This window comes from Mycobacterium sp. NGS40, from assembly GCF_059812735.1.
In genome coordinates this window covers 114,539-172,209 of sequence record NZ_JCALDG010000015.1, presented here as the reverse complement: position 1 = coordinate 172,209, position 57,671 = coordinate 114,539, and the positions used below count along the sequence as shown (strand labels likewise).

The following is a 57,671-nucleotide window of genomic DNA, read 5'->3' as shown; positions in this document are numbered from 1 at the left end:
CGTCCGGCGGCAGGCTGAGTGCCGCGGTGATCGCCTCGATGACCTTGGGGCCCCCGGGGTGGCTGACAAAGGCGCCGACGTCGGTCGCGGTCAGCCCGTGCGCCCCCAGGAAACCGGTGACGTCGTCTTCGATGTACTGCTCGACGACGGCCGCGACGTCCTTGGACAGCACCAGCTCGAACCCTTCGGTGCCGACGTCGTAGCCCATGGTGCGCAGCGAATCGGGGTAGAGATGACTGCGCGAATCCAGGACGTCCGGGCCGCCGGCGCCGATCGCCGCCGCGCGGTCCGCACCGACGGCAACCACGGATGCGGCGCCGTCAGCAAACAGGGCGCTGCCGACCAGACCGGCCAGCGAGGGCTTGTACCCCGGGTAGGTCAACGAGCAGAGTTCGACCGAGATCAGGGCCGCCACGCCGTCCGGGTCGCCGCGCAGATAGTCGTTCAGCCGGGCCACACCGGCCGCCCCGGCCACGCAGCCCAGGCCGAACAGCGGCACCCGCCGCACATCGTCGCGCAGCCCGAGCCGACCGGCGATCCGGGCGTCGATGGATGGGATCGCGAGCCCGGTGACCGTGGTCGTGAACAGCACGTCGACGTCGCGTGGCTGCAGGCCGGCGTCGTCGAGCGCGCCGGCGAGCGCCTCGCTGCCCAGCTCAACGGCATTGTCGATGTAGATCTGATTCGCGACGCCGAAGTCGGTCAGCCGGGGATAACGCTCCAGCGGGATGACCAGATGGCGGCTGTTGACCTTGGCGCTGGTGTGCAGCTGCCGAACGATGTCCTCGTAGTCCTCGAAGCCGGGAATGCTGAGGAAGAAGTCGGTGAGTTCTCGTTGGGAATAGCGATACGGCGGCAACGCACCGAATACTCCTGCGATGACGCTCATTGGTCCCACCCCTTGGTGACGAACATGCAGGTCGACGGGTTCAAGCCTGTGGTTACGAGCCGCAAGTTTATTCCTTTTGTGCCAGCACCGCCGCAATAAGGCCCTGACCTGAGAGAATGGCCACAGCAAACCGCCGATTATGCGGCGTAAGTCATCTTTCGATCTGCGCGGCCAACCTTGACCGCAGTTCGGCGCAGCTTTCCAGGACATCGCGCAGTTGGTCGGCGACGCGGTCGGGCGCGGTGCCTCCGCGGGCGTCGCGGGAGGACACCGAGCCCTCGACCGTCAGCACCTCACGGACGTCGGGCCGCAGGGTCGGGCTGATGGCCGCCAGTTCGTCGTCGGTCAGGTCCTCGAGGCCGACACCGCGGCCTTCGGCCGTGCGTACGGCCGCACCCGCGGCCTCGTGCGCGGACCGGAACGGCACTCCCTGCCGCACCAGCCACTCCGCGATATCGGTGGCCAGGGTGTAGCCGGCCGGGGCCAGCGCCGCCATCCGCTCGACGTGGAACGTCAGGCTGCCGACCAGCCCGGCCATCGCCGGCAACAGCAACTCCAGCTGGGCGACCGAATCGAACACCGGTTCCTTGTCTTCCTGCAGGTCACGGTTGTAGGCCAGCGGCTGTGCCTTCAGCGTGGCCAGCAGCCCGGCCAGGTTCCCGATCAGGCGCCCCGACTTCCCGCGGGCCAGCTCGGCGATGTCGGGATTTTTCTTCTGCGGCATGATCGAGCTGCCGGTCGACCAGGAGTCGTGCAGCGTGACGTAGCCGAACTCGGTCGAGCTCCAGATGATGATGTCCTCGGCGAGCCGGGACAGGTCGACCCCGATCATCGCGAACACGAACGCCGCCTCGGCGGCAAAGTCGCGGGCGGCCGTCGCGTCGACCGAATTGGGGGCGGCGGTGGCGAAACCCAGGTCTGCCGCAATCGCGTCCGGATCCAGGCCCAGCGACGAGCCGGCCAGCGCTCCCGAACCGTACGGCGACACCGCCGCGCGTTTGTCGAAGTCTGCGAGGCGGTCCACGTCGCGCAGCAGCGGGTGGGCATGCGCGAGCAGGTGATGGGCCAGCAGGATCGGCTGGGCGGACTGCATGTGCGTCTTGCCCGGCATGATCGCCGTCGGATGGGCGTCGGCCTGGACGGCCAGCGCGGCGACGACGTCTAGCGCCCCGGCGGCGACCCGGCGGATCGCGTCGCGAAGCCACATCCGGAACAGCGTGGCCACCTGGTCGTTGCGCGACCGCCCGGCCCGCAGCCGCCCGCCCAGCTCGGGGCCGACCCGGTCGATCAGCCCACGCTCCAGCGCGCCGTGCACGTCCTCGTCGGTGACCAGCGGGCCGAAACTGCCGTCGGCGATGTCTTCGGCCAGACTGTCCAGGCCGGCCAGCAGCCCGTCGCGCTGTTCCTCGGTGAGCAGCCCGGCCCGGAACAGCACGATCGTGTGCGCGCGCGACGCGGTGATGTCGTAGGGCGCCAGCACCCAGTCGAAGTGCGTCGACTTACTCAGCGCGACGAGCGCATCCGACGGGCCGTCGGCGAACCGTCCGCCCCACAGGGATCCCTCGTTGGTGGTCACCTGGCCCTCACTCCGCCCGCACGCCGGGCCCTCACTCCGCCCGCACGCCGAGGCGAGTGTGAACCCTGCGACGGTTCGACGGCGTGTCTCGTCGTGAAATTCACACTCACGCCTCGGCGGCCAGGTCCCGGCGGGCTGACAGCTTGGACGACAACCCGTGCACGTAGACGAAGCCCTTGGCCGCCGACTGGTCGAAGCTGTCACCCTCGTCGTAGGTGGCCAGATTGAAGTCGTAGAGCGATTCCGCGCTGCGCCGGCCGTTGACCGCAATGTGCCCGCCGTGCAACACCATTCGTATTTCGCCCGACACGTGCTCCTGGGTCTTGGCGACGAAACTGTCCAGGGCGAGTTTCAGCGGCGAGAACCACAGCCCGTCGTAGACCAGCTCGGCCCAGCGCTGGTCGGTGTGGCGCTTGAATCGGCCCAATTCGCGCTCGAGGGTGACATGTTCGAGTTCGGCGTGCGCGGTGATCAACACCATCGCGCCGGGCGCCTCGTAGATCTCCCGGCTCTTGATGCCCACCAGGCGGTCCTCGACGACGTCCAGGCGTCCGACCCCCTGCGCGCCGGCCCGTCGGTTGAGCTCCACGATCGCCTCGAGCACCGTCACCGGTTTGCCGTCGATCGACACCGGGACGCCCCGCTCGAAGCCGACGATCACCTCGTCGGGTGTGCTCCAGTTGAGGGTCGGGTCCTCGGTGTAGTCGTACACGTCCTTGGTGGGCGCGTTCCAAAGGTGTTCCAGGAAGCCGGTTTCCACCGCGCGACCCCACACGTTCTGGTCGATGGAGAACGGCGAGCGCTTGGTGACGTTGATCGGGATCGCGTTCTCCTCGGCGTACGCGATCGCCTTCTCCCGTGTCCACGCGTAGTCGCGGACCGGCGCGAGCACCTCCAAATCCGGTGCCAGCGAACCGAATCCGACCTCGAAGCGGACCTGGTCGTTGCCCTTGCCGGTGCATCCGTGCGCGACGATGCTGCCGCCGTACTTGCGGGCCGCCGCGACCAGATGCTTGGCGATCAGCGGCCGGCTGATCGCGGACACCAACGGGTAGCGGTCCATGTATAGCGCATTGTTGAGCACCGTCGGCAGGCAGTAGCCCTCGGCGAACTCGTCACGGGCATCGACGACGACCGCTTCCACCGCACCGCAGTCCAGCGCCCGCTGGCGCACGAGTTCCATGTCCTCGCCGCCCTGGCCGAGGTCGATCGCAACCGCCACGACCTCACGGCCGGTCTCCTTGCCTATCCAGCTGATGGCCACCGAGGTGTCCAGACCGCCGGAATACGCCAGGATGACGCGCTCTGACATGAATCAATCTCCTAGGTTTACTTGAGCTGTTCTAATGTTCGGGCCAGCTCGGCGCCGGTCATCGGCTCCCGGGCGGCCACGAACAGAGTGTCGTCTCCGGCGATGGTGCCGACGACGTACGGTAACGCCGCGCGATCGATTGCGCTGGCCAAATAGTCAGCTGCGCCCGGCGGAGTGCGCAGCACCGCGAGGTTCGCGCTGGCATCGGTGGACACCAGCAGCTCGCTCAGCAGTCGCGACAAGCGCGCGGTGCCGCCGGCGACGCCGCGCACCGGACTGCCGTCCTCCGGGACGACGTAGACCCCGACGCCGCCGTCGGCGCCGCGCAGCTTCACCGCGCCGAGCTCTTCGAGATCGCGCGACAGCGTGGCCTGGGTGACCTCGATGCCCTCGTCGGCCAGCCTGGCAGCCAGCTCGCTCTGGCTGCTGATCGACGAGGACGACAGCACCGCCACGATGCGGGCCTGACGCCCGGCCCGGGTGATGTCGGCGGTGGCCCTGCTGCGCGTCATTGCGCCGCTCCTCCTCGTCGCTTCGTCCCCCTCGCCGCTGCGCGGCTGGGGGTGCCCCCACTGCATCGTCGGCGGCGCGGCGTCATCGGAACCACTCCAGCAGCCACACCAGCAGCGCTTTCTGGGCATGCAGCCGGTTTTCGGCCTCGTCGAAGACCACGCTGGCCGGTCCGTCCATCACCTCGTCGGTGATCTCGTCGCCGCGGTGAGCCGGAAGGCAGTGCAGCACAATGGCTTTCGGGTCAGCCAACTCCAGCAGCCGCGCGTTGATCTGGAACGGCCGAAACGGTTTGACCCGGTCCAGCCCGTCTGCTTCCTGCCCCATCGACGTCCAGGTGTCGGTCACCAGGACGTCGGCGCCCGCGGCCGCCGACTCGGCATCGGCGGTCACGCTGACCGAGCCACCGGTGTCGGCGGCGCGCTGCTCGGCGGCGGCCAGCACGGCCGGGTCCGGCGTGAAGCCCTCCGGGGCCGCGATCGTGACGTGCATGCCGGCGGTGACCCCGCCGAGCATCAGGGAATGCGCCATGTTGTTGGCGCCGTCGCCGAAGTAGGACAGCGACAATCCGCGCAGCGACCCCTTGTGCTCGGCGATGGTCTGCAGATCGGCCAGCACCTGGCAGGGGTGGAACTCGTCGGACAGCGCGTTGATCACCGGCACCGTCGCGGTCGAAGCCATCGCCTCCAGCCGGTCCTGGCCGAAGGTGCGCCACACGATCGCGTCGACGTAGCGGGACAGCACCCGCGCGGTGTCCTGCAGCGTCTCGTCGCGGCCCAGCTGGGTGCTGCTGCTGTCGACGACGACGGGGTGCCCGCCCAGCTGCGCGATACCCACCTCGAAGGAGAAGCGCGTCCGGGTGGAGTTCTTGTCGAACAACACCGCGACCCCGCGCGGCCCGTCCAGCGGGCGACGGCTAAACGGGTTCTTCTTCAGCTCGGCGGCCAGTTCGAGGACTTCGGCCTGTTCGGCCGGCGACAGGTCGTCGTCGCGCAGGAAGTGCCTCACGCCGCGGCCTTGTCCAGGATCCCGGGCAGCGCGGTCAGGAAGCTGTCGATCTGGGCCTCGGTGATCACCAGCGGCGGCGCCAACCGGATGACGTCGGCTCCGGTGGCATTGATCAGGAATCCGGCCGCACGCGCGGCGGCCTCGACGTCCTTGGCCCGTGGCTGGGCCAGCACCACGCCGCACAACAGCCCGCGGCCGCGGGTATGGCCGATCAGCGGGTGGCCCAGCGATTCGATGCCCTGGCGCAACGACTTGCCCAGCACCTCGGCACGCCGGATCAGGTCTTCGTCGACGAGTACCCGCAGCACCGCGCGCGCCGCGGCGGTGCACACCGGGTTGCCGCCGAACGTGCTGCCGTGCAGGCCGGGTGTCAACAGGTCGGCCGCCGGCCCGACGGCCAGCACGGCTCCGATCGGCAGTCCGCCACCGAGCCCCTTGGCCAGCGTCACCACATCGGGGGTGATGCCGTCGTGCTGGTGGGCGAAAAAGGCTCCGGTGCGCCCGATTCCGGTCTGCACCTCGTCGAGCACCAGCAGGGCGCCGTGTCGTGTGGTGATCTCGCGGGCCGCGGCCAGGTAGCCCGGAGGCGGGACGACGACGCCGCTCTCCCCCATGATCGGCTCCAGGAATACCGCCGCGGTCTGGTCGTCGACGGCGGCCGCCAGCGCATCGACGTCGCCGTAGGGCACGTGCGTGATGTCGCCGGGCAACGGCTCGAACGGCGCCTGCTTGGCAGGCTGGCCGGTCAGCGCCAGCGAGCCCATCGTTCGGCCGTGGAAACCCTCTTGCACGGCAACCAGTTTCGTGCGGCCGGTGAGTCGCGACAGTTTGAACGCCATCTCGTTGGCCTCGGTGCCCGAGTTGCAGAAGAACACCCGGGTGGTGGCGTCGGCCCCCAGCAGGGCTACCAGTTCCTCGGCCAGCGCGACACCCGGTTCGGTGGCGTACAGGTTCGACGTGTGCCCCAGCGTCGAGAGCTGTTGCGTGACAGCCTCGATGACGGCCGGGTGGCCGTGGCCGAGCACGTTGACCGCGATGCCGGCGAGCAGGTCCAGGTAGCTCTTGCCGTCCACGTCGGTGACCACCGCGCCCTCACCACTGGCCAGCGCGATCGCCGGGGTGCCGTAGTTGTTCATCATCACGGCTTCCCACCGCTGCCGCATGGTGTCGGCTTCAGTCATGGCGCCGCTCCTCCTCATCACTGCGTTCTGCATCGTCGCCGGCGCGACTCACGGCGCCACCACCTTCCCGAGTGTCACGCTCGGCGACACGAAGGGTCGTCACGTCGCCACCACCTTGGTGCCGGTCCCGGCGTGGGTGAACAGCTCGACCAGCACGCAGTGCTTGACCCGGCCGTCGATGACGTGAGCGCTGGGCACGCCCGCGGTGACCGCCCGCAGACACGCTTCGACCTTCGGGATCATGCCCGCCTCCAAAGTGGGTAGCAGTTGCGCCAATGTGGCGGTGTCGATTTCGCTGACCAGCGAATCGCGATCCGGCCAGCTGGTGTACAGGCCCTCAACATCGGTGAGCATCAACAGCTTTTCGGCGCCCAGCGCCTCGGCCAGCGCGGCCGCGGCGGTGTCGGCGTTGATGTTGTGCACCACGCCCTCGGCGTCCGGCGCCAGTGTCGAGACCACCGGAATGCGCCGCGCCGCAATCAGATCCAGCACCGCGGCGGTGTTGACCTTGTCGACGTCGCCGACCAGGCCGATGTCGGTGGCCACGCCGTCGACGGTGACCCTGCGCCGCACCGCGGTGAACAGCTGAGCGTCCTCGCCGGTGATGCCGACGGCGTAGGGACCGTAGGCGTTGATCAGGTTGACCAGTTCGCGGCCCACCTGTCCGAACAGCACCATCCGTGCGACGTCGAGCACTTCCGGTGTGGTGACCCGGAATCCGCCCTTGAAGTCACCCTTGTCGATGCCGAGCCGGCGCAGCATCGCGGTGATCTGCGGGCCACCGCCGTGCACGACGACGGGATGAATTCCGCAGTTGCGCAGAAATGCCATGTCGGCGGCGAAGGCCCGGCGCAGTGCTTCGTCGGTCATCGCGTTGCCGCCGTACTTGACCACGACGATCTTGCCGTGCAGCTGGACGAGCCAGGGCAGCGCCTCGGCGAGCACTTGTGCTTTGACGTGAGTGGACAGTTCGTCGGTGTTGATGTTCGCCGTCATGTGCTGTAGGCCGAGTTCTCTTCGACATAGGCATGCGACAGGTCGGTGGTACGGATCGACGCTTCGCCGTCGCCCAGGCCGAGGTCGACGGTGACGTCGATGTCGGTTCCGGACAGGTCCACGTCGCGCGAGCCCGGAGCCCCGGTCCCGTTGGCGCATACGATAAACCCGTTGAACGACACGGTGATTCGATCGGGATCCACGAACACCCCCGGTGCCAGGCCGACGGCGGCCACCACCCGGCCCCAGTTCGGGTCCGAACCGAACATCGCGGTCTTGACCAGGCTGTCGCGGGCGACCGAGCGGGCGGCCATCACGGCTTCGGCCTCCGACGATGCGCCGGTCACCGTCACGCTGACACGTTTGGTCACCCCCTCGGCGTCGGATTGCAGCTGAAGACACAGGTCGTCGCAAACCTGCCGCACGGCATCGTCGAGTTCGGCCTGAGACGGCGTGATCCCGCTGGCACCGGAGGCCAGCAGCAGCACGGTGTCGTTGGTGGAGCAGCAGCCGTCGATGTCGAGCCGATCGAAGGTGCGCGCGGTGGCGGCGCGCAGCGCGTGGTCGAGCGCCGCGGAGTCGGCGACCGCGTCGGTGGTCAGCACACACAGCATGGTGGCCAGCGACGGCGCGAGCATGCCCGCGCCCTTGGCCATCCCGCCCACCGTCCAGTTGCTTTGATGATGCAGCGCAACCTTTTTCGGCACCGTGTCGGTGGTCATGATGGCCTGGGCGGCCTCGTCGCCGCCACTGAGCCCGCCGTGCATCTCGTGCACGATGTGCGTGACGCCGGCGAGCACCTTGTCCATCGGCAGCCGGTCGCCGATCAGCCCGGTGGAGCACACGGCGATCTCGACGGCGCCGGTCTCGGTTCCCCAGTCCGACAACGCGCTCGCAACCGCCTCCGCGGTGGCGTGCGTGTCCTGGAATCCGCCGGGCCCGGTGCAGGCGTTGGCACCGCCGGAGTTGAGGATCACCGCGCGCAGCCGGCCGGTGGTGAGCACCTGCTGGGTCCACAGCACCGGCGCGGCCTTGACCTGGTTGCGGGTGAACACCCCGGCGGCGGCATAGTCGGGCCCTTCGTTGAACACCAGCGCGAGGTCGCGAGCGCCGGAAGCCTTGATCCCGGCGGCGATTCCGGCCGCTCGGAAGCCGGCGGCCGCGGTGACACCCTGGGTGCGCACCAGCCGCGCAGCGGGCGCCTCGGTGGGCTCTTCGGGGACGACGTCGGTCATGGCGCCACCCCGACCACCGAAAGTCCTTGGGTCTCGGGCCAACCGAGCGCCAGGTTCATCGACTGCACGGCGGCGCCGCCGGTCCCCTTGACCAGGTTGTCGATCGCGGCGATCGCGACCAGCGTCTCGGCGTCCTCGTCGACCGCGACAGCGACGTGCGCGGCGTTGCTGCCGATCACCGAGCCGGTGCGGGGCAACTGGCCGTCGGGCATCAGGTAGATGAAAGGTTCGGCGTCGTAAGCCTTTTCGTACGCCGCCCGCACTTGCGACAGTGGCGCCTTGGTGCGCGCGGTGCAGGTAGCCAGGATGCCGCGGGAGGTGGGGATCAGCACCGGGGTGAACGACACTGTGACGTCACGATCGCTGACGGCCCGCAGCCCCTGGGCGATCTCGGGCGTGTGCCGGTGGGCGCCGGCGATGTTGTAGGCCCGCGCCGACCCGATGACCTCGGAGCCGAGCAGGTCGGGTTTGGCCGCGCGTCCCGCTCCGGAGGTGCCGCTGACCGCGACCACCGTGACGGCCGGTTCGACCAGGTCCTCGGCCACTGCGGGCAGCAATGCCAGCAGCGCCGCGGTCGGATAGCAACCCGGCACCGCGATACGGCGCGTGCCACGCAGCCGCTCCCGGGCGCCGGGCAACTCCGGCAGGCCGTAGGGCCAGCTCCCCGCGTGCGGGGATCCGTAGAACCGTTCCCACGCGGCGGGATCGGTGAGCCGGAAGTCCGCGCCGCAGTCGATCACCAGGGTCTCGGGACCGAGCTGTTCGGCCAGCGCCGCCGAATGCCCATGCGGCAGGCCCAGGAAGACCACGTCATGCCCGCGGAGCACGTCGAGCTCGGTGGGCTCGACCACGCGCTGAGCCAGCGGTGTGAGATGCGGGTGGTGCTCGCCGAGCGAGCTGCCTGCACTCGCCGCGGCGGTCACCGAGCCGATCGTGAGCCGGCCGTCGGCGTAGGCCGGGTGCCCGAGCAGCAGGCGCAGAATCTCCCCGCCGGCATAGCCGCTGGCACCGGCAACCGCCACTCTTATCACGTCGGCCATTTCGTCGATTCTGCATGGTTATGCGAATCATTGCAAATTCATGCTCACCACCGGTTTGCCCATGACACGCGGTCGTCGTCTCGTCCCGCGGCTGCAACTCGCGTCTCGTCTTCGTTTGTCGTGAAGGTTGGCGTTACTCGGCGGGGGTATGTGGGATGGGTGCGCCTGCAGACCCCGGAGTCCGTGTCGCGGAACCCCAAGCTGCGGCGGCTCGTGGTGGGGCGCTTGCTGGCGACGGTCGCCGAGTGGATGTGGTACACCGTCACCACGGTGTACGCGTTCACCCTCTCCGGGGTGGGCGCGGTCGGGGCCATCAGCGTCGCCGCTGTGCTGCCGGCCGCGTTGCTGTCGCCGGCGCTGGGCTACGTCATCGACAAGTATCCGCACGAACGCATCCTGACCGGGGTGTTCGCGATGCGCTTGGTGTCGATTGTGGTCACGGCGGTCTCGGCGGCATTCTTCCCGGCGGTGTCCATCCTGGTCGCGGTGATCGGGGTGGAAGGCACCACCACCATGTTCGTGCGGCCGACGACCGCGGCGCTGCTGCCGTCCATCACCCAGCGACCCCAGGACCTGGTTCGCGCGCACGCGGCGCTGGGCACCACGGACAAGATGGGAATCCTGATCGGGCCGGTCGCGGGCGGCCTGATGCTGGCTTCCACGTCACCCGCCGCGGCGCTCAGCGTCTCCGCCGTCTTCGCCCTGGGGGCCGTGGCCGCGGTAATGACCGTGCGGGTGGACGTCGCGGCGCGCCTGCACGGCGCCACCGGCGATGGTCCCCGGCATGCGCTGCGCGAAACCGCCAAAGGGGTCCGCACCGTCGCCGGACCCCACGTGCGTTCGATCGTCGTCGTGACCGCGCTGGCCTTTCTGATGCTGGCGGCGAGCGAAGTCTTCGTCGTGCCGTTGGCCATCGACCTGCTGCACTGGGGAAAGGCCGGACCCGGCGTGCTGACCGCGCTGATTGCCGGCGGTGGATTGCTGGGCGGGGTGGCGCTCGGTGCGATCGGCAAGCGGCGGCTGGGCCCGTGGTTCGTCGTCGCCGGGGCCGTCATGGCCACAGCCCTGACGCTGATGGCGGCCGCTCCGCACTATGCCGTCGTGCTCGCCTCCACCATCGCGTTCGGCGCCGGGAGTGCCCTGGTGATGATGGCCGGCCAGGTGCAGATCCAAAGTCTGATCCCGTTGTCCGCGGGCGGGCGGGTGCTCGGGGCGGTGGAAGGCCTGAGCCAGTTCGCGATGGCCGCGGGCGCGTGGGCCACGACGCGCGTGACCCAGGGGTGGTCGCTGCGCATCAGCCTGCTGGCGCTGGCAGTGCTGACGGTGTTGGCCATGCTGGCGGTGGCGCGTGCGTTGCTGCGCACCGACGCCAGGGTCGCGGCGACCCGTGAGCGGGTGGGTGCCCTCGACGAGATCGAGCTGTTCGCTCCGCTGACCAACGTGTTGCGGGAACGCATCGCCACTCAGATCCACCGCGAAGAGGTCGGCGCCGGCGGGGTCGTTACCTACCAAGGCGAGTACGGCGACTCCTTCTACATCGTCGAGTCCGGCACCCTCGACGTGTGCGTCGACGGGCGCCACGTCCGCTCGCTGGCCGCGGGCGATTTCTTCGGCGAGCTCGCCCTGCTGCGCGACACCACCCGCAGCGCTACCGTGCGCGCGACGTCCGACTGCCGGCTGTGGGTGCTCCCCCGACGGGCATTCCTGACGGTGCTGACCGGCTTCGACCCGACGGGTCAGACCATCGACGCGGCGTCCACCGAGCGACAAGCCAACATGCCCGCGACCGCGAACGGCCGCGACGCCGCGCTGGCGAGCGCACCCCTATTGGCCGCGCTGCCCGCAGAAACCATCCGCGACCTGGCGGCCTCGGCGACCACCGAGGGGTATGACACCGCCACCGTCGTGTTCGGCGAGAACGACCCCGCCCGCGACGCGTATTTCATCGTCGACGGGCGCGTCGACTTCGACCGGGCCGGCGAACGCATTCGCGCCCTGGGCCCGGGCAGGATCTTCGGCGAAGTGGCCGTGTTGCGGCCGGGCGCGACCCGCGCGGCCACCGCCACCGCCGCCCCGGGCACCGTGCTGTGGCGACTACCCGGCGAGCAACTGCGCGCGGCCGTCAGCCAAAGCTGAAGCCTAGGCGCGCATTTCGGCGCCGACGGCCTCGGCGGCGCGCCGCACCGCGGCATCGCGGGCCGCGCTGGCGTCGTCCTCGGTCAGCGTGCGGTCCGCGGCGCGGAACCGCAGCGCGAAGGTCAGCGACTTGCGATTCTCGCCGATCTGCGGGCCGGTGAACACGTCGAACAGCTGCATGTCTTCCAGCAACTCGCCGGCTCCCTCGCGCACCGCATCGGCCACCGCCTGGGCCGGCACGTGTGCGGCCACCACCAGGCTGACGTCCTGGAAGACGGCTGGGAACGGGGACACCCTGGGCGCCGGCAACAGCTCGGTGATCGGCAACGCTTCGAGGTCGAGCTCCAGGGCGCAGGTCCCCTTCGGCAGCCCCGACTTCTCGATGACCGCCGGATGCAGTTGACCCGCGTGGCCGATGACGGTGTCGGCGACGACTACCTCGGCGCAGCGCCCGGGATGCCACGGCAGGTACTGTGCCGCACGCAAGGTGACGTCGATGGCGCTGGCGCGCGCAATGATTCGCACCGCCTCCAGGGCGTCGGCGGCGTCGACGGCACGGCCGGGGCCCCACGGGCCCCGCGGTTCGCGCAGCCCGGCCAGCACCGCGGCGACATGCTGAGGCTGGCGGGGCAGCGATGTGTCCAGCGTCGCGATCTCGGCGTCGGTCGGCCGGCGGTGGACGGGGATCAGCTCGACGCCGCGCGTCTGCTCGGTCGGCCGCACCACCTGCGCGATGGCATACAGCGCTACGTCCACCAGGCCGCGGGACACATTGCGCCCCAACGCTTCCAGTAGTCCGGGCAGCAGCGTGGTAGCCAGCTCCGGGCGATCGGCGTCCAGCGGGTTGAGCACCCGTGTCGCGGTGCGCCGCGGATCGTCGGCCGGTAAGCCCCAGAGGTCGAACACACCGGCCGGCAGGAACGGGGTCGGCAGGATCTCCACATACCCGGACTGCGCGAGCGACTTGCCGATCGCGCGGCGGCGCTTCTGCACCCGCGTCAGGCCCCGCCCGGCCGGCGCCGGCGGCAGCAGCGACGGAATGACCTCGAGACCTTCCAGCCGCAGCACCTCCTCGACGAGGTCGGCGGGCTGCAACAGATCGGGCCGCCAGCTCGGCGGGGTCACGATCAGCGTGTCACCGTCTTCGGTTACCGCGGCACCGATTTGGGCCAACCGCCGGGTGGTCGTACCCGCGGCGTACACCACACCGGCGAAACGGTCCGGCAGGTCGGCGGCAATCGGGATCGCCGGTTGCGACCAGTCGTCACGCGGCGGATCCCCGCGCCAATCGGTCAGGGTCGGCGACACCAATCCGCCGGTGATGTCGGCCAGCAGCGCGGCGCAGCGGTCCAGCGCGGCCACCGAAATGGCCGGGTCGACAGCGCGCTCGTAACGACGCGCGGCCTCGCTGGGCAGGTGCAGCCGCCGCTGGGTGCGCGAAATGGCGGCCGGGTCCCACACCGCGGCTTCCAGCAGCACGTCGGTGGAGTCGGTGCGCACCTCGGTGCTCGCTGCGCCCATCACGCCGCCGATCGCCGTCGTCGCGACGTCGTCGACGATCAGCACATCGGCCGGATCGAGTTTGCGCTCAATGTCATCCAGCGTGACGACGGTCTCGCCGGGCTGCGCGAAGCGCACCTTGAAGCCCCCGGTGATGCGGTTGCGGTCGTGGGCGTGCATCGGGTGGCCGAGTTCGAGCATCACATAGTTGGTCACGTCCACGGCCGGGGACATCGCGCGGATGCCGCACAACAACAGCCGGCGCTGCAGCCACCATGGTGAGACCGCGGCCGGATCGATGCCGGTGACCGGGCGCAGCGCGAACCGCTGCACACCGGTCTCGGCCTGCACGGTCAGCGGCCACGCCTCGCCGTCGGCCGGCAGCGGCTTGACGACGCTCGGGTCGACGAAATTCAGCTCGTAGGCGCAGGCGATCTCGCGGGCCAGGCCGCGCACCGACATGCAGTAGCCGCGGTCCGGCGTGATGGCCAGGTTGAACACCACATCGTCCAGCCCGAGCACCTCGGCGCCGCCGGCGCCCGGCTCGGCGGTTCCCGGCGGCAGCACCAGAATTCCGGAATGGTCTGCACCCAAGCCGAGTTCGGACGCCGAGCAGATCATTCCGTCGGAGCTACGGCCGTAGGTCTTGCGGGCGGTGATCGCGAACCCACCGGGCAGCGTGGTGCCGGGCAGCGCCACCACCACCAGATCACCTACCGCGAAGTTGGTTGCGCCGCATATGATTCCACGATCTTTACCCTCGCCGACGTCGACCAGGCATGCGCGAATCGGCTTCTTGAATTCGGTGAGCTCCTCGATCGCGGACACCCGGCCCACGGTCAGCGGACCTTCGACCGGTCCCAGGGTGAGGACTTCCTCGACCTCGTGACCGATGCGTACCAGCGTCTGCTCGAGATCGGCGGCGGTGACATCCCAGCCCGGCGCCCCGGCGGCAACCACCTCACGCAGCCAGCTATACGGAATGCGCATTACAGACCCACCCCGAACGGCAACGAGAACCGGATATCGCCTTCAACCATGTCGCGCATGTCCGGGATGCCGTTGCGGAACTGCAGGGTGCGTTCCAGGCCCATCCCGAAGGCGAAGCCCGAGTAGACGTCGGGATCAATTCCGGCGGCGCGCAACACGTTTGGATGCACCATGCCGCAGCCGCCCCATTCCACCCAGCCGGCACCGCCCTTTTTGCCGACGAACCACACGTCGACCTCGGCGGAGGGCTCGGTGAACGGGAAGAAGTGCGGGCGGATCCGGGTGCGCGCCTCGGGGCCGAACTCCGCGCGCGCGAACGCATCCAGGGTCCCGCGCAGGTGCGCCATTGACAGGCCGCGGTCCACGGCGAGGCCCTCGACTTGGTGGAACACGGGCGTGTGGGTGGCGTCGAGTTCGTCGGTGCGGAAGGTGCGGCCGATCGAGACGATGTAGACCGGCAGTTCGCGCTCCAGCAGCGTGCGCACCTGAACGGGCGAGGTGTGGGTGCGCAGCAGCTGGCGGGAGTCATCCGGCGCGACGTAGAAGGTGTCCTGCTCGCTGCGCGCCGGGTGATCGGGCGGGAAGTTCAGGGCGTCGAAGTTGAACTGCTCGGTTTCGACCTCGGGGCCCTCGGCCAGTTCCCACCCCATCGCGATGAAGGTGTCCGCGACATGTTCGGCCAGGATCGTGATCGGGTGCCGGGCGCCGGGAGGCTGGCGGGTCGAGGGCAGCGTGACATCGATGCTTTCGGCGACCAGCACGGCCGCGTCGCGCTCGGCACGCAGCACCGCCAGCCTTTCGTCGTACGCACTCTGCACCTCGCCGCGCGCGGTGTTGACGCGCTTTCCGGCGTCGGAGCGCTCCTCCTTGGGCAGGGCGCCCAGCGACTGCCTGGCCAGTGCGATCGCCGAGCGGTCGCCGAGGTGCTCGGTCTTGATCTGTGCCAGCGCCTCCAGGCTGCCGGCCCCGGCCAAAGCCCCGCGGGCAGCATCGACGGCCTCGGCCAACGCTTCCGGCGACAGGTCGACGGGTTGATCACCCACGCGGCGAAACTCTCCTTGCTGACGAGGCGGTAGGGGCTGCCCGTATTGCCAGCGAGCGGTGCTGAAAAACAGGCACGGGTCGAGTGCCGATCATATGTGACCGAGGCCCGGGAACTGAACGCGCTTCGGCGGGCCGCGATGGATTAGCCGACCAGGGCCGGCTGCAGCGCGGTGGACGCTTCCCCGTCGTCTGCCGCCACGATCGGCGCCGGGTTGCGCGACGCCCTGAGCTGGGCGAGCTTGTACGCCGCGAAAGCGCCGAGCGACCCGAAGACCGGAGCCGCGGCCATCGTTGCCCAGTGGTGAGCCAGGACGAGGAAGCCGAAGCCGGACGACGCCACCAGCATCGCGATCAGCACCGGCGTCCAGCGGATCGGTTGACGGAACCGGGCGGACACGAGCACACCCAGGATCACGGCGACGGTGTGCCCCGCGTCGGTGAAGTCGGCACCGATGATCGCCGAGGCCAGGCCCGCCGAAATCCACCAGCCGATCCACGCCGGGCGCCACCGCTGCGGTATCGCGGCCGTCATCGCGCCGAGCACCGCCAGGGCGCCATAGCTCATCCCGACGTCGCTGGCCCGCGAGATCGATATCGGCAGCCAGCCGAACTCGACCGCGGAGGCAAGGGCGGCGGCCACGACCAACGTCGCGCCGATGTGTCCGACCACGAACGCGATCACCAACCGGATGGTCTGCAGATGCAGCTCCGCAAGCGCCAGCAGGCAGGTCAGGAAAGGCAACCAGAACCACAGCGGACCGGCGTCGACGACCAGCGCGCTGCCCAGCAGGGTGCCGATGTGTCCGTGCGCCAGGTTGTGCAGGTTGGTGCTGGCACGCGCGACGATGACGTCGTGCGCGTGCTGGCCGAGCATCAGGATGGCGCAGCTCACGGCAAGCAGCACCGCGGCATACCCCACGGTGAAACGGATCCGGCCGAGCCGGGAAAGCAATCCCCCAAGCATTGAATCCATTATGCGGGCTAAATTGTTTCGTCCTTGTGATGGGACGCTGTGACTTGGCTAATAGTATTCCAAGCGGTAGATCGCCAAGTCCGGCGGAATGCCCGGGGTCTTGGGCGTAAACATGGATTTACGTGCACGTTTAGCGACGACGCCGAGTACGTCCAGCTCGTTCTGTGGGATCAGATCCAGCGCCGCCCCCGTGATCATGATCCCGCCCTTGGTGGCACGATCCATCACGCGAGCGGCGATATTGACGTCGACACCCAGCCAATCGGCAGCCAGCCGCTGCGGCCGGCCGGTGTGGATCCCGACCCGCATCCGGGGTCGATAGCCGCCCACCTCGACCTCCCGCATCGCGGCGTCGGCCTGCACCACGGCGCGCACCGCGACATCAGGATGCCGGAACACCGCCATGATGCCGTCGCCCATCCGCTTGACGATGTGCCCGCCGGCATCGAGCAACGGCGGCTCCACCGCGCGGGCCACCTGGCGCAACAACGTGAGCGCCGCATCGTCCCCGGCCTGCAGCGACCACGTCGAGAAGCCGACCAGGTCGGTGAAGACGAGCGTCACCTCCGGGTTCGCCGGCCGGCGCGACACCGCTTCGGTCAGCGCCTGCCAGACCTGCAGCACGCCAAGACTGACTTCACGCGACGCCGCGTCGCGATCCCCCAGCAGCCGGTCGGCGGCCCGGGCCGCCGCCCTCGGGCCGCCATCACCCGCCATCGACAGCGGGTCGCCGAATTCGGGATCGCCCGGCAGCATCCGCCGCGCCCGCCGAATGAACGCCACCACGCCTGGGCTGCGATTGGCGGTCTGCCACCACTGGACCGCGGTGTGTTTGGACACCGGAGGTCGGCTTCCGGACAGGGAGGTGGAGCCGGGAGGGGTCACCGTCGTCACCGAATCCGAGTCCTTTTCATAGGACTCGCCCGGATCCGGATCGCGCGGCGCGAGTTCCACCTGGCAAGGGTAAGTAGTTTCGGGGAAGCCGGGCAACGACGCCTGTCCGGTTTGTGTCACACATCGCATCAAACCGACTGATCACGACGCTGCCACACGCGCGTGGAATCTCGGTAACGGCTTCGCGTGGCGCGCGCCGAAACGCGGACAACGCGCGTTGTCAGAGTTATCGTGAGCTCACTGGGCACGTAGGAGGTCGTGATGACAACCGCATCGACCACACCTGCTGATCCTCTTGGGCCAGATTCCCTGACCTGGAAGTACTTTGGCGACCTGCGAACCGGAATGATGGGCGTCTGGATCGGGGCGATCCAGAACATGTACCCACAGCTCGGTGCCGGCGTCGAGGAGCATTCGATCCTGCTGCGCGAGCCGCTGCAGCGGGTGGCCCGGTCGGTGTATCCGATCATGGGCGTGGTCTACGACGGCGATCGCGCGCCTCTGACGGGTGAGCAGATCAAGCACTACCACGACACCATCAAGGGGATTGATGCCGAAGGGCGTCGCTACCACGCGCTGAACCCCGAGACCTTCTACTGGGCGCACGCCACCTTCTTCATGCTCACCGTCAAGGTCGCCGAATACTTTTGCGGCGGCCTGACCGAGGCCGAGAAGCGCCAGCTGTTCGACGAGCACGTGCAGTGGTACCGGATGTACGGCATGAGCATGCGGCCGGTGCCAGGGTCCTGGGAGGAATTCCAGGAGTACTGGGACCGGGTCTGCCGCGACGAGCTGGAGATCAACCAGGCGACGCTGGACATCTTCCGGATCCGCATCCCGAAGCCGAAGTTCGTCCTGATGCCCACGCCGATCTGGGACCAGATCTTCAAGCCGTTGGTGGCCGGTCAACGCTGGATCGCGGCCGGGCTGTTCGAGCCGGCGGTGCGCGAGAAGGCGGGCATGCGCTGGACGCCGGGCGACGAAATCCTGCTGCGGGTGTTCGGCAAGTTGATCGCGCTGGCCTTCCTGGCGGTGCCCGACGAGATCCGGCTGCATCCCCGGGCGCTGGCCGCTTACCGCCGCGCGGAGGGCCGGGTTCCGCTCGATGCGCCGCTGGTCGAGGCGCCCGAGTTCATGGCACCGCCGCGCGACCGCCGCGGGCTGCCGATGCACTACTGGCCCCCGGGTTCCCTGCGCAGTAAGTCGCTGATCGAGCGGGCCGGGTCGCTGGTGCACACCACGCTCTCGCTGGCCGGGCTGCGCCCCGCCGGCGGCCGCAAAAGGGCCGCTTAGAAACCCTGCAGCACACCCAGCGCCTGGGCGCTCTGATACAGGCAGATCGCTGCGGCGGCAGCCACATTCAGGCTCTCGGCGCCGCCCGACATCGGGATGCGCACGCGATGGTCCGCCTGGTCGGTGATCTCTTCGGGCAAGCCGTGCGATTCGGGGCCGAACAGCCAGGCCGTCGGCCTGCTCAGCAGCTCGTCGGCCTCGTCCAGCCGCGTCCCGCCGTCGACGGTGGTGGCCAGCGCCTGCAGCCCGGCGGCACGCGCCGCGCCCAGCACCGCGTCGACGTCGGGGGCGGCGACAACCGGAAGCGAGAAGATGCTGCCGGCCGACGCGCGCAGGCACTTGCCGTTGTAGGGGTCGACGCTGTGCCCCGCGAGAATCACCGCCGCGGCGCCCATGGCATCGGCGAGACGGATCAGCGTGCCCGCGTTGCCCGGCTCGCTGATCTCGACGGCAACGGCGACCAGCCGTGGTGAGCCGGCCAGCGCCTGCTGTAGTCCGGTTGCCGGCATGTCGCAGACCGCGACCAGCCCCGCCGGAGTAACGGTGTCGGACAAGGCTTTTGCGGCACGGTCGGTGACCACGTGGACCGGGCCCGGCTGGGCGGCCAGCAGGGTCGCGTGCCGCTGCGCCGCGAGTTCGGTGACGAACACCTCCCGGACCAAGCCGCGCGACGACGCGGCCTCAACCAGATTTTGGCCTTCGGCCAGGAACTGGTTCGCCCGTCGCCGCACGACGTGGCGATGCAACTTGACCGCCGCGGCCACCCGGGCCGAGCGCTCGGTGAGCACCGGGGTTAAGCAGCTTCTCCGGAGGGCGCGTTGACGTCCTTGGGCAATGCCGCCCGGGCGACATCGACCAGCGCGGTGAACGCGGCCGGATCGGTGATCGCGATGTCGGCAAGGTTCTTGCGGTCGACTTCCACACCGGCGGCCTTGAGGCCCTGGATCAGCCGGTTGTAGGTGATGTCGTTGGCGCGGGCCGCCGCGTTGATCCGCGAGATCCACAACTTGCGGAACTCACCCTTGCGGGCGCGGCGGTCGCGGTAGGCGTACTGCAACGAATGCAGCTGCTGCTCTTTGGCTTTGCGGTAGAGCCGAGACCGCTGGCCGCGATAGCCTTTCGAGGCTGTCAGGACGCTGCGCCTCTTCTTGTGGGCGTTGACTGCCCGCTTCACGCGTGCCATGGATGTTCCTACTCTCGTTCAGACGTAAATGGTCTCAGGTGTCGCGCCGGGTTCGGTGTATGCCCGGCCGCACTCGGTGTGGCTGAGGTCAGCCGTTCAACATCGCGTTGACACGCTTGGTGTCGTTGGCCGCAACCTCGGTGCGGCCGTCGAGCCGCCGGGTGCGCTTGCTCGGCTTGTGCTCGAGCAGGTGTCGACGATTGACTTTCTGGCGGACGATCTTCCCGGTCCCGGTACGCCGGAATCGCTTGCTCGCCCCGCTGTGGGACTTGGCCTTGGGCATGTTTCCTCTGGTTCTTACTGTTTTCGCGGTTTGGCTGTCAGGTCAGTTCGGTGCAGCTGCGTTGTCGCCGGGGGCATCCGTCTCATCGGCGGCCTGCGCCGGCGCGGCTCCCGGTTGTTCCGGGTGCTGCGCCCTGGCGCGAGTTTTGGCGCCGCGGTGCGGCGCCAGCACCATCGTCATGTTGCGGCCGTCCTGCTTGGCCGACGTTTCGACGAATCCGTACTCGGCGACGTCCGCGCCCAGGCGCTGCAGCAATCGGTAGCCCAATTCGGGCCTCGACTGCTCGCGCCCGCGGAACATGATGGTGACCTTTACCTTCGATCCCGCCTCCAGGAAGCGGATTACGTGGCCCTTCTTGGTCTCGTAATCGTGATCGTCGATCTTGGGTCGCAGCTTTTGCTCTTTGACAACGGTCTGCTGCTGGTTCCGGCGGGATTCGCGCGCCTTTTGCGCCGCCTCGTACTTGAACTTGCCGTAGTCCATGATCTTGCAGACCGGTGGCCTGGCGTTCGGGGCGACTTCGACGAGGTCGAGATCGGCGTCCGCGGCGACGCGCAATGCGTCTTCGATACGCACGATGCCTACCTGCTCCCCCCCTGGACCGATCAGTCGGACTTCAGGTACGCGGATGCGCTCATTGACGCGGGTCTCAGTGCTGATGGGGCCTCCCTTGTTGGGCTTTTCGTCGTCTCGCAACGACCGGTGACTCGGGCCCGTCGGGATTCAGCGGCGGAAACGCCACACCATCAGCAAAAAAGCCCTGCAGAAGCAGGGCCCAATGCCGACCGATCACGACCTGAAACGTATTCAGGCCGTTCGCGCCATGCGCGAAACAGGCACCTTGCGGTGCCGGTGACCGGACCGCTACGCCTTGAAATCTTTCGCGGCTAGCGGTGGGAGTGGGACTCCACTTAACTGTCCCAGGCCAAAGCCGGGATGGTCGCGGAGGTCAGTCTAGCAGCCGCCGGGCGTCTGCCTGCATTTCAGCTGCCGGGGACCACCCCGGGCGGCATGCTGATCCGGGCAATCGCGGCGCGCCCGAGACCGATAACTAGTCTCGACGCGATTGGCGCTTCGCCAGGCATTTCACGGTGTAAAGGCTTATCCTCGCGGTCTGTGACTCTCGCTTCTGCTGCTTCGGGGCCTCGTTCGGGCAGCCGGTCGAATTCCCGGTACCGGTGGGTACCGGCGGCGGCCGGCTGGACCGTCGGCGTCATCGCCACCCTGTCCCTGATCGGCAGCGTGTCGCCCCTGATCCGGTGGTTGATCAAGGGCCCGCGGGAATTCATCAACGACTACCTGTTCAACTTCCCCGACACCAGCATCGCGTGGTCGTTCGTGCTGGCGCTGCTGGCGGCGGCGCTGACCGCCCGCAAACGTATCGCGTGGTGGGTGCTGCTGGGCCAAATGGTGCTGGCCGCATTCTGGAACGCCGCTGATATCGCCGCCGGTGACAACACGGCGGCCGAGACGTTCGGCGAAAATCTCGGGTTCGCGATGCACATCGTCGTGATCGTCCTGCTGCTGTTGAGTTATCGGGAGTTCTGGGCCAAGGTCCGCCGCGCGGCGCTGTTCAAGGCGGCCGCCGTCCTGGTCGTCGGGGATGTGATCGGAATCCTGTTGTCCTGGGGCCTGGTCGAGCTCTTCCCCGGATCGCTGGCCCGGCAGGATCGGCTGGGCTACGTGGCCAACCGCGTCGTCGGGTTCGCGCTGGCCGACCCCGACCTGTTCACCGGCAAGCCGCACGTTCTGCTCAACGCGATCTTCGGGTTGTTCGGCGCGCTGGCCCTGATCGCGGCCGCGATCGTGCTGTTCCAATCCCAGCGCGCCGACAACGCGCTCACCGGCGAGGACGAGTCCGCGATCCGCGGGCTGCTCGAGCTGTACGGGAAGAACGATTCGCTGGGCTACTTCGCCACCCGGCGCGACAAGTCGGTGGTGTTCGCCCACAGCGGCCGCGCCGCGATCACCTACCGAGTCGAGGTGGGCGTCTGCCTGGCCAGTGGCGATCCGGTCGGTGACCCCCGAGCCTGGTCGCAAGCCGTCGAGGCGTGGCTGGGGCTGTGCAAGACCTACGGCTGGGCACCCGGTGTGATGGGCGCCAGTTCCCAAGGGGCTCAGTCGTATCGGGAGCGCGGCCTCAATGCTCTCGAGCTCGGCGACGAGGCCATTCTGCGAACCTCCGATTTCAAGCTGTCCGGCCCGGACATGCGCGGGGTGCGTCAGGCCGTGACGCGGGCACGCCGGGCCGGGCTGACGGTCCGCATCCGCCGGCACCGCGACATCAGCGCCGAAGAGATGGCCGAGACGATCACACGCGCCAACGCCTGGCGCGACACCCAGTCCGAGCGCGGATTTTCCATGGCGCTGGGGCGACTGGGAGATCCCGCCGACGGCGACTGCCTGCTGGTCGAGGCGCTGGATCGGGACGAGCAGGTGGTCGCGATGCTGTCGCTGGTGCCATGGGGAAGCACCGGGGTCTCCCTGGATGTGATGCGCCGCTCCCCCGACTCGCCCAACGGCACCAACGAATTCATGGTCAGCGAACTTGCCCTGAACGCGGAAGGGCTTGGTATCAATCGCGTTTCGCTGAACTTCGCCATGTTCCGGTCGGCGTTCGAGCAGGGCGCGCAACTCGGCGCCGGCCCGATCGCACGGCTGTGGCGCGGGCTGCTGCTGTTCTTCTCCCGGTGGTGGCAGCTCGAGACGCTGTACCGCTCCAACATGAAGTACCAACCCGAATGGGTTCCCCGCTACGCCTGCTACGAAGACGCCCGGCTGATCCCGCGGGTGGGTGTCGCGTCGGCCATGGCCGAAGGCTTCCTGGTGTTGCCCTTCAGCCGGCGCGACAAGGTACACACCGGGCACCACTCGGCCGTGCCGGCCAGGCTCGCCGAATCGGGGTTGCTACACGAAGACGGATCGGCTCCAGACGTCAGCGGGCTCAAGCGGGGCGACGAAGTCGACTCCGAGGAGTACCGGCGACGGCTACCCGAACAGGTACGGGTTCGCCTGACCAAGCTGAGAACGCTGCAGCGCAACGGAATTGACGCCTACCCGGTGGGCTCTCCGCCCAGCCACACCATCGCGCGCGCCCTCGACAGCGACGACCAGGACACGGTTTCGGTCGCGGGCCGGATCTTGCGGATCCGCGACTTCGGCGGCGTGCTGTTTGCCGAACTGCGTGACTGGTCGGGCGAAATGCAAGTGCTGCTGGACAATTCGCGCCTGGAGTCCGGCCGGACCGCCGATTTCACCGCGGCCATCGACCTCGGCGACCTGGTCGAGATGACCGGGCACATGGGATTCAGCAAGCGCGGAACCCGCTCGTTGATCGTCAGCGACTGGCGAATGGTCGGGAAGTGCTTGCGGCCGTTGCCCAATAAATGGAAAGGGCTGACCGACCCGGAAGCGCGGGTGCGCACCCGGTACGTCGACCTGGCGGTCAATGCCGAGTCACGCAATCTGGTGATGGCCCGCAGCAGCGTGCTGCGTTCGGTGCGGGAAACGTTGTTCGCCAAGGACTTCATCGAGGTGGAAACCCCGATCCTGCAGCCGATTCACGGCGGGGCCGCGGCCCGACCGTTCGTCACACACATCAACACCTACGACATGGACCTGTTTCTGCGCATCGCGCCCGAGCTGTATTTGAAGCGGTTGTGCGTCGGCGGCGTGGAGCGGGTGTTCGAACTGGGCCGGGCCTTCCGTAACGAAGGTGTCGACTTCAGCCACAACCCGGAGTTCACGCTGCTGGAGGCCTACCAGGCCCATGCCGACTACCGGGTGTGGATCGACGGCTGCCGCGAGCTCATCCAGAACGCCGCCGAGGCGGCCAACGGCACGCAGACCGTGCTGCGGCCCCACCCGGCGGACGACGGCCGCCTCGAACCGGTCGACATCTCCGGGGAGTGGCCGGTCAAGACGGTGCACGACGCGGTCTCCGACGCACTCGGCGAACGCATCAACCCGAACACGTCGCTGAGCGCATTACGCAAGCTGTCCGACCGCGCCCACATTCCGTACCGGGACCACTGGGACGCCGGCGCAGTCGTGCTCGAGCTCTACGAGCACCTGGTCGAGGACCGGACCGAGGCGCCGACGTTCTACATCGACTTTCCGACGTCGGTGTCACCGCTGACTCGGCCGCACCGCAGCCAGCCCGGCGTCGCCGAGCGATGGGACCTGGTGGCGTGGGGGGTCGAGCTGGGCACCGCCTACAGCGAACTCACCGATCCGGTGGAACAGCGGCGCCGGCTGCTCGCGCAGTCGCTGCTCGCCGCCGGCGGTGACCCCGAAGCCATGGAGCTCGACGAGGACTTCCTGCAGGCCATGGAATACGCGATGCCGCCCACCGGCGGGCTCGGGATGGGTATCGATCGGCTCGTGATGCTCATAACTGGTCGCAGCATCCGCGAGACGCTGCCATTTCCGCTGGCCAGACCGCATTAACCCCGCCGCCGGGGCCGGTGTGATCGCACCGGGAACATCGGTCGAATATGTTCCGGGATGGTTAACAATCGCTCACAATGGATCGCGTGACACCGCCGGCGCCGGTTGCCACCGGACAGTTGTTGGCAAGCAGCCATACCTCCCTGATGCACGGCTGGGTGCCGATCACGGTCCAGGTCGTCACCGCGCTCGTGCTGACGCTGGCCGTCGGCTGGCGTTCCCAGCGCTGGCGGACGACATGCCTGCCCGTAGCGGTCGCGATCGGTGGTGCCGCGGCGTACGCAACGCACTGGTACGTCGTCGATCGGGGTCTGTCCGAGGAACCCGCGCCGGCCGCACTGTGGCTGTGGATCGCGGTCGCCGGCATGGCCGGAGCGGTGCTGCTGCTGGGCTGGCGCGGCGCACCCGGCTGGCGGCGTGGCGCGGCCCTGATCTCGGTGCCGCTGTGCCTGCTGTGCGCCGCGCTGATGCTCAATCTGTGGGTCGGCTACTTCCCCACCGTGCAGTCCGCGTGGGGTCAGCTCACCTCCGGCCCGCTGCCCGACCAGACCGATCGGGCCACCGTTACCGCGATGGCCGCCAAGGGAACTCGGCCGGCGCACGGCAGTGTGGTGCCGGTGGTCATCCCGTCGTCCGCCTCGCACTTCAAGCACCGCGGCGAACTGGTGTACCTGCCGCCCGAATGGTTCGTGACCAGCCCGCCGCCGGCGCTGCCGACGGTGATGATGATCGGCGGACAGTTCAATACCCCGGCCGACTGGACGCGGGCGGGCAATGCGATCAAGACGATCGACGACTTCGCCTCGGCCCACCGCGGCCAAGCCCCGGTGCTGGTGTTCGTGGATTCCGGCGGGGCTTTCAACAACGACACCGAATGCGTCAACGGCGTCCGCGGCAACGCTGCCGACCACCTCACCAAAGATGTTGTCCCGTATATGGTTACCAGCTTTGGCGTCAGCGCAGACCGCGCCAACTGGGGCGTGGCGGGCTGGTCCATGGGCGGCACCTGCGCGGTGGACCTGACCGTCATGCACCCGGACATGTTCAGCGCGTTCGTCGACGTCGCCGGCGACTTCTTCCCCAACGCCGGCAACAAGGCGCAAACCATCAGCCGGCTGTTCGGCGGAAACGCCGATGCGTGGGCGTCCTTCGACCCGAGCACGGTGATCAACCGGCACGGCCGGTACCACGACGTGTCCGGCTGGTTCGCGATCTCGTCGGACGGCCGGCCTGCCACGCACGCGATCGCGGACACCGCGGCAATGCGGCTGGCGCAGCGCGATGCCGCCGCCAACCCGAGCAACCAGACCGCGGCCGCCTATTCACTCTGCGCGCTCGGCCGGGCCAATGGCATCGACTGCGCGGTGCTCCCCCAGCCGGGTAAGCACGACTGGCCCTTCGCCGATCGGGTCTTCGCGGCCGCACTGCCGTGGCTGGCCGGCCAGCTGGGCACGCCCGGCGTGCCGCGGGCCCCGCTGCCCGGCACGTCGCCTGCGGAGGCGACGACGGTGGCGCCGGTGGTGGTCCCGGCCCAGCACGCCAACACCGCGCCGAGGTAACCGCGGGTGGCGTCCATGATCAGCGGGCTGACCTCAGCGACGACGCTGGTCGCGCTGGTGGCCGCCCGCCGCCATCTGTTGCTGCTCGCGGCGACCGCCACCACGCTGCAAATGTCGCTGACCCTGGTCTATTGGGAGCAAATGGTGCGTTATCTCGAGCGTCAGCGGCAGGACGCAGCCACGCGGCAGTAGCGTGGCAACCATGCCCGACGAACCAGCAAACCCCGCACCCGACCCCGGGTACGACAGCGCGGGTCTACCGACCTTCGACTCGGTGCGTGAGAAAATCGAAACCCGCTACGCGGCGTCACTGGGCGACGCGGAACTCGACGCCGAATCCCCACAGGGCCGCTCGGCCGACGAGCAATACGAGGAGCGCCAGCGTGCCGCGGCCGAACGATTGGCGCAGATCCGCGAGTCGATGCGCGCGGATGAGGGTTAGGGGGTTGGCTTGACGCCGGGGGGACATCGATGAGTGAAACGCGCGTTGGTAGCCGGTTCGGGCACTACCAGTTGCGCCGACTGCTGGGCCGCGGCGGGATGGGCGAGGTTTACGAGGCCTACGACTCCGTCAAAGACCGGGTGGTGGCGCTGAAGCTGGTGTCCACGCAAGTGAGCGCCGACGACGTCTTTCGCCGGCGCATGCAACGGGAAGCCCAGACGGCGGGGCGGCTGGCCGAGCCGCACATCGTGCCCATCCACGACTACGGCGAGATCGACGGCCAGCTGTTCATCGACATGCGGTTCATCGAGGGCGAGGACATCGGCTCGGTGCTGCGTCGCGGCGGACCGCTGCCCCCGCCGCGCGCGGTCGCCATCGTCGAGCAAATCGCGTCCGCGCTCGATGCCGCCCACCGCGCCGGCGTCATCCATCGCGACATCAAGCCGGAGAACATCCTACTCACCGAGGGCGACTTCGCCTACCTGGTCGACTTCGGCATCGCCGCCGCTGCCACCGACCAGCGGGTGACCAAAACCGGTGCCGCCGTCGGCAGTTGGAACTACATGGCGCCGGAGCGATTCGGCAAGCAAGATCCCACCTACCGAGTCGACGTCTACGCGCTAGCCTGTCTGCTGTACGAATGCCTTACCGGCGCAACGCCTTTCCAGAGCGAGAGCCTCAGCAGCCTGATGGCCGCGCACATGATGGAGCCCATCCCGCGGCCCAGTCAGCGAAACTCGGCAGTCCCGGCAGCATTCGACGACGTCATCGCGCGCGGTATGGCCAAGAACCCCGACGACCGCTATGTCACCGCCGGCGATCTGGCGCAGGCCGCCCTGCACGCGCTCAGCACCCCCGACCAGGACCGGGCGACCGACCTGATCGACCAAAGCCGCCATTTCGCCCCGCCGCCGCAACCCTGGACCCAACCGGCACCCATGCCCCCGACCTGGGCCACCAACCCGCCACCCTGGACGCCGGCCCCGCCACCCAAGCGCAGGCTGGGGCTGATGATCGGCGCGATCGCGATCGTCGTCGCGGCCGTCGCCGGTACCGCGATCTGGGCGGCCGTGCGTAAACCCGGCGCGTCCCGGCCCGACACCGCACTCACCAGCACCACCCCCGTGGCACCGACCACAGCGTCTACCAGCACGGCACCGACAGTGACTCCCGCACAACTGAATTCGATCCTCGTGCCGAACGACTTGGTCAACGTTTTGCTGGGCACCACCGGAATCATCGTGGACCACAGCGCAACAGAGATGACCGACTCCGGCCCCGACAGCACACTGTCGGATGACAAGTGCCTGGGCGCACTTATCGGCTTTCAAACCAAGACATACAAGAGCAGCGGCTATACCGCGATGCTTGCCCAACTGTTGAAGAAGCCGCAGAGCGACCCCGGTTACGTCGTGGTGCAGGGCGCCGTGATTTTCGCGTCAGCCAACCAGGCCCAGGCGTTTGTGGCGGCGCAGGTGGATCCCTGGCGAAGCTGCGCCGGCAGAACCGTGACCCAGGTCAACAAGGGGGTCACATCTGAGTGGACCTTCCGGGAGGTCAGCGGCAATCCGCCGAACATCGCCCTGCAGCACACGTTGGCCAACAGCCCGGTGGTGTGCCAGCACGTGCTGTCCGCGGTCTCCAATGTGGTTCTCGACGTCAACGGCTGCGCGCCTGGAATCATCAACCAACCCCGGCAGATCGCCAATGACATGGCGACCAGGGTGCCCGGCTAAACCGTTGCGGCGCAACCTAACAGCGTGCAGCAGAACGTGATAGGCCGGTCACGCGATTGGCGCATCCAGGGCCACTGGCGCAGTATCGCGTTATGAGACGAGAAGTGGGCGTGGTGAAGTGCCCGGCGATTCGATCGATCAGCTGGTCTCCATCCGCTGATACGTGAGAAGCAAGTACACCGAGCGAGCATTCACAACGACGCTGTGACGAAGGAATTTTCGGGCCCTGGTACTAAATCACGTTGCGCAAGAATCACTTCCAGCGGTCAGCGCCGTCCGGTCTCCCGAAGCGAAGACACGCGAAGAAAGCCGGCATGGAGCACACGCTGTGACCTTCCGGCGATTCGCGCATCGTCGGTGTACTCGAGGGGGTTATGCTCTTGGTGTCGTGGGTTTGTCGAGCACTGCCTCCTCGGGCAGCCGTCTGCGATGACAAAATTCGAAGACGGGAGCGTCACCGTGGCGCACGTTTCGCCGGTTTCCTCCAGCCCCACCCGACTGACACTGTGCGAACGCGACCTCACCCAGGGCGCCGTAGACGGCGTGTGGTGGCCGAAAAGCCTGGACCTGGGCGCGGAGCTACCCGACCTCGTCACGGTGTTCAATTTATGGCTGGACCGGGTGCGCCGAGTCGTCTACGACCCGAGCGCATGGTTGCCCGCCCCGTCGCGAGTGATCCACCGCAATGAAACGGTCTCACTCGACCCCTACCGGCTCGTGTTCAACGACACTATTTATCTCAAGGGGACCAGGTCTCGCGACGCCGTGCTTTTTGTACTGTCGCCTTCCTGTTCGGGGCATCAGGCGAAGCTCTTTCTCGGCGAGGTCGCGGCGTCAACACAACCGAAGAATGCCAGTGTGTTACGGCAAATGGCCCATCGGCGTGCCGTCGGTTTCGGTGATTCGTTGAATGCGGCATCTGTCGTCGAGTCAGCTGTGGATTGGACGCCCGGGCGCTAGGGCGGGGGAATCAACGAGTGCAATTCGAGGTCAACCAGGGGCCGAAAGGTCCCAAGGCCGTGCAAGTGACCGCCGTCTAACGCTTCACTGCAAAACCCCTGGGAAGGAATGGATCTCGTCCCAGTCTGGCGGCCCGGCAACGGTCGCGGTCAGTCCTCGGGGTTCGAGCACAGCACCTCGACGCCATCGTCGGACCGCTGCGAGCGCTGTCTTGAGACCACGGCGACGGCCGGTCGCTGGATCGGTGCCGCCGAAACGCAGTCCAGCGAACATCCGCTCGCTGCGGGTCTCCGCTGCGTCGTCGGCGGTATCGCGCAAGTAGCGGTCCGGCAATGACAATTTCGCGATGGTGCGCCATGTTTCGCCGTATTGCACCAGGAATGAGCCTGTGGTGTAAGGCAAGTCGTACTTGTCGCACAGTTCGCGCACTCGCGCCGCAATCTCGCGCAACCGGTTGCTCGGCAAATCGGGGTACAAGTGATGCTCGATTTGGTAGCAGAGGTTGCCACTCATGAACCGCATTACCGGACCGGCGTCAAAATTGGCACTGCCCAGCATCTGGCGCAGGTACCAGTGCCCTCTTGACTCGCCGGTCATGTCGGTCTTGGCGAACTTCTCTGCGCCATCGGGGAAATGCCCACAGAAGATCACTGCGTCGGCCCAGACGTTGCGGATCACGTTGGCCGCGAGATTGGCCTTCAACGTCGATTTGTAGCTCGCCGCGGGCGAAAGCGAGGTGAGCCCCGGGAACGCGAGATAGTCCTTGACCGCCTGGCGTCCCGCCTTGACCGCCGACTCCCGTAATTGCAGCACGGTTGCCTCGCGGTCCGGGCCGTCGTTGAGCAACTTGCCGAATTCAATGGGCTGGAAGCCAATTCCCCACTCGAATCCGAACGCCAGAATGGCGTTGAAGAACAGGTTGCCGATGTTGTACGGCTTCCAGGGCTGGTCGCGAGTGACTCGCAGGAGTGCGTAGCCGACGTCGTCGTCCATACCGACGATGTTGGTGTATTTGTGGTGCTGATAGTTGTGGGTCGACCGCCAGTGTTTCGACACGCCGGTCATGTCCCACTCCCACGTTGAGGAGTGGATCTCGGCGTCGTTCATCCAGTTCCACTGGCCGTGCATGACGTTGTGGCCGATCTCCATGTTCTCGATGATCTTGGCCAACGCGAGGGTCACCGTTCCCGTCCACCACGCCGAGCGTTTCGAACTACCGGCCAGCAGGAGTCGGCCGGCCGCCTCGAGAACACGTTGTGCGGCGATGGTGCGGCGGATGTAACGCGCATCGCGCTCGCCGAGGGACTCCTCGACGTCCCCCCGGATCGCGTCCAGCTCGGCGGCCAGTGCCTCGATCTCGGCGTCGGTGAGGTGAGCGAAAGCGGCGATATCGCTGATCGCCATGGCTTTCCTTTCGGTTAGGGCAAAGCTGTTCGGCGCAGCCGGTGAGTGCGGCCGTCGGCCGCCGCCCGTCGGCAACCGCGACCGTTTTCGCGACGGCTTCATCGCGACGACTTGCTGGGCGGCCTTCTGCGCCAATTGATTTGGGCACCAATGCTATTCTTAGCCTCGGTGAAGATTGAGTGGCGGCCGTCGCCGACCGCGAAGCCCATCGGTTTCATCAACGTGACGAAAGAAGGGCCCCGAGAACCAAAACGACATGGGCTTGGCTCAAAGTCTCGACAACCAGTACGTTACACGGCCCGGGCTTGATGGGCTGGATCCGGTGGCGCACCATGACCGGATGGCTGTTATTGAAACGCTGACCGTGGGAGTCCAGGGGTGAACGCAGGATGACCGAATCTGCCACCACCCGCGTCGCGGTCTACCTCGACTTCGACAACATCGTGATCTCCCGGTACGACCAGGTGCACGGGCGCAATTCCTTCCAGAAGGACAAGGCCAAGGGGCTCGAAACGGACCGGCTGCAGTCGGCGACCGTCGACGTCGGCGCCATCATCGACTTCGCGTCGTCGTTCGGCACACTCGTGCTCACCCGGGCTTACGCAGACTGGTCCGCGGACGTCAACGCCGCTTACCACGGCCAGCTGGTGGGCCGTGCTGTCGATCTCGTTCAACTCTTCCCCGCCGCCGCATATGGCAAGAACGGCGCCGACATCCGGCTAGCGGTCGACGCGGTCGAGGACATGTTCCGATTACCCGATCTGACGCACGTGGTGATCGTCGGCGGCGATTCGGATTACATCGCGTTGGCGCAGCGGTGCAAGCGCCTCGGCCGATACGTCGTCGGAATCGGGGTGGCCGGCGCCAGTAGCCGATCGCTGGCCGCGGCCTGCGACGAGTTCGTTACCTACGATGCACTACCTGGAATACCCACCGCCGCGGTGCAATCCGTCGATGATAAGAAACGCGGCCGACGGCAGAACACGGCCGAGTCCGACGACGAACCGCCGCTTGCCGACGCGCAGACCGCGGCCACCGGGTTGCTCGAACGCGCACTGCGGATAAGCCAGGAGAAGGACGACACCGAGTGGCTGCACAATTCCGCGGTCAAGGCCCAGATGAAGCGGATGGACCCGTCGTTCAGCGAGAAAGCATTGGGCTTTAAATCGTTCAGCGACTTCCTGCGTTCTCGATCCGAGCTCGTCGACCTCGATGAGAGCAGCACCACTCGTTTGGTCCGGTTGCACAACCCGTCGAGCTAGCGCCCGTGATTTTGGGCGCGATTCAGGCGCTGACTTTGCGCCGCCTGCTGGACCGCGGCTTGGCCACCGATGGGGCACTGCGCCCGACCACCTCGGCGAGAAACTTACCGGTGTAGCTTTCGGGCACTGCGGCAACGTCCTCCGGAGTGCCTTGGGCGACAACGGTTCCGCCTTCGGCGCCGCCCTCGGGCCCCATGTCGACGATCCAGTCCGCGGTCTTGATCACGTCCAGGTTGTGCTCGATCACGACGACCGTATTGCCCTTGTCCACAAGGCCGTTGATCACGTTGAGCAGCTTGCGGATGTCGTCGAAATGCAACCCGGTGGTCGGCTCGTCGAGGATGTAGATCGTGCGCCCGGTCGAACGCTTCTGCAGTTCGGAGGCCAGCTTGACCCGCTGCGCCTCACCGCCGGACAACGTCGGCGCGGGCTGACCGAGCCGGACGTAGCCGAGGCCGACGTCGACCAGCGTGCGCAGATAGCGGTGAATGCCGCTGATCGGTTCGAAAAATTCCGCGGCCTCCTCGATCGACATGTCCAGCACTTCGGAAATGGTCTTGCCCTTGTAATGCACCTCAAGGGTTTCCCGGTTGTACCGCGCGCCCTGGCACACCTCACACGGCACATAGACGTCGGGCAGGAAGTTCATCTCGATCTTGATCGTGCCGTCGCCGGTGCACGCCTCGCAGCGGCCGCCCTTGACGTTGAACGAGAACCGGCCCGGTTGGTAGCCGCGGACTTTCGCCTCGGTGGTCGCGGCGAACAGCGTGCGGATCTTGTCGAACACCCCGGTGTAGGTGGCCGGGTTGGAGCGTGGCGTACGCCCGATCGGCGACTGGTCGACGCGAACGAGCTTGTCCAGCTGATCAATTCCGTTGACGCGGGTATGCCGGCCCGGCACCTGCCGGGCACCGTTGAGCCGGTTGGCCAGCACGGCCGCCAGGATGTCGTTGACCAACGTCGACTTGCCCGAGCCGGACACGCCGGTCACCGAGGTCAGCACGCCGAGCGGGAACGACACGTCGATGTCACGCAGATTGTGCTCGCGAGCCCCGACGACGGTGAGCTGACGCTTCTTGTCGACGGCACGCCGATGTTTCGGTGTGGCAATGCTTTCCCGGCCCGACAGGTACGCCCCGGTGATCGAGTCCTTGTTGTTCAGCAGCTCCTGATAGGTCCCGCTGTGCACGATCTTGCCGCCGTGCTCGCCAGCTCCGGGTCCGATGTCGACGATCCAGTCGGCATGCGCGATGGTGTCCTCGTCGTGCTCGACGACGATCAGCGTGTTACCCAAAGCCCGCAGACGCGTAAGGGTTTCGATGAGACGGCGGTTGTCGCGCTGGTGCAGCCCGATCGACGGCTCGTCGAGCACGTACAGCACACCCACCAGACCGGAACCGATCTGGGTGGCCAGCCGAATGCGTTGGGCCTCACCGCCGGACAGTGTGGCGGCCGCCCGGGACAATGACAGGTACTCCAGTCCGACGTCGAGCAGAAAGCCCAGCCGCGACTGGATCTCCTTGAGCACCTGCCCCGCGATCGCTTGCTCGCGCGCGCCGAGGGTGAGCGCGTTGAGGAAGTCGGCACAGTCGGAGATGGACAGCTCGCAGACCTCGGCGATGGACTTGGCGCCCCGGTCGCCCCCAGAGCCTCCCGTCAGCGACACCGCGAGGATCTCGGGTTTAAGCCGCGTCCCCTCACACACCGGGCAGGGCACGTCGCGCATGAAGCCCTCGTAGCGTTCCTTCATCTGCTCGGACTCGGTCTGTTCCATCTTGCGCTGCAGGAACGCCAGCACACCTTCGAAATCGGCGTAGTAGGAACGGGTTCGGCCGTACCGGTTGCGGTACCGCACATGTACCTGATGGTCGGAACCCTCAAGAATCGCCTTGCGGGCCTTGGCCGGAAGCTTGCGCCAGGGGGTGTCCACGTCGAAACCGAGCTCCTCGCCGAGCCCGGCCATCATCCGGGTGAAGTACTCCGCGGTGTGGCCGGCCGACCACGGCGCCACCGCACCCTCGGCCAGGGTGCGCTCCGGGTCGGGCACCACCAGGTCGGGATCGACCTCTTTGCGGATACCCAGGCCCACGCATTCGGGGCAGGCGCCGTAGGGCGAGTTGAAGGAGAACGACCGGGGTTCCAGATCGTCGACGGCCAGCGGATGCCCGTTGGGGCAGGCCAGCTTCTCGGAGAACCGCTGCTCGCGGGCGTGGTCGTGCTCGTCGCGCTCGTCGGGAAACTCCAGGACGACGATGCCGTCGGCCAGGTTCAGCGCGGTCTCCACCGAGTCGGTGAGGCGCTGCTTGGCGGCGGTCTTGACGGTGAGGCGATCCACCACCACCTCGATGTCGTGCTTCTCCTGCTTTTTCAGCTTCGGCGGATCGGACAGCGGGTGCACCACACCGTCGACCCGCACCCGGCTGTAGCCCTGCGCGTTGAGCTTGTCGAAGAGGTCGGCGAACTCGCCCTTGCGGGTACGGACCACCGGGGCCAGCACCAGGAATCGGGTGCCCTCCTCCATCGCCAGCACCTGATCGACGATCTGCTGCGGGGTCTGGCGGGCGATCCGCTCGCCGCAGATCGGGCAGTGCGGGGTGCCGGCGCGCGCGTAGAGCAACCGCAGGTAGTCGTAGACCTCGGTGATGGTGCCGACGGTCGATCGGGGGTTGCGGTTCGTCGACTTCTGGTCGATGGACACCGCCGGCGACAGACCCTCGATGAAGTCGACGTCCGGCTTGTCCATCTGCCCCAGGAATTGGCGCGCGTAGGCCGACAGCGACTCCACGTAGCGACGCTGGCCCTCGGCGAAGATGGTGTCGAAAGCCAGGGACGACTTGCCCGATCCGGACAAGCCGGTGAAGACGATCAGCGAGTCTCGCGGCAGGTCGAGATCGACACCGCGCAGGTTGTGCTCACGGGCACCCTTGACGATTAGGCGGTCAGCCAACGCTGCCCCTCTCCGAAACTATCGAGAATCTTTGCTCGCCTGACGGCAGTACTGCGCACGGCGCATTCCATGCTAGGTGCCCCCACCGACAAGACGCCCATCCCAGCCGACGGAGCAGTAACGTGGCCACTACGACCCGCGCCGGCGACGATGTGCCGGCGCACCCCGGGACCCAGGAGTGGCGCGCGTGACGATCGTGGACGACAACTACACCGGACACGTCGACCCTGGTAACGCCGCCCGGCGCACCCTGCCCGGGGCCACCATCGTCAAGGCGTCGGTCGGCCCGATGGACAACAACGCCTACTTGGTGACATGTTCCGAGACTGGGGAAACGCTTCTGATCGACGCCGCCAACGACGCCGACGTGCTGATCGACCTGGTCCGGCGGTACGCCCCGAAGGTGTCGCTGATCGTAACCAGTCATCAGCACTTCGATCACTGGCAGGCGCTGGAGGCCGTCGCCGCCGCAACCGGCGCGCCGACCGCTTCCCACGAGATCGACGCCGAACCGCTGCCGGTCAAACCGGACCGGTTTCTGGCCAACGGCGACACCGTGCAAATCGGCAAGCTGACGTTCCACGTGATACACCTGCGCGGGCACACCCCGGGGTCGGTCGCGCTGGCACTGGACGGTCCGGCGACGGGCGGCGTCACGCAGTTGTTCACCGGCGACTGCCTGTTCCCCGGCGGGGTGGGCAAGACGTGGCAGGAGGGTGACTTCAGCCAGCTGCTCGACGACGTCACCAGCCGGGTGTTCGAGGTGTACGACGATTCCACCGTCATCTATCCCGGCCACGGCGACGACACGGTGCTGGGCACCGAGCGCCCGCATCTGAGCGAATGGCGCGAGCGAGGCTGGTAACCGCTCGGCTCTCCCCGCATCCGCGGAGTAGCGAAGAGCCCGTCCGGTTAGGACGTGGTGTGCACGATCAACACGTCGACCTTGGCCCGACGTGACACGTTGGCCGGCACCGAGCCGAGCAGGCGCCCCGCGATCGTGCTCAGGCCCACGTTACCGACGACCAGCAGGTCGGCCTTCACGTCTTCGGCCAGGCTGACCAGGGCGTCAACGGGGGCGCCGACGATCGGGCGCTCCTCGACATTCTTGGCACCGGCCTTGTGTGCCCGCTCCTTGGCGTCCTGCAGGATCGCGTAGATCGGGGCGGTGCCCGAAACCTTGTAGCTCTCTTCCTTGAGCACGTCGGCGGCCCGGCCGTCCTGGTGCTGCGGCAGATACGCCGACGCGACGATCAGCTTGGCGTCCGCCCCGGCGATGGTTGCCGCCCGTTCAACGGCACGCAACGATGAGTCCGAGCCGTCAGTGCCGACCACCACGGTCCGATAAGCGGACATTTACCCTCCCAGTCGTTTGCCAGGCCAACCTCAAGACAGTAGCGCGTTGTCCGATCTGGATGGGTCAGATTACCCACACCGCAGCGGTGTGGCGCAAGCCTCCATTTACGGCGCCACGCTGCGGCAACGGCGTTGATTCCCGATAATGAGGCTATGGAATGTCCCCGCCCGGGCCGGAAGGCCTTGCGTGGCGGCGTTTTCCGGGAACCACGGATGCGGCAACGGCGGTCCGTCGGGGATGCCCGGATATCTCGGGCCGGCTGGGCGGACTGCTGGTGACCATGTTGATCGGCTGCGCCTTACAGTGACAAGCATCATGGCTACGTCCGCCGTCGAGCAACGCTCCCCGGGTGTCACCGCCGAGTCCGGGACCGGGCCCGCGCGGGGCAGGTTGCTCGACCCGTGGGCGATCGCCGTGCTGGCCGCCGTCATCAGCGGCGCCTGGGCCTGCCGGCCTTCGCTGTGGTTCGACGAAGGAGCGACGATCTCGGCCGCGGCCAGCCGGACTTTGCCCGAACTGTGGCGGCTGCTGGGCCACATCGATGCCGTGCACGGCCTGTACTACCTGGTGATGCACGGATGGTTCGCCATCTTTCCGCCGACCGAGTTCTGGTCGCGGGTTCCCAGCGCCCTCGCGATCGGGGTCGCTGCCGCCGGCGTCGTCGTGTTCACCAGGCAATTCACCCCGGGACGCGGCACCGCAGTGTGCGCGGGCGTCGTCTTCGCCATCCTGCCGCGCACCACCTGGGCGGGTATCGAGGCGCGCCCGTATGCCATGTCGGTGGCCGCGGCGATCTGGCTGACCGTCCTGCTGGTCACCGCGGTGCGGCGCAACCGGCGCGGGCTGTGGGCGGGTTACACCGTGGCGCTGATGGTGTCGATCCTGCTGAGCCTCAACCTGGTGTTGCTGGTCGGTGTCTACGCGGTGATGCTGCCGCTACTCGCGCCCAAGGGATCCCGCAAGTCGCCGGTCATCTGGTGGGCGGCCAGCACGGCCATCGCGCTGGGTGTGATGACGCCGTTCATCCTGTTCGCGCACGGTCAGGCATTTCAGGTCAACTGGCTGTTCCCGGTCAGCTGGCACTACGCCTTTGACATCGTCCAACGGCAGTATTTCGACCACAGCATTCCGTTCGCGGTGCTCAGCGGGGTGATCATGGTGGCCGCGATCGTCGCCCGACGGTTCGGTGCGCCCGGCCCGGCGGGCGACGTGCGCCGCCTGCTGACCATCTGCGTCGGTTGGATCGTGTTGCCCACCACCGCCGTCGTGGTCTATTCAGCGATCGGCGAGCCGATGTACTTTCCCCGCTACCTGATCCTGACCACACCCGCGATGGCCGTGCTGCTGGCGGTCTGCATCGTCACGGTGGCACGACGGCGGTGGGCGATCGTCGGTGTCGTGCTGCTGTTCGCGATCGCCGCGGTGCCCGATTACCTGTTCGTGCAACGCTGGCCGTACGCCAAGGAAGGCTGGGACTACAGCCAGGTTGCCGACCTGATCAGCTCGCACGCCGCTCCCGGCGACTGCCTGCTGGCGGATAACACGGTGCCGTGGCGGCCCGGCCCGATCCGCGCGCTGCTGGCCACCCGGCCCGCCGCGTTTCGATCGCTGATCGACGTCGAGCGCGGGGCATACGGGCCCAAGGTCGGTTCACTGTGGGACGGCCACGTTGCGGTGTGGCTGACCACGGCCAAGATCAACAAGTGCACCACCCTGTGGACGATCACCAACTACGACAACTCGTTCCCCGATCATCAGACCGGACAATCGTTGCCGCCGGGCGCATTCGGCCGCACGCCGGCGTATAAGTTCCCCAGCTACCTCGGCTTCCACATCGTCGAGCGCTGGCAGTTCCACTACTCGCAGGTCGTCAAATCCACCCGCTGACAGTGCGGGCCACGATGACCCTCTCTGGCGCGCAAATGGGAATGGCGCCAAGCAGTTTCGCTGAGATCGACGGCGTGCTCGCCGTGCTGCGCGCCGAGGACGAGGTGGACTAGGTGTAACGGTCGTCGCGGGCCGCGCGATGCGACGCCAGCACGCCGCTGGCGGCCAGCACCGCGAAAACGAGATACAACGCGCGGGCCGCCGCGGCATCGTCGGCTTCATTCAGGTTGACCACCACGCCCGCCAGCCCGCCACCGAACGCCGCAGAGACCAACTGGACGGTGTTGATCGCCGCAGCCGCCGCACTGCTCTGCTCCGGGTCGTCGGAATCCATCGCACGCACCACCAGGTGCGGCCAGGCGATCCCGATGCCGGCCCCGGTGATCAGCAGCGCCAGCGCCCACAGCGCGACGAACCCGAGCGGGGCGTACGCGCGCTGGGTCAGCGCCGCCAGCGCCAGGCCCGCTGCCATCACCAACGGACCCGCGACGACGAGGCGCCGGATCACGCGCCGGTCGGTCAGTGAAGCGCTGATGATCTCGCTGCCGGTCCATCCGGTGGCCAGCGCCGCGGCGAGAAACCCCGACTCCACCGGGCTCAGGTCAGCCAATTTCTGGCCAAACAGCGGCACATAGATATTGGCCATCGCGGCAGCCATCTCCACCGCCATCACGATGAAGATCCACTTGGCCGGTCCCGGGCCAAATACGCTGCGCGGCAACACCGCTACCGGCGTTCGCCCGTCGACGACGACGAAGACGAACACCAGCAGGACGGCGAGGAGCAACAGCCCCAGGTTCTGCACCAGGTGATGCGGAAGCGCCGCAACGCTGACGGTCAATGCGGCCGAACTCATCAGCAGCAGCGACCAAATGGGAACCTTGCGGACCGGCGTCAGCGGATTGTGGACGACGTGGCCGGGTTCCATAACCGTCAGCACCACCACCGTCATCAGCACGGCCCCGATGCCTGTTGCGGTATGCCCCCACCGCCACAGCCCGAGTTGGGCGAAGAGCCCGCCCGCCACCGGGCCGATCAGCGTCGATACTCCCCACATCGCCGACACCAGCGCCGAGCCGCGAGTCCACAGCGAACGCGGGAGGGCGGTATTGATAAGCGCGTAGCCCAGACCGGCCAGCAGTCCGCCGGACAAACCTCGCAGTGTGCGCCCGGCGACAAGAACCGCCATGCTCGGCGCCAGCGCGTTCACCACGCTGGCGAGGGCAAACACGCTGAGCCCGATCAGGTACGCCCGTCGCGCCCCGATGCGCTGCAGTATCGGGTGGACCGCCGAGGCGGAGACGACGGAACCGATCAGATACAGCGTCGTCGCCCAGGAAAACAACCGCGCTCCGCCGATGTCGGCGATGATGCTGGGAAGCATGCTGACGGTGAGAAATTCGTTGGTGGAGTACAGCAGAACGCCACCCGCAAGAACAGTGGACATCCCCAGGTGCTCGCCGAACAGCTCGCGCCAACTACCGGTCTCATCCTTGGTGACGGTCACTGGTACACCGTATGGTGCGAATCCCCAGTTTCGTCAGCAAAGCATCAGCGCGATGCGTGACGATCGCGCCGACTGGCCAGGGTGGACGCGACGACGGCCGAGGCCGCCAGCCCGGCGATGACGGCATACAGCCACCGGGCCGCCGCCAGGTCCCCGCCCGCAGCGTTGTTGACGACCACGCCCGCCAGCCCGGCCCCGAAGGCCGCGGAGACCAATTGGACGGTATTGATGGCCGCGGCCGCCGCGCCACCCTCGGACGGGTCGTCGACGGTGTCCATCGCACGCATCGAGAGATGCGGCCACGTCATCCCCATTCCGATACCGGCGATCAGGAATCCCACCGACCAGACCATGACGACCCCCGTCGGCGCGTCGGCGCGCTGAGTTACGGCGGCCAGGGCCAGACCCGACGCCATCACCAACGGCGCCACGGCGATCACCCGGTCGACGAGGCGAGGGTCACTCAGTGAGGCGCTGGAGAGCTCGGCGATGGTCCATCCCATGGCCAGTACTGCGCCCAGAAGTCCCGCCGCGACCGGCGTCAGATGGGCCAACCGCTGACCGAACAACGGCACATAGGTGTCGACCATCACGGCGGCCATCTGCACCGCCATCGTGAGGTAGATCCATTTCAGCGGTCCACGGCTGAACACGCTCGGCGGCAATGCTTTTGCATGCATCCGCCAATCGGCCAGCACGAATACGATGATCAGCACCACACCTGCGACCAGCAACCCCGCCATCGCAAAGACGTTGCGCGGCAACTCCGCAACGCTGACTGCCAACGCGGCCGCACCCATCAGCAGCAGCGACAACACCGGCACCCTGGTAATCGCGGTCGGCTCGCCGGTGCCGACGTCGACGTCGGTGAGAACCCTCGGCACCAACACCGCCATCAGCGCGGCGAGAATGACCATGGCACCAAATGCCCACCGCCACAATCCAAATTGAGCAAAGAGGCCGCCTATCGCCGGCCCGATCAAGGTCGCGACCCCCCACATCGCCGACACCAGCGCCGAGCCGCGAGTCCACAGCGAACGCGGGAGGGCGGTGTTGATCAGCGAGTAGCCCAGGCCGGCCAGCAGGCCACCGGCCACACCCTGCAGGGCGCGTCCGCCGATCAATACCCCCATATTCGGCGCCAGCGCGCACACGATGCTCGCGATGCCGAAGACGGCCAAGCCCCACAGGAATGACGAGCGCGCACCTATGCGCAGCCGCAGCGTGTTCACGGTGGCGGCCGCGACGACGGAGCCGACCAGATAGAGAGTGATCACCCACGCGTACAGCCGGCTGCCGCCGATTTCGGCGACGGTGCTGGGGAGCAGGCTGGCGGTCAGAAATTCAGTGGTGGCGTACAGCAGAACGCCACCGGCCAGCACGGTCGACGTTCCGAGGTAGCCGCCCAGCAGCTGGCGCCAGCTGCCGGTCTCGCTCGTCGTATTCGCCACCCCTACACCGTATTAGGCGCGCCGCGGGTCACTTCAGACCGGCCGCATCCATTCCGCGCAGTTCCTTTTTGAGGTCGGCGATCTCGTCACGGAACCGCGCGGCCAGCTCGAATTGCAAGTCGCGGGCGGCGGCCATCATCTGCGCAGTGAGGTCTTTGATCAGGTCGGCCAATTCGGCGCGGGGCATGCTGGCGGTATCGCGGCCTTCGATGATGCCCGCGCTCACGGCGCGACCGGGCTCTCCTTGCGCGCGCCGGCCGCGCGACGCGTTGCGGCCCGACCCGCCGATCTGGACGTTCTCGGAGTCGTCGGCCTCACGATAAACCTGGTCGAGGATGTCGGCGATCTTCTTGCGCAGCGGCTGCGGGTCGATGCCGTTGGCCTCGTTGTAGGCGATCTGCTTGGCGCGCCGCCGTTCGGTCTCGTCGATGGCCTCCGTCATCGAGTCGGTCATTTTGTCGGCGTACATGTGGACTTCGCCGGAGACGTTGCGGGCGGCGCGGCCGATGGTCTGGATCAGGCTGCGTGCCGACCGGAGGAAGCCTTCCTTATCGGCGTCGAGGATCGACACCAGCGACACCTCGGGCAGGTCCAGACCCTCGCGCAGCAGGTTGATGCCGACCAGCACGTCGTAATCGCCGAGCCGCAGCTGGCGCAGCAGCTCCACCCGGCGCAGGGTATCCACCTCGGAGTGCAGGTAGCGCACCCGGATGCCCATCTCCAACAGGTAGTCGGTGAGGTCTTCGGCCATCTTCTTGGTCAGGGTGGTCACCAGCACCCGCTCGTCGGCCTCGGCCCGCTTGCGGATCTCCCCGATCAGGTCGTCGATCTGCCCCTTGGTCGGCTTGACGACGACCTTCGGGTCCACCAGGCCGGTCGGGCGAATCACCTGCTCGACGAACTCCCCGGCGGCCTGGCCCAGCTCATAGGGCCCCGGGGTAGCTGACAGGTACACCGTTTGCCCAATCCGGTCGGCAAATTCCTCCCAGGTCAGCGGGCGGTTGTCGACCGCCGACGGCAACCGGAATCCGTATTCGACGAGGTTGCGTTTGCGCGACATGTCGCCCTCGTACATGCCGCCGATCTGCGGGACGGTGACGTGCGACTCGTCGATGACCAGCAGGAAGTCTTCCGGGAAGTAGTCCAGCAGCGTCGCCGGAGGCGAGCCGGCGCCCCGGCCGTCGATGTGGCGCGAGTAGTTCTCGATGCCGGAACAGAACCCGACCTGCCGCATCATCTCGATGTCGTAGTTGGTGCGCATCCGCAGCCGCTGGGCCTCGAGCAGCTTGCCCTGGCTCTCGAATTCGGCGAGCCGCTCCTCGAGTTCCTGCTCGATGGTCGAGATCGCCTGCGCCATCCGCTCCGGCCCCGCGACGTAGTGGGTGGCCGGAAAGATGCGCAGCGAGTCGACCTGACGGACTACGTCGCCCGTCAACGGGTGCAGGTAGTACAGCGCCTCGATCTCGTCACCGAAAAACTCGATGCGCACCGCGAGCTCTTCGTAGGACGGAATGATCTCCACGGTGTCGCCGCGCACCCGGAACGAGCCGCGGGTGAAGGACAGGTCGTTGCGGGTGTACTGCACGTCGACCAGCAACCGCAACAGCCCGTCGCGGGGCACCTCTGTGCCGACCCGCAGCTCGACCGAGCGGTCGAGGTAGGACTGCGGCGTACCCAAGCCGTAGATGCACGACACCGACGCCACCACGACCACGTCGCGACGGGACAGCAGCGACGACGTCGCGGAATGCCGCAGCCGCTCGACATCGTCGTTGATCGAGCTGTCCTTCTCGATGTAGGTGTCGGTCTGCGCGATGTAGGCCTCCGGCTGGTAGTAGTCGTAGTACGAGACGAAGTACTCCACTGCGTTGTGCGGCAACATCTCTCGCAGCTCATTGGCCAGCTGGGCGGCCAGCGTCTTGTTCGGGGCCATCACCAGGGTGGGCCGTTGCAGGCGCTCGATCAGCCAGGCAGTGGTAGCCGACTTCCCGGTGCCGGTCGCCCCGAGCAGCACCACGTCGCGCTCCCCCGCCAGAATCCGTCGCTGCAGCTCGTCGATGGCGGCGGGCTGGTCACCGGCGGGATCGTGCGGGCTGACCACCTCGAACCGGCCGCCCGCGCGCACGACCTGCTCGACCGCGCGGTACTCCGAATGCGCGACGACGGGGTGCTCGGTGGCAAAGGCCATGTCCCCAGGGTAGAGGCGTGCACCGACAACTGTGTCGACGCCGGTCCTAGGATCGCTTCGATGACGGATTCTTCGGAGTAGGTAGCAGTCGATCTCACCGACGGAGAACGCGAGTTTGTTTGGCATGCGCTGCATGAGTGGCAGAACTCGGCGGCGTGGAAGCCATTCCCGATCGAGGTGCTGGGATTGTCGAATTGGGATGAGTTCGACCAACTAACAGGGCGTCTAGCTCGCGCTGTGACCGAAGGCAGTAGCTGACGTCACTTGACTGGGCGCGGGTGCTATATCTACCCGAATCGTCCTGGGCCAGTAGCCTCGTCGGGGCGGCACTCGATTTTCCATCGTCACAGGGTTTTCCGACGCCAAAGGATTGGCTTTGCTTCGTGGGCTGCAGCGGAAAATCGGCGGGATCGACAATGCTGACATCCTGTTCCCCGGTCGCGGGCGGTTCCGCCCCGTCGAGGAGTGGAAGCGCGAGAGCGAACGAATAATCCGCGAGCAGCAGGGACGGCAGTATCCGCCTGGACTGTAAGCCGCCCACACCACGCCACCTGAATCTGATCTAGTCCGGCGGAATCCGCCTACAGTGCTGGCCACCGGTGGGACACGGACGAAATGCCACGACGCTGGCTTTACAATCACTTCGATGACGGATTCTTCCGAGTTGGTGGCAGTCGATCTCACCGACCGAGAACGCGAATTCATCCAGCAGGCTCTGGAGCAATGGGCGTTGTCGGCAGCGGACGCGCCGTTTCCGTTTCAGGTACTCGGGTTGTCGACGTGGGATGAGTTCGGCCACCTCACTGTCCGGCTTAAGCGGGCAGTGACCGATGGCGAGTCGCTCACGGACCTGGACTGGGCCCGAGCACTATTTATAACCGAAATCACCTGGGCCAGTGGCCTGGTCGGCGCGGGCTTGGACTTCGCGACCGTCACCGGGTTCTCAGACGGCGAAGCGGTGAGCTTGTTGCGCGGCCTACAGCACCGCCGCAAGATCGGCGGGCGCATGCGCGCAAAGTTATTGTTTCCCGACGGGGGGCGCACCCGCACCGCCGCGGACATTGAGGAAGAAAATCTCTACTGGGAGAAAGTCCGCGCTGATCAGCAGGGGCGCCAGTATCCGCCCGGACTCTAGCGTGGGCCGGGACTCCAACTTCCCAGGCGTAGTTCATTCCCCGTGATCCCATGGGTCAGGGTCCATATCACCAAGCACTGGCGGGTGGTGATGACCGGCATGGGGCGGCTCGACCAATCTCGGTCCGGAAGGCATCGCTTGTAGAGCCGCGGTGTCCACACGCAACTGCTCCATGAGCGAAAGTTTAGGCCGACTGTCACGCCGCGAAAGTCAGTCAGACCACTGAACCACACCCGTCACACCGGCACCGCGCGGGCAAGCACGACTCCGACGCGCGCGCGAACCTCAGTGCCGGGTCCACATCCGGGTGACCGGATCGCATTGCAGCAGATACCCGTCGTTCGACGTGGACATCGCGAACACCGGGACATCGGGCAGGTCGCATGAGCTGCCCGCGGCGTGCACCCCGGTCGCGATGGGCGCCTTGTCCCAGGTGTTGCCTTCGCACACGACCTGCTGGTTGCTGGTTGGGTCGTAGGCGAGCTTGTCGACGTCGGTGCATAACCCGCCGAGCACGGCCGGCGCCGGGTGTGCAGGTGTGGTCGAGGTGCTGATCACCTGAGTGGGATCGGCCAACGCGACGCCCGCCGGCACGCCACCGACCCGGGTCGCCACCACTGGGACCCGCACCACGGCGCCCTGCGCGGAGCACTCGTTGCTCAGCACCGTTTCGGTCTCGGTGCCCCGCAGCGTGCCGTCCGACTGAGGCGCCAGCGACCAGGCGACGGTCTCCTGCTGCGTCGCCCTGACTTGCCCATTGGGCAGGCGGCAGCCGACCCGCTCCTGCTGCGGCGCGCCCTGCCAGTACCCGCCCAGATAACGCCAGGTGTCGGTCTCGCCGCCGTCGGCGGTGCTGGCCACTTGGTGGTTGGTGTCGTCGAGCTTCGTTCCGCTGGCCGCGCATCCGTTGGTGGTGCACACCGAACGGAACGCCCACCAGTTTGTGGTGGAGCCGTCGTGGCGGATCGGGACACCGTTGGTGGTCCGCTTGGTTCGGTCATAGGTCAGTTGATAGGTGCCGTCGAGCACCGGTCCCCCGGGTCTTGGCGCGACACTGGCGGCGGGCGCGGACGGACGCGAGGCCAGCGTGGGATTAGGCTGCGGACTTGCCGGCGCAAAGGAGTACAGCGTCGACCAGGTTGCCGCGACGGCGATCAGCACCGCGCATACCAGCGCGGCCGACCAGCGAGTCCGCGACGAAAACCTATGGTAGGCAGCCGAAACAAGGCCGCGGGCACCATGCCGGCGGTGCGGCAGGAGCGTCGCGTCAGCGTCCCGGACGGTCGCCGCGACGGCGTCGGCCCGTTCGCCGACGGCGGCGGCGAATGCGCGACAGCGCTCGAAGCGCTCCGCGGGTTGCTTGCCAAGGGCTTTGAAGAACAGGTCGTCCAGGTATGCCAAATCCGGGCGGTAATCGCTGAGTCGGGGCGGATCCTCGTGCAAATGTTGACTGATCACCGCGATCGGGTTGGCATGCTGAAACGGCGGAGCGCCGGTGAGTAGATGAAATGCTGTGGCGGCCAACGCATATTGGTCGGCACGCCCGTCGATGTTAGATCCGGTCAATTGCTCGGGCGCCGCATACGCGACCGTGCCGACAGCGACGTTGGTCTCGGTGATCCCGCTGATGTTGCCTAAGTGTCGCGCTACTCCGAAGTCCGCCAACAAGATTCGCTGGTCATCGTCACCGGGATGGGTGAGCAGAATGTTGGCGGGCTTGACGTCGCGGTGCAGCAAGCCGCGATCGTGCGCGTAATCCAGTGCGCCCGCGACGGCTTGCAGAATCGCGCACACCTGCCCGATCGGCATCCCTTCGCAGTAGCGCTCTTTCACCAGCCGGGATGCGTCGGTGCCCTCGACGTAGTCCATCGAGATCCAGAGCTGACCGTCGAATTCGCCGCGATCGTGGACGCCGACGATGTGTGGGTGCCACAGCGTGGCGGCGAGATCGGCTTCCCGGTTGAATCTTTCGCGGAATTCGCTGTCCGCGGTGACAGCCTCGGCGAGGACTTTGATCACGTCGCGACGCGGCAACCGCGGATGCAAAGCCAGATACACCTCGGCCATCCCCCCGGCGCCCAGCGGTCGCAGGATGGTGTAGCCCGCAAACGACGCACCGTTGGCCATCGCCTGGCGTGAGGCACTGACCTGCTCGGCGGCCAGTTCGGGCTCGGGGTTCGGAGTCGACGGGGGAACGCGCCGAAACAGGTGGGCGACGGTCATTGAAGAGCGCGCATGAAATCCGGCGCGCAGCGCCGCACGGGCCTGTCGCGGGTTAGTCAGCAGCCGCCTGCCGCTGCCGAGGCGCCGGGTCGGGCGCTTCAGCTCGTCCATGTGTGATGGCCCCCTCGTCTGTCAGCATTCGTGCGCGCGTCGGCACAACTCCCCGTCTCGCATCCTGCCGGACGCGGATAGGCGAAAGTCCGTTAAACGCTATGAGCCAGCTATGAAGCCGCCGAAGCAGACAAAGCGAAGTCACAGGCCAGTCCAATGGGAGGCACTGACTCGGTGCACCGATACTTGAGTAGTGAATCGACCCGCCCCTCCTGTCCTGACGATTCGGCACGACGGGTCTCAACGAACCTTCGCCGCAGGCCAAGAAGTGATCGTCGGACGCGATCAGCACGCCGATCTGCGCATCGCCGACCCGCGGATATCCCGTGCGCACCTGATCCTGCGCTTCGACCAAGGCCGCTGGCTGGCAATCGACAACGGGTCGCTGAACGGGACCTACGTCAACGGCTATCGAATGCCGGTCGTCGACCTGCACGACGGCCAGAGCATCCACGTCGGAAACCCCCAGGGACCCCGGCTGACCTTCGCCATCGGACCGCAACAAGGCCAGTCCAGCCGGCCGCCCCGAGCCAGGCCGACCCCGGATTCTGGCCCACCCACCATCGCCTGGTCCGCGATGCCCGACCCACCGACCACCACGTCGCAGCCGCTCCCGCCGCCGCGCCAGCCACTTCGGCGTTCGCAACCTCAAATGCCCGGCCCGCCAAGGCATCCCGGTACACATCCGCGCAAGGTTCCGCCACGGATGCCACCGCCGCCACGCGCGACACCCCCCGAGGAACTCACCGTCGTCAACGCCGAATCGCTACGCACGCCGGCCGCGGTGGACGGGGCACCGCCCGCCCAGTCCACCGTGATCGACGCCAAGACCGCCGACGTGTCCAACCTCGCGACGCGGTTTGTGAAGTTGCTCTCACCGCGTTCGTCGTCGGCCGCGGGTACCGCCGACGCGATGACGATCGGGCGCGCACCCGAGAACGACATCGTCGTGTCCGACGTCCTGGCCTCGCGCCAGCACGCCACGTTGGTGCCGACGTCGCTGGGCCTGGAAATCCGGGACAACAGCATCAACGGGACCTTCGTCAACGGCACCCGGGTCGGCTCGGCAATCCTGAGCGACGACGACGTGGTCACCATCGGCAACGTCGACCTGGTGGTGCGTGACGGCACCCTGACCAAGCTGAGCGAGGCGGCGACGCGTTCCGGCGGCCTCGAGGTGCGCGACGTCAAGTACGTCGTCGACAACGGCAAACAGCTGCTCGACAACATCTCGCTGACCGCCCGTCCCGGGACTTTGACCGCCGTCATCGGCGGATCCGGCGCCGGGAAGAGCACGCTGGCCCGGCTGATCGCCGGCTACACCACGCCCAGCTCCGGGTCAGCCACGTTCGAGGGCCACAACATTCACGCCGAATATGCGTCCTTGCGCAGCAGGATCGGCATGGTGCCGCAGGACGACGTCGTGCACCGCCAGCTGACCGTGAACCAGGCGCTGGGCTATGCCGCTGAACTGCGGCTGCCACCCGACACCAGCAAAGCCGACCGCGCCAAGGTCGTCACGCAGGTGCTCGAGGAACTCGACCTGACCAAACACGCCGAAACCCGAGTCGACAAGCTGTCGGGCGGCCAGCGCAAACGCGCCTCGGTCGCGCTGGAACTGCTGACCGGTCCGTCGCTGCTGATCCTGGACGAGCCGACGTCGGGCCTGGATCCCGCGCTCGACCACCAGGTGATGATGATGCTGCGCCAGCTGGCCGACGCCGGTCGCGTGGTGATCGTGGTGACGCACATGCTGTCCTACCTCGAACTGTGCGACCAGCTGCTGTTGGTGGCGCCGGGCGGGAAGACGGCCTACTGCGGCCCGCCGGACCAGATCGGTCCCGCGATGGGCACCACCAACTGGGCCAAGATTTTCACCAAGGTGGGCGCCGATCCCGAGGAAGCCAACCGGCGCTTTCTGGAACGCAACGAGGCCCAGCGCCGGAAACCGATGGCGGCCAAGGACGATGAGCCCGCAGAACTGGGCGAACCGGTCCATACCAGCGTGCGGCGCCAGATCTCGACGATCGCGCGCCGGCAGATCCGCCTGGTCGTCGCCGACCGCGCCTACTTCGTCTTCCTGGCGCTGTTGCCGTTCATCCTGGGGTCGCTGTCGCTGACGGTTCCGGGCTCGAACGGGTTTCATCTGCCCGGGGCAAACGCGGGCACACCCGACGAAGCCGCTCAGATACTGGCTCTGCTGATGCCCGCCGCGGCGTTCATGGGCACCGCGCTGACGATCCGCGACCTGGTGGGTGAACGCGCCATCTTCCAGCGTGAGCAGGCCGTCGGGCTGTCCACTACCGCTTACCTGCTGGCCAAAACCGCGGTCTTTTGCGGGTTCGCGATCGTGCAGTCGGCGATCATCACCGCGATCGTGGTGATCGGCAAGAGCGCCCCGACGCGAGGCGGCCTGCTGCTGGGGCATGGCACGGTCGCGGCCACCGTCGAGCTGTTCGCGACCGTCGCGGCGACCTGCGTCGCATCGGCCATTCTCGGCCTGGCGATTTCGTCGCTGGTCCGCTCCAGCGAGCAGATCATGCCGCTGTTCGTGGTGGCCGTGATGGCGCAGCTGGTGCTGTGCGGCGGCATGGTCCCGGTGACCGGCCGGCTCGGGCTCGATCAGCTGTCATTTGTGATGCCGGCGCGCTGGGGTTACGCCGCGGCGGCCTCGACGGTCGACCTGCGGCACCTGGTGCCGGATTCGCTGCTCTCCCAGGATCGCTTCTGGCAGCACACCGTGAAAACCTGGCTGTTCGACATGGGCATGCTGGGCGCCCTGTCGTTGTGCTATCTCGGTTTCGTCCGGTGGAAGATCCGGCTGCGACGCTGAGGGCCGCGATCCCGGTAAGGTAACGCCATCCACCCTCCGAAGCACGAAACGTTCGACCTGCGCGCCCGCACCAACACCGACCCCAAAGGCATTGTGCGGGCGGTCGACGAGTATGCGGTGCACCCGTGGGGGCTCTATATCGCCCGGCCGACTCCGGGCCGCGCCCAGTTCCACTACCTGGAATCGTGGCTGTTGCCGGCGCTGGGATTGCGCGCCACGGTGTTCCACTTCAACCCGGGCCACCAGCGCGACCACGACTACTACCTGGATGTGGGCGAATATGTGCCCGGCCCGGACGTGTGGAGCTCGGAGGACCACTACCTCGATATCGAGGTGCGCACCGGCTCCGGCGCGGCGTTGGCCGATGTCGACGAGCTGCTCGATGCCGTCCGGCACGGGCTGCTGACTCCCGAGGTTGCCGACCAGGCGGTGCGTCGCGCGGTGCATGCCGTCGAGGGGCTGGCCCGGAACGGCTACGACCTGCAGCGCTGGCTGGGCGGTGACGGCATCGAACTCACCTGGCGCCAGCGGCACCAGTTTTCGCAGCGGGCGCCCGGGTAACTCTGCGGTATGCCTTTGAGTGAGTACCGGCGTAAGCGGCGTTTCCGGCGCAGCCCCGAACCGCGTGGGCGGCTCGGGCGTCGACGTCGTGCCGGCACGACCGAGCCGTCCTTCGTGATTCAGCACCACGCCGCCCGCAGCGACCACTACGACCTGCGCCTGGAGATCCAGGGCGTGCTCGTTTCCTGGGTGATCGCCAACGGGCCGTCCGCGAACCCCAGAGACCGCCGGCTGGCACGCCGGACCGAGGATCACCCGCTGGACTACGCGGAATTCGAAGGCGTGATCCCCGAGGGTGAGTACGGCGCCGGGCCGGTGATCGTCTGGGACCGGGGCAGCTACACCAACGAGACCGCATACGAGATGGCCGAATGCCTGGCTCGCGGCCATGTTTCGTTCCATTTGCAGGGCGAGAAGCTGACCGGCGGCTTCACCCTTACCAAGGTTCGGGACGGCGCGGACGAGACCTGGCTGCTGATCAAACGCAAAGACGAGGGTGCGGACCCTCGGCGCCAACCGGTGAGAAGTCAACCCGAATCGGTGTTGTCCGGCCGCACCCTGGACGACCTGGATAAATCGTCATGACCGATCTCGCCGGCCTGCCCGACTCGGTACGCGACGCATTGCGCGACGAGACGGTGCCGGACTGGCGAGCTCCCACGCTGGCCACCCTGACCGACAAGAGATTCTCCGACCCGAACTGGATTTTCGAGCGCAAGTTCGACGGCATGCGATGCCTGGTGTTTCGCGACGGTGATCGCATCCGGTTGCTATCACGGAATCGCCAGCCGCTCAACGGAACCTATCCGGAGCTCGTCGACGCAGTCGCCGCGCAGCAAACCACCCGATTCGTGGTGGACGGTGAGGTCGTGGCGTTCCAGGGACGCCGTACCAGCTTCGCCAGGTTGCAGGGACGGCTGGGCATCACCGACCCGAACGTGGCCCGCGCGTCCCGAATCCGGGTCTATTACTACCTTTTCGACCTGCTGCACCTCGACGGCAAGTGCACCACCGAGCTGCCGCTGAAGTGGCGTAAACGCTTGTTGCGCGACGCGATCAGCTTCGGTGATCCGTTGCGCAACACCGCCCACCGCGTCGGCGCCGGCCTCGCCGCCTATCAGGCCGCGTGCCGGCGCGGCGACGAAGGAGTGATCGCCAAGCGGGCCGACTCCACCTACGAGAGTGGCCGCTCGAGAAATTGGCTGAAGTTCAAGTGCGTTCGCGACCAGGAATTCGTTGTCGGCGGCTACACGAGTCCGAGTGGTAGCCGAATCGCATTGGGTGCGTTGCTGATCGGCTACTACGACGACGGCGACCTTGTCTACGCAGGCAAAGTCGGTACCGGCTTCGATGAGGCCACGCTGCGCGCCCTGCACGAGCGGCTCTTCCCGATCGAGCAGGACACACCGCCGTTCACCCGGGGATTGGTGCGCCAAAACGGTGCCCGGTGGGTGCGTCCGGAGTTGGTGGCCCAGATCGGGTTTACTGAGTGGACGCGCGACGGCAAGCTGCGCCATCCGCGCTACCAGGGACTACGGACCGACAAGGACCCCGGCGATGTGGTACGGGAGACACACTGATGCCACGCATTGATGTCGAGATCACCCATCCGGATCGCGTCTTGTTTCCGCAGAGCGGTATCACCAAGCGGGAGCTGGCCGACTACTACGGCGAAGTGGCTGACACCATGCTCCCGCACCTCAAGGGCCGCGCCGTGACCGTGCAGAGGTTTCCCCGTGGGATCGGTGAAAAGGGTTTCGTACAACAGGATTTCGCTGACACTCTGCCGGACTGGATGCCCGGCGTCGAAGTCGCCAAGGAAGGCGGCACCCTGGTGCATCCACTGGTCGAACGCCCGGAAGCCCTGCGCTGGCTGGCAAACCAGAGCTGCATCACCCTGCACATCTGGCAGTCGCGGAAAGACCGGCTACATCATCCGGACCGATTGGTCTTCGACCTCGATCCGTCGGACACCGACTTCGCCGTGGTCCGCGCGACCGCCCACGCGCTGGCCGACGTGCTGGACGAGCTGGGACTGGCACGCTACGTGCAGACCACCGGATCACGCGGACTGCACGTCGTGGTGCCGCTGCGGCCCGAAGCCGACTTCGATACCGCTCGGCAGTTCGCCCGGGACGTCGCCGAAGTCGTCGTGGCCGACGACGACGCGCACCGCACCGTGGAAGCCCGAAAGGACAAGCGCGGCGACCGGGTGTACCTCGACATCATGCGAAATGCATACGCGCAGACTGCCGTCGCGCCGTATGCGGTCCGAGCTCGCCCTACCGCCCCGGTGGCAACTCCGCTCGAGTGGGACGAACTCGACACCCGCGGCCTGCGAGCGGACCGGTTCACCATCGGCGACCTTCCCAAACGACTGAGCGGCCAGGGCGATCCGTGGGCAGACATGTACCGGCACGCCCGCTCACTGACCGGACCGCGAGAGCGGTTGGCGAAGCTGCGTGCCTGAACTACCCGACGTCGAGGGATTCCGGCGCGAGTTGGCAGATACCCTGCCCCGCCGCCGAATTCAGCGCGTGCAGGTGCGCGACCCCGGCATTCTGCGCAACACGTCCGCCGCCGCACTCGGCCGGCGTCTCGACGGGCACCGCTTCCGCACACCGCGCCGCCATGGCAAGTGGCTGATACTGCCCACCGACGGTCCGACGCTGGTTATCCACAGTGGTATGACCGGGCACCCGTACTTCGCCGGCACCGAGACGGAGCGTGAGAAGTACGAACGCCTGGCGGTCTCGCTCGACAAAGGCGAACTGCGCTACGCCGACCTGCGCAAACTGCGCGGAGTGTGGCTGGCCGATGACGACGACGACCTCGCGGAGGTACTCGGCCGGCAGGGTCCCGACGCGCTGGGCATGAGCCTGCCGGTCTTCCGCGACGTGCTCGGCGGCCGGCACGGTCAGCTGAAGCCGACACTGATGGACCAGTCGGTGATTGCCGGCCTGGGCAATCTGCTGACCGACGAAATCTGCTGGCGGGCCAGGTTACGACCCACCCACCCGGTCGCCGAGCTCGCGGCGGACGAGGTGAAGCGCCTGCACACCGCGATGACCCAGGTGCTGCACACCGCGGTCCGGCACGGCCGGGTGCCGGGACTGCCTCGATGGCTGACGAGGGTGCGTGACGAACCGGATCCCGCTTGCCCGCGCTGCGGGACGCGCCTGTGCCGGCGCCGGGTGAGCGGCCGGATGTCGTTGTGGTGCCCGAACTGCCAGCGTTAGCCTCTGGGCGTAATCTCTGCAACTATGACCCCTCGTAAGCGCTGGTCTATGCCGGTGGTCGCGGTCACCGTCATCGGCTCGCAGCTGATTCCCGTAACGGCCCATGCGGACCTGCACAACATCACCTACCGCGCCAGGATCGACGCCCTGACGACCGGCAGTCAGGCCACCTTCGTCACCAACGGCGGCAAGACCAACACCACGAACCTTCCGTCGATGCCGGGCAACGCGTTCGAGGCCAACACCGTGTTGCCCGACCCGGCCCAGGCCGGTCTGCGGATCGTGCTGCACTTCCCCTACGCGGCGAACGTGCACTGCGAGATCGACGTCGACGACAACGTTTTCGTTCAGGCCGACCAAATGGTCCGGCCGACACCCGGCAATTCCGACCCGAATAACGGTGCGCTGCAATGTGGAGCGCCGCTGCCGACGTAGCAGCTAAGGCCGCCAGCCGGTGAAATCCGCCCACTCCCAGGCCCGGCGGTAGGCGTCGGCAAACCATGGTTCCTTGGCCTCGACGTAGATCGCCGTGTCGCCGTCGGCGGGCTTTTCAGCCGCGTGTTTGACGGCCAGGTAGGTAGCCCGTTCCCCGGGGTTGGCGGCCAGCCAGTCGACGAATAACAATGCGAACTGCTGATTGGGCCAGCCGGCCACCCTGATGTGCACATTGGTGGGGCGTCCGGGATCGGCCGAAGCATGAATGCGCTTGCGCCACAATGTCGGATCGTCGCTGTGGTCGTAATCGCTGACCGTGCTGCGCGCGTCGGCCTTGACGTCGTCCTGCTCGATATGCTCGATGCGCGGGTAGCCAGCCGCGAGCAAGACCTCGGTGAGTTCATCTGCCACCGCGAGTGATTCAACGGTGATCTGGATGTCGATCACGTCTTTGGCGTCGAACTCGGGCACCGCGGTCGATCCGATGTGGTCGACGCGCAACGCCTTATGGCCGCACGACACCGACAGCCGGTTGACGATGCGGCGCGCCTGGTCCGGCCAGGTCGGATCGGCCGGCACCACGCGTGCCGGTGCGCGCACGAACCGCCGCTCGGCCAGATTGTGCGCGAACGGCACAATTCGGTCGTTCCACACCTCATGGGCCCGCTTGACCAAATCCTCTTGACTGCCGGAGTTATCGAGCCAGATGTCGGCGACGGCCTCACGCTGCTCGTCGTTGGCCTGAGCTGCGATCCGGGCACGGGCGTCGTCCTCGGACATGCCGCGCTGCTCGACCAGTCGGCGCACCCGTAGTTCCACGTCGGCGTGCACGATGATCACCAACGGAAACAGCGGCGCCATACCGGATTCCACCAGCAGCGGAATGTCCTCGACGACGACCGAGTCCTCCGGCACCGAGGCGATGATCTCCTCGCGCCGCTTGCCCACCAGCGGATGAACGATCGAATTCAGCTTCTGGCGAGCCTCGTCGTCGGCAAAAGCCTTGGCGGCCAAGGCCGGACGATCCAACGATCCGTCCGGCTGCAGGATGTCCTCACCAAACGCCTCGACGAGCGACGCCAACCCCGGGGTGCCTGGCTGGACAACCTCCCGGGAGATGACGTCGCCGTCGACGATGATCCCACCGCATTCCGCGAACGTGGCGGACAGCGCCGATTTCCCGGCGCCGATGCCACCGGTCAACCCGATGCGCAGCATCGAGAGTTAGGCGTTGCCGGCGAGCTTTTCGCGCAGCGCGGCCAGCTGAGCGTCGCTGGCGAGCGAGCCGCCCGCCTCCTTCGGCGAGGACGCACCGTTGCCCGGCGCGTGATCGCTGTCGGCGTGCCCGGCTGCTTCGGCAGCGGCGAACTTCTCCATCTGCGCGGTGTGCATCTTGTGCCGGCGCTCGGCCTCGGCGTAGCGGGCCTCCCACTCGTTGCGCTGAGTGTCGAAGCCTTCTATCCACTCGTTGGTTTCGGAGTCGAAGCCCTCGGGGAAGATGTAGTTGCCCTGCTCGTCGTAGCTGTCGGCCATGCCGTACTTGGCGGGGTCGAACTCGTCGGTGTAGTCCTCGTTGGCCTGCTTGAGCGACAACGAAATTCGGCGGCGCTCCAGGTCGATGTCGATGACCTTGACCATCGCGTCGTCGCCGACTGCGACCACCTGGTCGGGCACCTCGACGTGACGCTCGGCCAGCTCCGAGATGTGCACCAGACCTTCGATGCCCTCCTCGACACGCACGAACGCGCCGAACGGCACCAGCTTGGTCACCTTGCCAGGAACGATCTGCCCGATGGCATGGGTGCGGGCGAAGTGGCGCCACGGGTCTTCCTGAGTCGCCTTGAGCGACAACGAAACCCGCTCGCGGTCCATGTCGACGTCGAGCACCTCGACGGTGACCTCGTCGCCGACCTGCACGACCTCGGACGGATGATCGATGTGCTTCCAAGACAATTCGGAGACGTGCACCAGGCCGTCGACACCGCCGAGATCGACGAACGCGCCGAAGTTGACGATCGACGAGACCACACCCTTGCGGATGGTGCCCTTCTGCAGCTGGTTGAGGAACTCGCTGCGCACCTCGGACTGGGTCTGCTCCAGCCAGGCACGGCGGCTCAGCACCACGTTGTTGCGGTTCTTGTCCAGCTCGATGATCTTGGCTTCGATCTCCTTGCCGATGTACGGCTGCAGATCGCGCACCCGGCGCATCTCGACCAGCGAGGCGGGCAGGAAGCCGCGCAGGCCGATGTCGAGGATCAGGCCGCCCTTGACGACCTCGATGACGGTGCCCTTGACGGCCTCGTCCTTTTCCTTGAGCGCTTCGATGGTGCCCCAGGCGCGCTCGTACTGCGCGCGCTTCTTGGACAGGATCAGACGGCCTTCTTTGTCCTCCTTGGTGAGAACAAGGGCCTCTACCTCATCGCCCACGGTAACGACCTCGTTGGGGTCGACATCGTGCTTGATGGACAGTTCGCGGGCGGGGATGACCCCTTCGGTCTTGTAGCCGATATCGAGGAGCACCTCGTCCCGGTCCACTTTGACGATCGTGCCTTCGACGATGTCGCCATCGTTGAAGTACTTGATCGTTTTGTCTATTGCGGCGAGAAAGTCCTCGCTCGAGCCAATGTCGTTGACGGCTACTTGCGGCGAGGTGACGGCGGGACTCGGCATATTGTTGGGGTGCTCCGGACAGGTTGGGTCGTAGGGATAAAACTGGGATTTAACTGATAAGGCTACTCGACAGGGCACACGCTGGACAAACTCGACCGGCGCGCCACGTCAGCCACGCCTAATATTCGGCCCGCGGCACCCTTCGCGCAACCCCGAATTTGACGTCGATTGTTGTCATCGTGCAGGTCCCGAAAACTCGCCGGGCCTGCGGTCGGGACGGCTGCGCCAGTCGCCTGGTCAGAACTTGGCGATCAGCACCACTCCGCCCACCATCAGCAGTCCGCCCAGGGCCCGCGGCAGCGTGATCGGATGATGATCCAGCCGTAACCAGCCGAAATGGTCGAGAAGCAGCGACATGATGAGCGCTGACGTGACGGTGAAGGCCATGAAGGTGCCGGCGCCGACCCGGTTGACCAGCGTCAGGCCGGCATAGACCTGAACCGCTCCGACCAGGCCACCGATCACAGCCCACCACGGCATCGACGCGATGTCCCGGGCGGTGGGCAGCGGTTTCGGCATCAACAGGAACGCGGCGACGAAGAAAACGGTAATGACCGCGAACGAAATCGCCGACGCGAGCCACGGGTTGATCATGTGCTTGTAGAGCTGGCCGTTCATGGCGGCACCGCAGGTCTGAAGCGCACCACCCAGGATGATGAACGGGATGATCCAGGCGGCGTTCATGCCACTCCTTCTTCTGGTGAGCGCTTCTAGTGCGCGGCGGCGTCCCAGGAGCGGCCGTAGCCGACGGAAACCTCGAGCGGGACGTCCAGCGAGTAGGCGGAGCCCATCTTGTCGCGCGCCAGCTTCTCGACCTGTTCCCGCTCGCCGGGCGCGATTTCGAACAGCAATTCGTCGTGTACTTGCAACAACATCCGGGATTTCAGCCCGGCCTCTTTGATCGCCTTGTCGACCTCGATCATCGCCACCTTGATGATGTCGGCCGCGCTGCCCTGGATCGGCGCGTTGAGTGCCGCCCGTTCGGCGGCCTCGCGCACGTTGCGGTTGCTGCTGTCCAGTTCGGGCAGGTAGCGCCGGCGGCCGAACACCGTGGAGGTGTAGCCGTCCTTGCGGGCCTGTTCGACGACGTCGCGCAGGTAGTCGCGGATGCCGCCGAACCGGGCAAAGTACTGGTCCATCTGGTCTTTGGCTTCTTCTGTCGAGATCTTGAGCTGGGCGGCCAACCCGTAGGCGCTCAATCCGTAGGCCAGCCCGTAAGACATCGCCTTGACCCGGCGGCGCAGCTCGGGCGTCACCTCCTCGATCGGCACC

The 57,671-nt window shown here is 67.2% G+C and carries 46 protein-coding genes and 1 pseudogene (2 of these 47 running past the window's edge); 19 read left to right on the top strand and 28 right to left on the bottom strand.

All coding sequences use genetic code 11. From position 1 onward, the window contains the following. From AC5Y5O_RS22275 to argC, 9 genes and pseudogenes are all read right to left on the bottom strand, one after another. Window positions 1–889, bottom strand: partial view of a type III polyketide synthase gene (locus AC5Y5O_RS22275; RefSeq protein ID WP_096287209.1) — the 5' portion only. 173 nt of this gene lie to the left of the window's left edge; 889 of the gene's 1,062 nt are visible here — the first part of the coding sequence; its start codon is at window positions 887–889; its stop codon lies off the left edge, out of view. A 151-nt stretch (window positions 890–1,040) separates the two neighbouring features. Next, complete coding sequence (gene argH, locus AC5Y5O_RS22270) at window positions 1,041–2,465, bottom strand: argininosuccinate lyase (protein WP_096287207.1); 1,425 nt, start codon at window positions 2,463–2,465, stop codon at window positions 1,041–1,043. A gap of 106 nt (window positions 2,466–2,571) precedes the next feature. Then, complete coding sequence (locus AC5Y5O_RS22265) at window positions 2,572–3,777, bottom strand: argininosuccinate synthase (protein ID WP_096287205.1); 1,206 nt, start codon at window positions 3,775–3,777, stop codon at window positions 2,572–2,574. Between the two features lie 17 nt (window positions 3,778–3,794). Beyond that, window positions 3,795–4,289, bottom strand: a complete 495-nt coding sequence (locus tag AC5Y5O_RS22260; RefSeq protein ID WP_096287203.1) for an arginine repressor — start codon at window positions 4,287–4,289, stop codon at window positions 3,795–3,797. Window positions 4,290–4,371: 82 nt separating this feature from the next. After that, window positions 4,372–5,295 carry an ornithine carbamoyltransferase gene (gene argF / locus AC5Y5O_RS22255; RefSeq protein ID WP_096287201.1) on the bottom strand — a complete coding sequence of 308 codons (924 nt, stop codon included), beginning with the start codon at window positions 5,293–5,295 and terminating at the stop codon, window positions 4,372–4,374. Beyond that, window positions 5,292–6,494 carry an acetylornithine transaminase gene (locus tag AC5Y5O_RS22250; RefSeq protein ID WP_423790876.1) on the bottom strand — a complete coding sequence of 401 codons (1,203 nt, stop codon included), beginning with the start codon at window positions 6,492–6,494 and terminating at the stop codon, window positions 5,292–5,294. Before AC5Y5O_RS22250 ends, argF begins: the two co-directional genes overlap by 4 nt. Before the next feature lie 81 nt (window positions 6,495–6,575). Further along, window positions 6,576–7,472 carry an acetylglutamate kinase gene (argB, locus tag AC5Y5O_RS22245; protein ID WP_096287197.1) on the bottom strand — a complete coding sequence of 299 codons (897 nt, stop codon included), beginning with the start codon at window positions 7,470–7,472 and terminating at the stop codon, window positions 6,576–6,578. Next, window positions 7,469–8,707, bottom strand: coding sequence for a bifunctional glutamate N-acetyltransferase/amino-acid acetyltransferase ArgJ (gene argJ, locus AC5Y5O_RS22240; RefSeq protein WP_096287195.1), 1,239 nt, complete (start codon window positions 8,705–8,707; stop codon window positions 7,469–7,471). Before argJ ends, argB begins: the two co-directional genes overlap by 4 nt. Continuing rightward, window positions 8,704–9,763 (bottom strand): annotated as a pseudogene (gene argC / locus AC5Y5O_RS22235) (N-acetyl-gamma-glutamyl-phosphate reductase). The gene argJ and the pseudogene argC overlap by 4 nt, the downstream one beginning before the upstream one ends. Window positions 9,764–9,906: 143 nt before the next feature. On the opposite strand from argC, the gene AC5Y5O_RS22230 reads away from it, so the two are divergent. Further along, window positions 9,907–11,883 carry an MFS transporter gene (locus AC5Y5O_RS22230; protein ID WP_500027471.1) on the top strand — a complete coding sequence of 659 codons (1,977 nt, stop codon included), beginning with the start codon at window positions 9,907–9,909 and terminating at the stop codon, window positions 11,881–11,883. Between the two features lie 3 nt (window positions 11,884–11,886). On the opposite strand, the gene pheT is transcribed toward AC5Y5O_RS22230, so the two are convergent. The 4 genes from pheT to AC5Y5O_RS22210 form a co-directional block, all read right to left on the bottom strand. Continuing rightward, window positions 11,887–14,373, bottom strand: a complete 2,487-nt coding sequence (gene pheT, locus AC5Y5O_RS22225; protein ID WP_096287187.1) for a phenylalanine--tRNA ligase subunit beta — start codon at window positions 14,371–14,373, stop codon at window positions 11,887–11,889. Continuing rightward, window positions 14,373–15,416 carry a phenylalanine--tRNA ligase subunit alpha gene (gene pheS / locus AC5Y5O_RS22220; protein WP_096287185.1) on the bottom strand — a complete coding sequence of 348 codons (1,044 nt, stop codon included), beginning with the start codon at window positions 15,414–15,416 and terminating at the stop codon, window positions 14,373–14,375. Before pheS ends, pheT begins: the two co-directional genes overlap by 1 nt. 143 nt (window positions 15,417–15,559) lie before the next feature. Then, window positions 15,560–16,381: a rhomboid-like protein gene (locus AC5Y5O_RS22215; protein WP_243393884.1), complete on the bottom strand. Its 822-nt coding sequence runs from the start codon at window positions 16,379–16,381 to the stop codon at window positions 15,560–15,562. A gap of 57 nt (window positions 16,382–16,438) precedes the next feature. Continuing rightward, window positions 16,439–17,251, bottom strand: coding sequence for an adenylate/guanylate cyclase domain-containing protein (locus AC5Y5O_RS22210; RefSeq protein ID WP_423790893.1), 813 nt, complete (start codon window positions 17,249–17,251; stop codon window positions 16,439–16,441). A gap of 294 nt (window positions 17,252–17,545) precedes the next feature. Between AC5Y5O_RS22210 and AC5Y5O_RS22205 the strand changes: the two genes are divergently transcribed. Then, window positions 17,546–18,577 carry an oxygenase MpaB family protein gene (locus tag AC5Y5O_RS22205; protein ID WP_096287181.1) on the top strand — a complete coding sequence of 344 codons (1,032 nt, stop codon included), beginning with the start codon at window positions 17,546–17,548 and terminating at the stop codon, window positions 18,575–18,577. Here the strand turns inward: AC5Y5O_RS22205 and AC5Y5O_RS22200 are convergent. The 4 genes from AC5Y5O_RS22200 to infC form a co-directional block, all read right to left on the bottom strand. Beyond that, window positions 18,574–19,365: a TrmH family RNA methyltransferase gene (locus AC5Y5O_RS22200; protein ID WP_096287179.1), complete on the bottom strand. Its 792-nt coding sequence runs from the start codon at window positions 19,363–19,365 to the stop codon at window positions 18,574–18,576. The two genes, AC5Y5O_RS22205 and AC5Y5O_RS22200, sit on opposite strands and share 4 nt — an antisense overlap. A gap of 5 nt (window positions 19,366–19,370) precedes the next feature. Further along, window positions 19,371–19,760: a 50S ribosomal protein L20 gene (gene rplT, locus AC5Y5O_RS22195; RefSeq protein ID WP_036468879.1), complete on the bottom strand. Its 390-nt coding sequence runs from the start codon at window positions 19,758–19,760 to the stop codon at window positions 19,371–19,373. Between the two features lie 88 nt (window positions 19,761–19,848). Next, window positions 19,849–20,043 (bottom strand): 50S ribosomal protein L35, encoded by a 195-nt coding sequence (gene rpmI, locus AC5Y5O_RS22190; RefSeq protein ID WP_090601731.1) that lies wholly within the window; start codon window positions 20,041–20,043, stop codon window positions 19,849–19,851. A gap of 42 nt (window positions 20,044–20,085) precedes the next feature. Continuing rightward, on the bottom strand, window positions 20,086–20,703 hold the full coding sequence (infC, locus tag AC5Y5O_RS22185; RefSeq protein WP_096291081.1) for a translation initiation factor IF-3: 618 nt from the start codon (window positions 20,701–20,703) through the stop codon (window positions 20,086–20,088). Window positions 20,704–21,159: 456 nt separating this feature from the next. Here infC and lysX point away from each other — a divergent pair, with 456 nt between their 5' ends. The 6 genes from lysX (at window position 21,160) to AC5Y5O_RS22155 (ending at window position 29,189) form a co-directional block, all read left to right on the top strand. Then, window positions 21,160–24,492, top strand: coding sequence for a bifunctional lysylphosphatidylglycerol synthetase/lysine--tRNA ligase LysX (lysX, locus tag AC5Y5O_RS22180; protein WP_279304448.1), 3,333 nt, complete (start codon window positions 21,160–21,162; stop codon window positions 24,490–24,492). 146 nt (window positions 24,493–24,638) lie between these two features. Beyond that, window positions 24,639–26,051 (top strand): alpha/beta hydrolase, encoded by a 1,413-nt coding sequence (locus tag AC5Y5O_RS22175; protein ID WP_096291079.1) that lies wholly within the window; start codon window positions 24,639–24,641, stop codon window positions 26,049–26,051. Between the two features lie 6 nt (window positions 26,052–26,057). Beyond that, window positions 26,058–26,243 carry a hypothetical protein gene (locus AC5Y5O_RS22170; RefSeq protein ID WP_133160844.1) on the top strand — a complete coding sequence of 62 codons (186 nt, stop codon included), beginning with the start codon at window positions 26,058–26,060 and terminating at the stop codon, window positions 26,241–26,243. Between the two features lie 10 nt (window positions 26,244–26,253). Further along, the gene (locus AC5Y5O_RS22165) at window positions 26,254–26,493 is read left to right on the top strand and encodes a hypothetical protein (RefSeq protein ID WP_096291078.1); all 240 of its coding nucleotides are present in this window, start codon (window positions 26,254–26,256) and stop codon (window positions 26,491–26,493) included. Between the two features lie 29 nt (window positions 26,494–26,522). Beyond that, window positions 26,523–28,229 (top strand): serine/threonine-protein kinase PknH/PknJ, encoded by a 1,707-nt coding sequence (locus tag AC5Y5O_RS22160; protein ID WP_500027465.1) that lies wholly within the window; start codon window positions 26,523–26,525, stop codon window positions 28,227–28,229. 429 nt (window positions 28,230–28,658) lie between these two features. Next, the gene (locus AC5Y5O_RS22155; RefSeq protein ID WP_096287175.1) at window positions 28,659–29,189 is read left to right on the top strand and encodes a DUF5994 family protein; all 531 of its coding nucleotides are present in this window, start codon (window positions 28,659–28,661) and stop codon (window positions 29,187–29,189) included. An 84-nt stretch (window positions 29,190–29,273) separates the two neighbouring features. On the opposite strand, the gene AC5Y5O_RS22150 is transcribed toward AC5Y5O_RS22155, so the two are convergent. Continuing rightward, on the bottom strand, window positions 29,274–30,593 hold the full coding sequence (locus AC5Y5O_RS22150; RefSeq protein WP_096287173.1) for a fatty acid desaturase family protein: 1,320 nt from the start codon (window positions 30,591–30,593) through the stop codon (window positions 29,274–29,276). Window positions 30,594–30,982: 389 nt separating this feature from the next. On the opposite strand from AC5Y5O_RS22150, the gene AC5Y5O_RS22145 reads away from it, so the two are divergent. Then, window positions 30,983–31,855, top strand: a complete 873-nt coding sequence (locus AC5Y5O_RS22145; RefSeq protein WP_096287171.1) for an NYN domain-containing protein — start codon at window positions 30,983–30,985, stop codon at window positions 31,853–31,855. 22 nt (window positions 31,856–31,877) lie between these two features. Here AC5Y5O_RS22145 and uvrA read toward each other — a convergent pair whose 3' ends face one another. After that, a complete protein-coding gene (uvrA, locus tag AC5Y5O_RS22140) occupies window positions 31,878–34,802 on the bottom strand; it encodes an excinuclease ABC subunit UvrA (protein ID WP_096287169.1) in 2,925 nt (974 codons plus the stop codon). A 187-nt stretch (window positions 34,803–34,989) separates the two neighbouring features. Between uvrA and AC5Y5O_RS22135 the strand changes: the two genes are divergently transcribed. Continuing rightward, window positions 34,990–35,667: an MBL fold metallo-hydrolase gene (locus AC5Y5O_RS22135; protein WP_096291077.1), complete on the top strand. Its 678-nt coding sequence runs from the start codon at window positions 34,990–34,992 to the stop codon at window positions 35,665–35,667. Window positions 35,668–35,714: 47 nt separating this feature from the next. Here AC5Y5O_RS22135 and AC5Y5O_RS22130 read toward each other — a convergent pair whose 3' ends face one another. Further along, window positions 35,715–36,158 (bottom strand): universal stress protein, encoded by a 444-nt coding sequence (locus AC5Y5O_RS22130; protein WP_096287167.1) that lies wholly within the window; start codon window positions 36,156–36,158, stop codon window positions 35,715–35,717. A gap of 238 nt (window positions 36,159–36,396) precedes the next feature. Between AC5Y5O_RS22130 and AC5Y5O_RS22125 the strand changes: the two genes are divergently transcribed. Then, window positions 36,397–38,046: a mannosyltransferase gene (locus tag AC5Y5O_RS22125; RefSeq protein WP_243393971.1), complete on the top strand. Its 1,650-nt coding sequence runs from the start codon at window positions 36,397–36,399 to the stop codon at window positions 38,044–38,046. Window positions 38,047–38,155: 109 nt separating this feature from the next. Here AC5Y5O_RS22125 and AC5Y5O_RS22120 read toward each other — a convergent pair whose 3' ends face one another. Genes AC5Y5O_RS22120 through uvrB form a run of 3 tightly spaced genes read right to left on the bottom strand, consistent with a single transcriptional unit; the run spans window position 38,156 to window position 43,192 of the window. Beyond that, window positions 38,156–39,553 (bottom strand): MFS transporter, encoded by a 1,398-nt coding sequence (locus AC5Y5O_RS22120; RefSeq protein WP_096287163.1) that lies wholly within the window; start codon window positions 39,551–39,553, stop codon window positions 38,156–38,158. A gap of 44 nt (window positions 39,554–39,597) precedes the next feature. Beyond that, window positions 39,598–41,004: an MFS transporter gene (locus AC5Y5O_RS22115; protein ID WP_096287161.1), complete on the bottom strand. Its 1,407-nt coding sequence runs from the start codon at window positions 41,002–41,004 to the stop codon at window positions 39,598–39,600. A 28-nt stretch (window positions 41,005–41,032) separates the two neighbouring features. Beyond that, window positions 41,033–43,192, bottom strand: a complete 2,160-nt coding sequence (gene uvrB, locus AC5Y5O_RS22110; RefSeq protein WP_096287159.1) for an excinuclease ABC subunit UvrB — start codon at window positions 43,190–43,192, stop codon at window positions 41,033–41,035. Between the two features lie 646 nt (window positions 43,193–43,838). On the opposite strand from uvrB, the gene AC5Y5O_RS22105 reads away from it, so the two are divergent. Next, window positions 43,839–44,327 (top strand): hypothetical protein, encoded by a 489-nt coding sequence (locus AC5Y5O_RS22105; protein WP_096287157.1) that lies wholly within the window; start codon window positions 43,839–43,841, stop codon window positions 44,325–44,327. A 285-nt stretch (window positions 44,328–44,612) separates the two neighbouring features. On the opposite strand, the gene AC5Y5O_RS22100 is transcribed toward AC5Y5O_RS22105, so the two are convergent. Beyond that, window positions 44,613–46,661, bottom strand: a complete 2,049-nt coding sequence (locus AC5Y5O_RS22100) for a serine/threonine-protein kinase (protein WP_096287155.1) — start codon at window positions 46,659–46,661, stop codon at window positions 44,613–44,615. A gap of 193 nt (window positions 46,662–46,854) precedes the next feature. On the opposite strand from AC5Y5O_RS22100, the gene AC5Y5O_RS22095 reads away from it, so the two are divergent. The 7 genes from AC5Y5O_RS22095 (at window position 46,855) to AC5Y5O_RS22065 (ending at window position 53,729) form a co-directional block, all read left to right on the top strand. Further along, on the top strand, window positions 46,855–49,494 hold the full coding sequence (locus AC5Y5O_RS22095) for an FHA domain-containing protein (protein ID WP_096287153.1): 2,640 nt from the start codon (window positions 46,855–46,857) through the stop codon (window positions 49,492–49,494). Between the two features lie 93 nt (window positions 49,495–49,587). Next, on the top strand, window positions 49,588–50,055 hold the full coding sequence (locus AC5Y5O_RS22090; RefSeq protein WP_096287151.1) for a ribonuclease FAU-1 family protein: 468 nt from the start codon (window positions 49,588–49,590) through the stop codon (window positions 50,053–50,055). Window positions 50,056–50,064: 9 nt separating this feature from the next. Beyond that, on the top strand, window positions 50,065–50,640 hold the full coding sequence (locus AC5Y5O_RS22085) for a DNA polymerase ligase N-terminal domain-containing protein (RefSeq protein ID WP_096287149.1): 576 nt from the start codon (window positions 50,065–50,067) through the stop codon (window positions 50,638–50,640). Then, on the top strand, window positions 50,637–51,635 hold the full coding sequence (gene ligD, locus AC5Y5O_RS22080) for a non-homologous end-joining DNA ligase (RefSeq protein ID WP_096287147.1): 999 nt from the start codon (window positions 50,637–50,639) through the stop codon (window positions 51,633–51,635). The genes AC5Y5O_RS22085 and ligD (AC5Y5O_RS22080) overlap by 4 nt, the downstream gene beginning before the upstream one ends. Then, window positions 51,635–52,525, top strand: a complete 891-nt coding sequence (gene ligD / locus AC5Y5O_RS22075; protein ID WP_096287145.1) for a non-homologous end-joining DNA ligase — start codon at window positions 51,635–51,637, stop codon at window positions 52,523–52,525. Before ligD (AC5Y5O_RS22080) ends, ligD (AC5Y5O_RS22075) begins: the two co-directional genes overlap by 1 nt. Then, window positions 52,518–53,294, top strand: a complete 777-nt coding sequence (locus AC5Y5O_RS22070; protein WP_096287143.1) for an Fpg/Nei family DNA glycosylase — start codon at window positions 52,518–52,520, stop codon at window positions 53,292–53,294. Before ligD (AC5Y5O_RS22075) ends, AC5Y5O_RS22070 begins: the two co-directional genes overlap by 8 nt. Window positions 53,295–53,318: 24 nt before the next feature. Beyond that, entirely contained in the window at window positions 53,319–53,729 is a 411-nt protein-coding gene (locus AC5Y5O_RS22065) for a hypothetical protein (protein WP_096287141.1), read from the top strand. A gap of 3 nt (window positions 53,730–53,732) precedes the next feature. Here the strand turns inward: AC5Y5O_RS22065 and coaE are convergent, their stop codons facing one another. The 4 genes from coaE to polA form a co-directional block, all read right to left on the bottom strand. Beyond that, on the bottom strand, window positions 53,733–54,947 hold the full coding sequence (coaE, locus tag AC5Y5O_RS22060; RefSeq protein WP_500027454.1) for a dephospho-CoA kinase: 1,215 nt from the start codon (window positions 54,945–54,947) through the stop codon (window positions 53,733–53,735). Between the two features lie 6 nt (window positions 54,948–54,953). Continuing rightward, window positions 54,954–56,399 carry a 30S ribosomal protein S1 gene (rpsA, locus tag AC5Y5O_RS22055; RefSeq protein ID WP_096287137.1) on the bottom strand — a complete coding sequence of 482 codons (1,446 nt, stop codon included), beginning with the start codon at window positions 56,397–56,399 and terminating at the stop codon, window positions 54,954–54,956. 237 nt (window positions 56,400–56,636) lie between these two features. Then, a complete protein-coding gene (locus tag AC5Y5O_RS22050; protein WP_500027451.1) occupies window positions 56,637–57,083 on the bottom strand; it encodes a DMT family transporter in 447 nt (148 codons plus the stop codon). Window positions 57,084–57,109: 26 nt separating this feature from the next. After that, window positions 57,110–57,671, bottom strand: the 3' portion of a protein-coding gene (polA, locus tag AC5Y5O_RS22045; protein ID WP_500027449.1) for a DNA polymerase I. The gene runs 2,156 nt beyond the window's last position; the window shows 562 of its 2,718 coding nt (coding positions 2,157–2,718); the start codon falls outside the window, past its right edge — the gene reads right to left on this strand; the stop codon is at window positions 57,110–57,112.

Coding starts and splice junctions, on each gene's coding strand:
- AC5Y5O_RS22265 (WP_096287205.1), bottom strand. CDS start 3,777: ATGTCAGAGCGCGTCATCCTGGCGTATTCCGGCGGTCTGGACACCTCG.
- AC5Y5O_RS22260 (WP_096287203.1), bottom strand. CDS start 4,289: ATGACGCGCAGCAGGGCCACCGCCGACATCACCCGGGCCGGGCGTCAG.
- AC5Y5O_RS22250 (WP_423790876.1), bottom strand. CDS start 6,494: ATGAGGAGGAGCGGCGCCATGACTGAAGCCGACACCATGCGGCAGCGG.
- argB (WP_096287197.1), bottom strand. CDS start 7,472: ATGACGGCGAACATCAACACCGACGAACTGTCCACTCACGTCAAAGCA.
- argJ (WP_096287195.1), bottom strand. CDS start 8,707: ATGACCGACGTCGTCCCCGAAGAGCCCACCGAGGCGCCCGCTGCGCGG.
- pheT (WP_096287187.1), bottom strand. CDS start 14,373: ATGCGCATTCCGTATAGCTGGCTGCGTGAGGTGGTTGCCGCCGGGGCG.
- AC5Y5O_RS22215 (WP_243393884.1), bottom strand. CDS start 16,381: ATGCTTGGGGGATTGCTTTCCCGGCTCGGCCGGATCCGTTTCACCGTG.
- AC5Y5O_RS22205 (WP_096287181.1), top strand. CDS start 17,546: ATGACAACCGCATCGACCACACCTGCTGATCCTCTTGGGCCAGATTCC.
- rplT (WP_036468879.1), bottom strand. CDS start 19,760: ATGGCACGCGTGAAGCGGGCAGTCAACGCCCACAAGAAGAGGCGCAGC.
- rpmI (WP_090601731.1), bottom strand. CDS start 20,043: ATGCCCAAGGCCAAGTCCCACAGCGGGGCGAGCAAGCGATTCCGGCGT.
- AC5Y5O_RS22175 (WP_096291079.1), top strand. CDS start 24,639: ATGCACGGCTGGGTGCCGATCACGGTCCAGGTCGTCACCGCGCTCGTG.
- AC5Y5O_RS22165 (WP_096291078.1), top strand. CDS start 26,254: ATGCCCGACGAACCAGCAAACCCCGCACCCGACCCCGGGTACGACAGC.
- AC5Y5O_RS22160 (WP_500027465.1), top strand. CDS start 26,523: ATGAGTGAAACGCGCGTTGGTAGCCGGTTCGGGCACTACCAGTTGCGC.
- AC5Y5O_RS22155 (WP_096287175.1), top strand. CDS start 28,659: ATGACAAAATTCGAAGACGGGAGCGTCACCGTGGCGCACGTTTCGCCG.
- AC5Y5O_RS22150 (WP_096287173.1), bottom strand. CDS start 30,593: ATGGCGATCAGCGATATCGCCGCTTTCGCTCACCTCACCGACGCCGAG.
- AC5Y5O_RS22145 (WP_096287171.1), top strand. CDS start 30,983: ATGACCGAATCTGCCACCACCCGCGTCGCGGTCTACCTCGACTTCGAC.
- AC5Y5O_RS22130 (WP_096287167.1), bottom strand. CDS start 36,158: ATGTCCGCTTATCGGACCGTGGTGGTCGGCACTGACGGCTCGGACTCA.
- AC5Y5O_RS22125 (WP_243393971.1), top strand. CDS start 36,397: ATGCCCGGATATCTCGGGCCGGCTGGGCGGACTGCTGGTGACCATGTT.
- uvrB (WP_096287159.1), bottom strand. CDS start 43,192: ATGGCCTTTGCCACCGAGCACCCCGTCGTCGCGCATTCGGAGTACCGC.
- AC5Y5O_RS22105 (WP_096287157.1), top strand. CDS start 43,839: ATGACGGATTCTTCCGAGTTGGTGGCAGTCGATCTCACCGACCGAGAA.
- AC5Y5O_RS22100 (WP_096287155.1), bottom strand. CDS start 46,661: ATGGACGAGCTGAAGCGCCCGACCCGGCGCCTCGGCAGCGGCAGGCGG.
- AC5Y5O_RS22085 (WP_096287149.1), top strand. CDS start 50,065: ATGCCTTTGAGTGAGTACCGGCGTAAGCGGCGTTTCCGGCGCAGCCCC.
- ligD (WP_096287147.1), top strand. CDS start 50,637: ATGACCGATCTCGCCGGCCTGCCCGACTCGGTACGCGACGCATTGCGC.
- ligD (WP_096287145.1), top strand. CDS start 51,635: ATGCCACGCATTGATGTCGAGATCACCCATCCGGATCGCGTCTTGTTT.
- AC5Y5O_RS22065 (WP_096287141.1), top strand. CDS start 53,319: ATGACCCCTCGTAAGCGCTGGTCTATGCCGGTGGTCGCGGTCACCGTC.
- coaE (WP_500027454.1), bottom strand. CDS start 54,947: ATGCTGCGCATCGGGTTGACCGGTGGCATCGGCGCCGGGAAATCGGCG.
- rpsA (WP_096287137.1), bottom strand. CDS start 56,399: ATGCCGAGTCCCGCCGTCACCTCGCCGCAAGTAGCCGTCAACGACATT.
- AC5Y5O_RS22050 (WP_500027451.1), bottom strand. CDS start 57,083: ATGAACGCCGCCTGGATCATCCCGTTCATCATCCTGGGTGGTGCGCTT.